Below are 55,835 nucleotides of genomic sequence, written 5' to 3'. Positions count from 1 at the left end.
CAGAGACGATGACGAGCAGACCACGGCACAGCGGCCGAGGGACGGACGACGGCGAGGACTGATGGTCGACCCCAACGAGACGACCGCCGGCATCGGAGCCTCCGAGACCTCCGGGCAGTGGGGTGTCGGCGCCATGGTCGGCGACGGCCGCTACCGTCTGACCGGCAAGCTCGGCCGGGGCGGCATGGCCGAGGTGTTCGCCGCCGAGGACGTGCGGCTGGGCCGGATCGTCGCCGTGAAACTGCTGCGCACGGACCTGGCCGAGGACGCCGTGGCCAAGGCCCGCTTCACGCGCGAGGCGCAGTCGGTGGCGGGCCTGAACCACCACGCGGTCGTCGCCGTGTACGACTCGGGCGAGGACCGGACGCCCACCGGCGCCGTGCCGTACATCGTGATGGAGCTGGTCGAGGGCCACACCATCAGGGACCTGCTGAGCGGGCCCACGCCGCCGCCGGTGGACCAGGCGCTGCTGATCGTCTCCGGGGTGCTGGACGCCCTGGCGTACAGCCACCAGCACGGCATCGTGCACCGCGACATCAAGCCCGCGAACGTGATCATCACCACGACGGGCGCGGTCAAGGTGATGGACTTCGGCATCGCCCGTGCGCTGCACGGCGCGGCCAGCACCATGACGCAGACCGGCATGGTCATGGGCACGCCGCAGTACCTGTCGCCCGAGCAGGCGCTCGGCAAGACCGTCGACCACCGCAGTGACCTGTACGCGACGGGCTGCCTGCTGTACGAGCTGCTGACGCTGCGGCCGCCGTTCGTCGGTGAGACGCCGCTGTCGGTGGTGTACCAGCACGTGCAGGACGAGCCGCGGCTGCCGTCGGAGACGAACGACCGGGTGCCGCCGGAGCTGGACGGCATGGTGCTGCGGGCGCTGGCCAAGCAGCCCGAGGCGCGCTTCCAGAACGCCGAGGAGTTCCGCGGCCTGGTCGGCTACGCGCACCAGGCGCTGATGCAGCAGGGCGGCTGGACCGGCGGCGTGTGGAGCACCGGTCCGGTGACGGGCACGACGGCGTCGGCGGGCACCGGGACCGCGCAGACCATGGTGCAGCCCGCGGGTCCCGGCGACCGCCGCGGCACCACCGCGGAACTCGGCCCGCCGCTGCTGGCCGGCATCGGCGGCACCGGCGGCGACGACGTGCACGGCTACGACGAGGGGCCGGGCGGCGGGCGCGGGAACCGCTGGGTCAAGCCGGTGCTGTTCGTGATCGCCGCGGTCGCGGCCGTCGTCCTCGGGGTGTACCTGGCGACGCACGGCAACGGCGGCGCCCACACCCCGGCGGACACCACCCCGCCGTCGGTCACGCAGAGCACCGGTCAGGCGCAGGACACGCCGACCGATGAGCCCACGGACACCGGCGGCCAGGTCAGCACCGGCCCGACGGAGACGGCGACGAAGCCGACGGCCACCACGCCGACGGAGAAGCCGTCGACGACGCCTCCCACCAAGCCGACGACGACGCCGCCGACGACCGCGCCCACCACCCCGCCGACGACGCCTCCCACGACGCCGCCGACCACGCCGCCCACCACCGAGCCAACGCCGACCGACACGGCGACCACGCCGGGCACGGGATCCAACTGACCCCGGCCGGGAAGCCGCCCCCCGCCGGCGGGACCCGGGCCACGACCACTGACCCGCCCGCCGCGCCCGGCCGGCGGGTCAGCGCGTGAACGCCTCGCGGACGGCCGCGTACTCCTCGGTCCACCACACCGCGAGCGCGGAGGCGGCCGGGAACAGCGGGTCGGAGCGGTGGTCGGCGCGCCCGTAGTGCCACTGCAGCATCCAGAAGTCGTTGAGCCGCTCCCACCACACCCGGTGCACGGCGGCGGCGACCTCGTGCCGGGTGGCGCCCGCCGCGCGCCGGTAGGCCCGCGCGTACGCACGGACCTTGGGCAGGTCGAGGCGCCCGTCGTCCGGGTCGACGAAGAAGATCGCGGCGGCCCGCACGGCCTCCTCGGTGCGCGGCTTGACCCCGAGCCGGTCCCAGTCGACGATCGCGGCCGGCTCGTCACCGCGGTAGAGCAGGTTCAGCGGGTGGAAGTCGCCGTGCACCCAGCCGCTGACCCGGCCGTGGGCGGCGGGCGGGCGGCGGTGCGCGTGCTTGCGCAGCAGCGCCCGGCGCTCCAGCAGGCGGTGCTCGGCGAGGGCGTCGAAGTCCGCGTGGGGGCCCTGGGCGCGCCGGTGCGCGCGGACCAGGCCCAGCAGCCGGCCGATGTCGGCGTGGGTGCGGTCGGGGTCGGCGCTCGGGTGCACGACCGTCGGCGCGGGCGGCTGGACGCGGGCGAGCGCGGTGTGCACCCGGCCCAGCAGGGCGCCGAGCCGGCGCGACTGGGCCTCGGTGAGTTCGGTGCCCTCGCGGTGCCGGCCCTCGATCCACGGGAACAGCGCGTAGCCGGTGCCGCCGAGGACGCAGACGGTGCCGCCGGCGCGGTCCGGCAGCGGGGCGGCGGCGGGCACGCCGAGGCGGGCCAGGCGGCGGGTCGCGTGGTGCTGGCGGCCGATGACGGCCGGGTCGGCGGTGTCGGCGGCGACGTACTGCTTGACGAAGAACCGGCCGCGGGTGGTGGTCAGCCGCCAGCCGTGGTTGAGCAGGCCGCGGGGGACGGGAGCGCAGGTCAGCGGTTCCCCTAAGTCGCTGTAGCGGCGCAGCAGAGCGCTGAGCGCCGCAGGCTTCGTCGCCGTGCTGCCCGTCACGGGGCACAGCGTAGATCACCAAGGACCCCGCTCCGGGCGGGGTGGCGCGCCACCCACCCCGGCGCGGCACCCGGGTGGGCGCGCCCCCGGCGCACGACGCCGCGCGCTGCCGCCGTCCTCCCCCGTACCGCCGTCGCGTCACCCCCGCGCGGCCGTCTTCCGCCGCCGCGTTGACGTCGCCTCCCCCGCGCGGCGCAACGTCCCCCTGATGCCCCTCGTGCGGCGCGCGTCCTCCCCCTGCCCGGCGCCCGCGGGCCTCGCGGCGCCCGGGTTCACTCCACGCTGTGCCGCTCCGTGGCGAGCTTGCCGAGAATGGCCGTCACGTGCCGCTTGACGGTCCGCTCCCGCTCGCCGAGCCGCTCGCCGATCTGCCGGTTGGTCAGCCCCTCGCCGATCAGGTCCAGGACCCGCTGCTCCGGGGAGGTCAGCTCCGACAGGCCCAGGTCGTCGGCCTGCACCGACTCGGATCTGGTGCCTCCGCCGCGCAGCCGCTCCATCACCTTCGCGGTCGCCTTGGGGTCGAGCAGGGAGTGGCCCGCGGCCACCTCGCGCACCGCCTGGATCAGGTCGTCGCCGCGGATCACCTTCGGCACGTAGCCGGCGGCGCCCGCCATCACGGCGTCGAACAGCGCCTCGTCGTCCGCGAAGGACGTGAGCATCAGGCAGGCGACGGTCGGGGCGTGCGAGCGCACCTCGCGGCACACCTCGACACCGCTGCCGTCCGGCAGCCTGACGTCCAGTACGGCGACGTCGGGGTGCGTGGCGGGTATGCGGTCCGGTGCCTCCGCGGCGTTCCCGGCCTCGCCGACGATCTGCACGCCCTCGGCCGCCGACAGCAGGTCGTGCACGCCGCGGCGGACCACCTCGTGGTCGTCGAGGAGGAATACTCGGATATTTCCTTCTTCGCTCACGTGCCCAGCCTTGCACCGTTGCCATGCCGATGCCTCTTACGCAGTTTCGGTATCCGGGATACGGTGCGATTGTCCCGGTGGCCTGCGGGAACGCGTATCTACTAGGAAATCCAAGCAAAACCGCAGGTGGGACGGCTTCGCACAACGGCGGAACTTATGGGTAACGTCTTGTCTTGCGAGCCATCGCCGGGGCACTGTCACGCCTGGCTCGACCATGCCGCACCCACCCCGTGCGCCATGTCGGATCAGGTGAGTGCCTTCCCCACCCCATCGGTGGGGAGACCCAGCTGGCCGCCGGCAGACCCCGGGGGCCGGACAGACGGAGGAGCGAACGTGAGCGTGAAAAGCACTGCCGCGCGGAGGACGACCCGCGGCGGCGCGAAGCGCCGTGGGGGCGAGCCCGGGCTCGTGCAACTGCTGACCCCCGAGGGCGAGCGCGTCGAGCACCCTGAGTACTCCATCGACCTGACGCCGGAAGAGCTGCGCGGCCTGTACCGGGACATGGTGCTGACCCGCCGCTTCGACGCCGAGGCGATCACCCTCCAGCGGCAGGGCGAACTGGGCCTGTGGGCCTCCCTGCTCGGCCAGGAAGCGGCCCAGATCGGCTCCGGGCGGGCCACCCGCCCCGACGACTACGTCTTCCCGACGTACCGGGAGCACGGCGTGGCCTGGACCCGCGACGTGGACCCGCTGAACCTGCTCGGCATGTTCCGCGGCGTGAACAACGGCGGCTGGGACCCGAACCAGAACAACTTCCACCTGTACACGATCGTGATCGGCTCGCAGACGCTGCACGCCACCGGGTACGCGATGGGCGTGGCCAAGGACGGCGCGGACAGCGCGGTGATCGCGTACTTCGGCGACGGCGCCTCCAGCCAGGGCGACGTGGCCGAGGCGTTCACCTTCGCCGCGGTCTACAACGCGCCGGTGGTGTTCTTCTGCCAGAACAACCAGTGGGCGATCTCCGAGCCGACCGAGAAGCAGTCGCGGGTGCCGATCTACCAGCGCGCGGCCGGCTTCGGCTTCCCCGGCGTGCGGGTGGACGGCAACGACGTGCTGGCGGTGCTGGCGGTCACCCGGGCGGCCATGGAGCACGCCCGCAGCGGCCAGGGGCCGATGCTCGTCGAGGCGTTCACCTACCGGATGGGCGCGCACACCACCACCGACGACCCGACCCGCTACCGCGCCGACGAGGAGCGCGAGGAGTGGGCGTCGAAGGACCCGATCCAGCGGCTGCGCACCTACCTGGAGAGGGAGGGCCTGGCCGACGAGGCGTTCTACGCCGGGATCGACGCCGAGAGCGACGCGCTGGCCAAGCGGGTGCGCGAAGGGGTGCGGAACATGCCGAACCCCGAGCCCATGGCGATCTTCGACCACGTCTACGCCGACGGGCACGCCCTCGTCGACGAGGAGCGGGCGCAGTTCGCCGCGTACATGGCCTCTTTCGAGGACGTCGAGAACGCCGCCGTTCCCGGAAAGGGGCACTGACATGACCCAGATGCCGATCGCCAAAGCGCTCAACGAGTCGCTGCGCAAGGCGCTGGAGAACGACCCCAAGGTCCTCATCATGGGTGAGGACGTCGGCCGCCTCGGCGGTGTCTTCCGGATCACCGACGGCCTGCACAAGGACTTCGGCGAGGACCGGGTGATCGACACCCCGCTGGCCGAGTCCGGCATCGTCGGCACCGCGATCGGGCTGGCGCTGCGCGGCTACCGCCCGGTGGTGGAGATCCAGTTCGACGGTTTCGTCTTCCCGGCCTACGACCAGATCGTCACGCAGCTGGCGAAGATGCACGCCCGCTCCCTGGGCAAGGTCAAGGTGCCGGTCGTCGTCCGCATCCCCTACGGCGGTGGCATCGGCGCGGTGGAGCACCACAGCGAGTCCCCGGAGTCGCTGTTCGCGCACGTCGCGGGCCTGAAGGTGGTCTCCCCCTCGAACGCCAACGACGCGTACTGGATGCTGCAGCAGGCCATCGAGTGCGACGACCCGGTGATCTTCTTCGAGCCCAAGCGCCGGTACTGGGACAAGGGCGAGGTCGACGTCTCCGCGGTCCCCGGCGACCTGCACAAGGCGGTCGTGGCGCAGCCCGGCACCGACCTGACGCTGGTCGCGTACGGGCCGATGGTCAAGGTGTGCCTGGAGGCGGCCGCGGCGGCCGCCAACGAGGGCCGCAGCCTGGAGGTCGTGGACCTGCGCTCGATGTCGCCGATCGACTTCGACACCGTGCAGGCGTCGGTGGAGCGGACCGGGCGGCTGGTCGTGGTGCACGAGGCGCCGGTGTTCTACGGCGCGGGCGCCGAGATCGCGGCCCGGATCACCGAGCGGTGCTTCTACCACCTGGAGGCGCCGGTGCTGCGCGTGGGCGGGTTCCACGCGCCGTACCCGCCGGCCCGGGTGGAGGAGGAGTACCTGCCCGGCCTCGACCGGGTGCTGGACGCCGTCGACCGCGCGCTGGCGTTCTGAGGAGAGGGTTGTGACAGTCATGACCGCACAGGCACAGCGCTTTCGCGAGTTCCGCATGCCGGACGTCGGCGAGGGCCTGACCGAGGCCGAGATCCTCAAGTGGTACGTGGCCGTGGGCGACACCGTCCACGACGGGCAGGTCATCTGCGAGGTCGAGACGGCGAAGGCGGCCGTCGAACTGCCCATCCCCTACGACGGGGTGGTCAGCGAGATCCGCTTCGACGAGGGCACGACGGTCGACGTCGGCACGCCGATCATCGTGGTGGACGCCGGCGGCGACGGCGCCGCGGAGGCGCCCGCCGAGGTGGCGGCCGCTCCCGCCGCGGCACCGGCCGCCGAGCCGGCCCCCGCAGCCGGCGAGGAGCCCAAGCGGCAGGCGGTGCTGGTCGGTTACGGCGTCGCGCCGTCCTCGACCACCCGCCGCCCGCGCAAGCAGGCCGCGCCCGCCACGTCCGCGCCGGCCGAGCAGGCCCCGGCCGCCGCCGCTCCGGTGGCCCCCGCGATCCCCGCACCGGCCGCCCCCGCGGCCCCCACGGGGCTCAACGGACACGGCGCCGGGACGGCCACCGCGGGCGAGCGGCCGCTGGCCAAGCCGCCGGTCCGCAAGCTCGCCAAGGACTTGGGCATCGACCTGGCGACCGTGGTGCCGACCGGGCCGAACGGCGTGGTCACCCGCGAGGACGTCCGGGCCGCCGCCGAGCCCACCGCGCAGCAGCCCGAACCCGCCGCGCAGCCGGTGGCCGGGCAGGTCCCGGCCGTCGCGGCCGCCCCCGCCTGGTCGGCGGCCGAACGCGAGATCCGCACGCCGATCAAGGGCGTCCGCAAGGCCACCGCCCAGGCGATGGTCGCCAGCGCCTTCACCGCGCCGCACGTCACCGAGTTCGTGACGCTCGACATCACGCGGTCGATGAAGCTGGTGCAGGAGCTGAAGACCGACCCGGCGTTCGCCGGGCTCAAGGTCAGCCCGCTGCTGCTGGTCGCCAAGGCCCTGCTGGTCGCCATCCGGCGCAACCCGGCGGTCAACTCGGCCTGGGACGAGGCGAACCAGGAGATCGTGCAGAAGTCCTACGTCAACCTGGGGATCGCCGCGGCCACCCCGCGCGGCCTGATCGTCCCCAACGTCAAGGACGCGCAGGACAAGACGCTGCCCGAACTGGCCGCCGCGCTCGGCGAGCTGGTCGCCACGGCCCGCGAGGGGAAGACCTCGCCCGCCGCGATGCAGGGCGGCACGGTCACCATCACCAACGTCGGCGTGTTCGGCGTCGACACCGGGACGCCCATCCTCAACCCCGGGGAGTCCGCGATCCTCGCCTTCGGCGCGGTCAAGCTCCAGCCGTGGGTGCACAAGGGCAAGGTCAAGGCACGGCAGGTCACCACACTCGCGCTGTCCTTCGACCACCGCCTGGTGGACGGGGAGCTCGGCTCGAAGGTGCTGGCGGACATCGCCGCGATCCTGGAGCAGCCCAAGCGGCTGCTGACCTGGGCCTGACGGCGCAACGGCCCGTCGGCTCCACGGCCTGACGGTCCACGTCCCGCCCGGCGGGACACCGGCACCCCGCGGTGCCGCAGCTCGGTCGAGGGGCCGGACGCACAAACGTCCGGCCCCTCAACCATGCGTGGCGCCGCCGCTTCTGGGCCGATTTGTGTTGGCATCGACCGTATGGTCGTCTCAGTCTCCGTCGTCCTGCTGCTGCTCCTGCTGGCAGCGATGCTGATGCGCAACCGTGCCCTCAAGCCGAGCCACGCGGTGATCTGCGTGCTGCTGGGCTTCTCCCTGGCCTCCACGAGCCTGGCCCCCACCATCCAGTCCACCCTCACCTCCACCGCCAACCTGGTCGGCACCATGCGGCCCTGACCCCACCTACCCCCGCTGACCTGGTGTGCCCTGTGTGACCCAAGGGGCACCTTGTTCGTGCCGCTACGTACTGCGTAGGGTTGGTCACTCGATGTTCGGATGTCTCGAACGCAGTGACGAGGGGGAGGACCGCACGTGGGGGGCAGGTTCACGGCGGGCACCGGTGTGCCCGCGTCGAGGAGCGCGCGCGGCGGCGCCCGCGCGGCATTACCGGGAAGGCGGCATGCGGCGGGGGTGCCGCGGTGACCCGCTCCTTCCAGCACCTGGGTTTCGACCCGACACCCGGCGACCCCGACCAGGTCAGCACGCTGGCCCGCAACCTCGCCGATCTGCACGGCGAGTTGACGCGGACGGTCACCGAACTGGACCGCATCGACTGCGGCTACTGGAAGGGCGAGGCGGCCAAGGCGTTCGTCGCCCACATCGACCACGACGTCACCCCGCTGATCAAGAAGGCCCACACGTCGTTCGGCCGCGCCGCGGACGCCTTGTCCGGCTGGTCCGACCAGCTCCAGCGCTTCCAGGCCGAGGCCGACGCGCTGGAACGCGAGGCCGCCGCCAAGCAGGGGGCCCTCGACCAGGCCAGGACCGCCGCCGGCCTGCCGCCCGACACGCCACCGGACCGCCCGCACCCCCAGCCCGAGGCGTCCCCGACGCCCGACTCCCCGGCCGACGCGGCGGCCGAGACGAAGAAGAAGCAGGCGGTCTCCGACGCGAACGACGCCCTCGACGGCGTACGCCACCGCGCCGAGGAACTCCACCACCGCTACACCCAGGCCGCGAAGTCCGTCAGCCACGAGCTCGACAAGGCCGGCGACATCGCCCCGGACAAGCCCGGTCTCCTCCACCGCATCGCCCACTCCGTGGAAGGTGCCTGGAACGACACCGTCAAGTGGGTCAAGGACCACGCCGACCTCATCAAGATGCTCGGCGACATGCTCAGCGCCCTGACCGGCATCCTGGCCGCGATCGCCATCTTCACCGCCCCCTTCGAGCCCATCGGCGCGATCTTCGCCGGCGCGGCCCTCATCTCCGGCGCCGCCACCCTGGCCACCCACCTCGTCGCCATGGCGGCGGGCGCGGACGTGAGCTGGCTGACGCTGGGCATGGACGTCGTGAGCGTGTTCCCGGGAATCGGGGGGTTCGCGAAGGGGGCGAAGCTCGCGAAGTTCGGCAAGGTCCTCGACCAGGCGTCGGCGTTGCGGCTCGCGGAGGACATCACGGCTGGCGGCGGACGGCTGTCCGCCGTCGCCGTCCGAGCCAAGAAGTTCGTCTTCTTCGCCACCAAAGCGGACAGCTGGGACGTCGTCATGAAGGGCAGCGGGCTCATCGGCCGCGGCCGTGCCGGGATCGAGGGCGCGATCCAGTTCGAGCGCAACTTCCAGTTCACGGGAACCAAGCCGCTCAACACCGTTCTCAAGGCGTTGGGGCGTGATCCGCTCGAGGGGCTGGCCCGTCCGGCCCGGATCGTCGACGCGACCTCCAAGGTCGTCTCGAAGGTCCCCGCCGCCTTCGAGATCCACCACGACGTGAAGACCTTCGGCAAGGACCACCCGCAGGCCGCGCACGACATCAAGACCGCGGCCAAGGCGCTGGCCTGGGTGGTCTCGGAGGGGCCGGGATGACCGAGATTCCTCCGTTCTCCCTCGAGGTTCCCCAGGGCTTCCACGAGTTGCCGGTTGCCGTTACGGGCGACGCGCGTGAACAGTCACTCGCCGACCTCGTCCAGGGCATCTACCCGCAGGCGGATCCCGAGGTACGGCAGGCAATCACGCCCATGGTCGCGAGCGCCACCGCGGTGATGGCCGACGCGCAGCTGACCTACGCCGCGATCGGGCTGTTCAGCGACGGGCCGGACAAGGTCGCCCAGTGCGCGCTCACCTTGGCGGTGGCGCCCTCGGACCACCCGAGCGCCGAGGTCGCGGCACACGGCCTCCGCGAGATCCTCGCCCGCACCGACTCCGTCGAGGCCGGGTACGTGGACCTGCCGTGCGGTCCCGCGGTGACGGCGATCTCGATCAGTGAGGTCACCTACGACGGGGAGTACACCACGACCGGAGAGCCTGCGACGCTGCGGATGGGGCGTCTCCAGGCCTACGTGCCGTTCCCGACCGGCCCGTACCTGGCCGTGCTCACCCTGGACACACCGGCCATGGACTACTGGGAGAACTTCTCCGTGATGATGGGCACGGTACTGATGGGCATGGAGTTCCACGAGCCGCTCAACGACGAGGCGGAGCCGTCACGTTGACTCCGTGGGCGAACCGGCCAGGAATTCCTTGAGCACGGTGACGAACTTGAAATGCGGGTCTTCCGAGAGGGCGATCCGGGTCGGCTTGCCCTTCACCGTGACCGTCCGGTAATTCGCCTCCCGGTCGGGGACCAGGGCCTTCTTGTCCTTCACCAGGATGATGCGGATCCACGAGTCATCGACGAAGGTCACCCTGATGATCACCCCAGGGGTCAGCTCCTTGAAGTCCTCGCGGCCGAACTCCCAGAGCAGCTCGTCGGTCCGGGGATCGGAGAACAGCAGACGCTGGTTGGTGACGTGGAGGATCACGCGGGGCCTTGCCTTGCTGCGTCCGGGGTCGAGCTGCCAGGGGGCGCCCGCCGCGAGGGTGCCCGGGTCCGCACGCAGGACGGGGTAGTCGTCGAGCTCTTCGGGGTCGCTCGGCGCCGAAAGGCTGTCGGCGTTGATGCCCGCGAGCATCAGGAGGAACGCGAAGGTGTTCAGCCCGTGCCAGGCGCTCGCGAGCAGCACCCCCTTGACCGACGCCTTGGCCGGCGGCTCGCCCGGCTTCCTGCTGGGCGGCCAGCCGGGCAACTCCGCGGAGATGTCGCGTCCTTGGAAGTCGCGGAAGGAGCGGAACCCCATGAGCCGCTTGTAGTCGCCACTGGGGAACTGCACCGCCATGTTGGCGATCAGCGTCTCCCCGGGCTTCAGATCCGTATCGAGCAAGTGCCCCATTGCCGTATCCCCTCCCCAGCGGCCGGCTGGCACGCGGGCGTCCTCGTGTCGGCATGCTCACGCAAGGTTACCTGGGGCTCGTGGTGCGCGTGCGGCTGCCGCCCACAGCGCCGTGTTCGGAGCGTTACGGGCTGATTTGCGGGGGTATGAGTGGGGTGCTGCAATGAAGGGGTCGAATGTGCCATCGGAGGTACGCCTGTGAGCACCGAACTCGAGGAGATGGGTCCCGTCGACTACGTGGTGGTCGAGTTCCCGGGCAGCAGGATGACCAGTGAGGGTCTGCCGCTGCTCGTGGATCTGGTCGATCGCGGGATCATCAGAATCATCGACCTGCTGTTCGTCAAGAAGGAGTTGGACGGGTCGTTGACGGCGCTGGAGCTGAGCGGGGCGACCGGGGAAGGGATCCCCGAACTCGCCGTGTTCGAGGGGGCCGCGTCGGGGCTGCTCGGCGAGGAGGACCTCGCCGAGGCCGCGTCCGTGATCGAACCGGGGAACTCGGCGGGCGTGCTGGTCTACGAGAACGCCTGGGCCGCGCCGTTCGCCGCGGCGCTCCGGCGCGGCGGCGCGCAGATGGTCGCGAGCGGCCGCATCCCGCTGCAGGACCTGATGGACGCCCTGGAGCCCGCCTCGTAAGGCCGAGGTCGCGGGCAGGACAGGACAGGGCAGGCGCCGCGCCGAAGTCCGGCGCGGGAGGGGTGCGGGAAAGGGAGTGGAACCATGCCGGGACTTCTCAGGGGAGTCGCGCGGACGGCCGTGGTGGCCGGCACCGCGACCGCCGTGTCGAACCGCGTGTCGCGCCGCCAGGAGGGCCGCTGGGCCGCGCAGGAGGGCTACCACCAGGAGGTCGCGCCCGAGCCCGCGCCGCAGGTCCGTACGCAGGAGGACGCCATGTCCGCCAAGGTCGCGCAGCTCAAGGACCTCGGCGACCTCAAGGCGTCGGGCGTGCTGACGGAGGAGGAGTTCGAGGAGCAGAAGCGCCGCATCCTCGACACCTGATCCAGTAATCCCCTTTCAAGACCTTTCACGGTGCGGGCCGGGTGAATGAACACCCGGCCCGCACCATCACGCTCGGCCGCCCCGGACGCGGGATCCGCACCGCCTCATGCGGCCACCCGCCGACTCACGCCGACTGGGTGGCCACCCGCCCGGTCCGCACCGCCTTGGCCAGCGCGTCGAAGTCCCGCTCGTTCTGGTCCGCGTACAGCTCGGCGAACTCGGCCAGCGCCCGGTCGAACACGTCGCCGCTGCCCAGGTACGAGGCGATCGCGATCCGGTCGCCGGAACGGGCGTGCGCGCGGGCCAGGGTGGCGCCGCACAGCTCCCCGAATGCGCGCATGCCCTGGGGCACCATGAGTTCGGGCTGGGCGATGCCCTTCCAGTCGCGCAACTGCCGCACGTAGAAGTCGCGCCGGCGCCCGTCGAGGCCGTCGACCCGCTCCCAGCCGAGGAAGATGTCGCTGGTGGCCTGCATCAGCCGCTGGCCGCTCACCACGCGCTCGCCCTCCGTGCGGTGGCCTGCGGAGCCGCAGTACGGTTCGAGCACCGAGGGGCCGGCCTCCTTGGCCTGCAGGATCAGCGGGTCCTCGCTGTCCCGGCCGAGCAGCAGCACGATCCAGCAGCGGGTGCCGACGCTGCCGACGCCGACGACCTTCCGGGCCATGCCGGCGACGCGGTACTGGTCCAGCAGGAACCGCCGGTCGGTCTGCAGGGTGCGGCCGTAGCGGCGGAGGAGCCGGACGAGCTGGCGTTCCAGCTCGTTGCGGTCGGCGTCGTCCAGCAGGTCGCGCAACGGCACGATCAGCGGCGGGTCGGCGGCCAGCCGGCGCTCGCCGTCGACCGTATCGGTGAGCTTGTCGAACGCCTGCAGGTTGTCGCGGGCGCGGGCCTTGTCGGCGGCCTCCTGCCACATCCGGCGGCCGCGGGCACTCACCTTCGGGCTGAACTGCTTCCGCACCCAGTCCTCGTCGAACCGGGTGTACCAGACCGCCAGGTTGCCCATCCCGGCGTAGGCGCGCATCCGCTCGCGGTAGGAGCGGACGGCCGCGCGGACGATGCCGGCGCGCTGCTTGGTGCTGAAGCCGTTGGCGCGGGCGGCGATGACCAGGCTCGCCGACAGGCGTTTGACGTCCCACTCGAACGGGCCGGGCAGGGTCTCGTCGAAGTCGTTGATGTCGAACATCAGGTGGCGTTCCGGGGAGGCCAGCAGCCGGAAGTTGAGGAGGTGCGCGTCACCGCACAGCTGGGCCCTGATGCCGGACTGCGGGGTGTCGGCCAGGTCCATGGCCATGACGCCGGCCGCGCCGCGGTAGAAGCGGAACGGCGATTCGGTCATCCGTCCGTAGCGGATCGGGACCAGTTCCTGCACCCGGGCCGCGGACTGCTCCTCGACGACGTCCACCACGTCGGGGCGGTCGTACGCGGGGGAGTACTCCGCGTGGCTCGAACGGGGCGCGGCCGCGCGGGCCTTGCGGCCGAGCGCGGCTCGCTCCTCGGGAGTGGCAGGTGTGGGGGGTGTGCGGGGTGGCATGGTTCGTCGTCTCCCACGGTGGGGGCGTCCGCGGTCGGCGGGTGCCCCCCGGGTCAGCGGGCGCGTGTGTGGCGGCTGCCGCCGGTGCACAGGGCCCAGATGACGAACACGTTGATCGCGATCAGGGTCAGCGCCCAGAACGGGTAGTACGGGATCCACATGAAGTTGGCGAGCATCACCAGGGCGGCCATGACGATGCCGACGAAGCGGGCCCACAGCGCGCCGGTGAACAGCGCGGCGCCGGCCAGGGCCACCAGGACGCCCAGGACCAGGTGGATCCAGCCCCAGGCGGTGAGGTCGAACTTGTAGACGTAGTTGCGGGTGGCGACGAAGACCTGGTCCTTGGCGATCGCGGCGATGCCCTGGAAGATCGCCATCACTCCGCCGAAGATCATCAGGACCGCGGCGAACACCGTCCACCCGGTGCGCCAGCCCGAGTCGTCCTCGTGGTCGAGATCGTCCCGGCGGATGTCTGCTGTGGTCATGGACGGGCTCCTCTCGTCGCCCTCTCAGCCTGACACGGCCCCTTGCAGTCGGCATGTCAACGGCGTCCGCCCTGGTCGGTCGGGGGGCGTCCGGATGGCGGAAGGGTGTATCACGCAGGCATCTGTTGTATCTATGATGTGCGCATCATGGATGCCACCGCTGTCGCCGCCGCACCGGCGGCCAAGTCCCCGCCCGCCGCCGAGCGGGTCTACCAGCACGTCAAGTCCGGGGTCCTGGACCGCAGTTACGAGGGCGGGACGCTGCTCACCGAGGGGGACCTGGCCGAGGCGGTCGGGGTGTCGCGGACCCCGGTGCGCGAGGCGCTGCTGCGGCTGGAGGCCGAGGGGCTGCTCAAGCTCTACCCGAAGAAGGGCGCCCTGGTGCTGCCGGTGTCGGCGCAGGAGATCGCCGACGTGGTGGAGACCCGGCTGCTCGTCGAGCGGCACGCGGTGCGCAAGTTCGCCGGCGGCGTCCCGGCCGGGCTGATCGAGCGGCTGGAGGAGTCGCTGGACGAGCAGCGGGTGCACGCCGGCAGCGGCGACCTGGCCGCGTTCGCCGTCGCCGACCGCTGCTTCCACGCCGAGATCGTGCGCGCCTCGGGCAACCGCATCCTGGCCCAGCTCTACGACCAGCTCCGCGACCGCCAGCTGCGGATGGGCGTGGCCACCATGCACGCCGAACCGAGCCGGGTCGCCAAGAACATCGCCGAGCACACCGAGATCCTGCAGGCGCTGCGCGACGGCGCGCTGGAGACCGCCGAGGCGGCGGTCGGCCGGCACGTGACCTGGGTCAGCACCCTCGCCCGGGGCGAGTCGTGAGCGCCAGGACCCTGCCGGGCGACCCACCGGGCGGCCGGCGGGCGGCCCTGGTCTGGGGCGTGGGCACCCTCGTCTACCTGGTGGCCGTCGTCCACCGCACCAGCCTGGGCGTCGCCGGCATCGACGCCGCCGAACGCTTCCACATCGGCGCCTCCGCGCTGTCGACGTTCTCCATCCTCCAGGTGCTGGTCTACGCAGGGATGCAGATACCCGTCGGCCTGATGGTCGACCGGCTCGGCACCAAGAGGGTGCTGATGCTCGGAGCGATGCTGTTCACCGTGGGCCAGGGGGCGTTCGCGCTGTCGCACTCCTACGGGATGGCGCTGACCGCGCGGGCGGTGCTCGGCTGCGGTGACGCGATGACGTTCGTGAGCGTGCTGCGGCTCGGCTCGCGCTGGTTCCCCGCACGTCGCGGGCCGCTGATCGCCCAGGGCGCGGCGCTGTTCGGGGTGGCCGGCAACCTGGTGTCGACGGTGGCCCTGTCACGGCTGCTGCACACGGCCGGCTGGACCCCCACCTTCCTCGGCACGGCGCTGGGCGGGGCCCTGGTGCTCGTGCTGGTCGCGCTGTTCCTGAAGGACCACCCCGAGGGCTTCGAGCCCGCGCCCGTCGAGCACGCCGGCGCCGCCTACGTCCGCCGGCAGATCGCCGCCTCCTGGCGCGAGCCCGGCACCCGGCTCGGCATGTGGACGCACTTCACCACGCAGTTCTCCGGCATGGTCTTCCTGCTGCTGTGGGGGCTGCCGTACCTCGTCGAGGACCAGGGGCTGTCGCGCGGCGCGGCCGGCGGGCTGCTGACGCTGGTGGTCGTCGCCAACATGGTCTTCGGGATGCTGTTCGGGCAGCTGATCGCCCGTCACCACGGGCTGCGGATGCCGCTGACCCTCGGCGTGATCGCGGCGACCGCCGCCGCGTGGGCGGTGGTGCTGAGCTGGCCCGGCGGCCAGGACCCGATGTGGCTGCTGGTCGTGCTGTGCGTGGTGCTCGGCGCGTGCGGTCCCGGCTCGATGATCGGCTTCGACTTCGCCCGGCCCGCGAACCCGCCGGAGCGGTTCGGGACCGCCTCCGGCATCGTCAACATCGGCGGCTTCACCGCCTCGGTGATCACCCTGCTGGCGATCGGCGTGCTGCTGGACGCCACCGGCGACGACTACCGCGTCGCGTGGAGCAGCGTGTTCGTGCTGCAGGCGCTGGGCACCGTGCAGATCCTGCGGCTGCGGCGCACCGCCGAGCGGCTGGAGCGCGAGCGGATCGCCGTGAGCCGGGTGGAGAGCGTGCACCGCACGGCGCCCGCGCCGGTCGGCGACTGACCGGCGCGCCCGTCCGGCGGACGGGCTCCGTCCCGCGGTGCGGGCGGGGGCTTCCGCCCGCGCCCGCGGGCCGGTTGGCGGGCCGTCAGCGGGTGACGGCGATGTGGGACAGGATCGCGTCGGCCAGGTCGCCGTCGCCCTCGATCTTCAGCTTGTCGGCGACCGCGGCGGGCCTGACCCGGCCGGCCAGCAGCCGCAGGAACGTCTCCCAGTCCACGATGAACGTCACGGCCGGGCCCAGCGACACCGCGGAGTCGATCGTGGCGTGTCCCTCGGCGCTCACGCGGACCGTGCGCATGAACTCCAGCGGGCCGTGCACGTCGAAGACCACCGCGGAGCCGGGCCGGGCCCCCGCGTCCTCGGCGACCAGCTTCGGCAGCGCGCGCAGCACGTAGTCACGGGACAGCACGGCCGCCGCCGACGCGAGGTTGCCGGGCGTGTCCAGGGCCCGGCGCAGGTCCTGCTCGTGCACCCAGACGTCGAACACCCGTCCCCACAGCTGCTCTTCGAGGGTGATCTGGCCGCCGCCGATGGCGCGCACCTCGGCGTCGGGCTGCCGCGACTCGTTCCGCAGCTGCCGGCAGCGGCGGATGATCGTGTACTCCAGCTCCGAGGTCATCTCCGGCGCGGTGTGGTGCCGCCGGGTGTCGACCGGGACCTCGGTGTAGCGGGCCATCTCGCTGTCGATGTGGCGCAGGTCGCTGGGCAGGGTGTGGATCGGGCGCGGGTCGCCGAGCAGCTCGCACTCGAAGCCGATGATGTGGGAGACGACGTCCCGCACGGACCAGTAGGGGCACTCGGTCGGCCGGTTCCACTCGCCCTCGGCGAGCGGGGACACCAGGTCGTTGATGGACTCTATGGAGTGGGTCCAGGCGTCGATGTACGGCTGGAGTTGGCTGTGGACGGTCACGGGACCCCTCGACGGTCGGGCGCGGTCGTGGTGGTTGGCGCCTAAGTTACGCTGCGCGCGGGCGCCCACGCAGTGCTTTCGAGTGACGATGGTAGGCCCGACTTCGACCACCAACGTATGGGCGGTGACCCAGTGCGCGCAACGCTTCTCCAGATCGACGTGGACCCGGCGGAGAAGGTCGTGGACCGGCGGGAGCGCGTGGCCGCGCTCGTCCGCTCCCAGACCGGTGCCGATCTTGTGGTGCTGCCCGAACTGTGGCCCGTCGGCGCCTTCGCGGCGGACGACTTCGCCGCCGAGGCCGAGCCGGTCGACGGCGGCCCGACCGCCCTCGCGATGGCGGCCGCGGCCCGGGACGCCGGGGTGTGGCTGCACGCCGGCTCGATCGTCGAACGCGACCCCGAAGGGCCCCTCTACAACACCTCGCTGCTGTTCGCGCCGGACGGCGAGCTGCACGCCGCGTACCGCAAGATCCACCGGTTCGGCTTCGACGAGGGCGAGGCCGCCGTGATGTCCGCCGGCCGCGAGATCGTCGCCGCCCGGCTGCCGCAGACCGTGCTGGGCCTCGCCACCTGCTACGACCTGCGCTTCCCCGAGCAGTTCCGGCTGCTGGTGGACGCCGGCGCCGAGCTGCTGGTGGTGCCCGCGGGCTGGCCGGCCCGCCGCCTGGCGCACTGGCGGCTGATGGTCCAGGCACGGGCGGTGGAGTCGCAGGCGTACGTGCTGGCCTGCGGGACGGCCGGCACCCACGCCGGGGTCGAGCAGGCCGGGCACAGCATGGTCGTCGACCCGTGGGGCGAGGTGCTGGCCGAGGCGGGCCCCGGCGAGCAGACCCTCACCGTCGACCTCGACCCCGCCAGGGTGGCCGCCACCCGCGCGGACTTCCCCGTCCTGCGCGACCGCGTCCTCGGCCTGCCCAAGCCGTAGCGGACGGTGCCGTGACGGACCGCGCCGTGACCGGCGGCGCCGCAGAGAGCTGTCCGCGCGGCCGGCTCAGTGGTGCTCGTGCTCTTCGTGCTCCTTGTGCACGAGCCTGTCCACGCACACCGCGATCGCGATGAGCATCGCCGCGTCGGCGTCCTCGCGTTCGACGTCGATGGCGTAGGCGTCGCGCAGACTGAACCAGCGGCGGGAGATGCGGGCGAGCCGCTCCCCCTCGTACTCGATGTCGAACTCCTTGTCGATGAGGTCGCCGCGGATCTCCAGCTCCTCGCCGGAGGCCAGCTCCGCGCGGTAGACCTCGTGCAGCAGGGCCAGCCGCTTCTTCTTCACGGTCACCAGGACCTGCCCGTCGCGCTCGACGGTCATCGCGTCCCGCAGGCTCAGCAGCTTCTTGTGCACGACGGCGACCACCGCGCCCGACGGGTCCTGGAGCTGCAGCGTCTCCCGCACCCGCAGGACCTTGCCGTCCACGTAGAACGCCCGGTTCCCCGACTCGTCCTCGATCCAGAAGTCGTCGCCGATCGCGAACATCTTCTCCCGCACCACGTATTTCATGCCGCCACATCTACCCGCCCGGCCGGTGTCCCACCCGGCAGGGGCCCTGATCAGCGCAGTCCGGGCGGGCGGTGGCACTCTGGAGGGCATGAACGCTCCCTCCTCGCTCCCCCACCGCCGCGCCCGGGTCCGGGCCCCCGAGCTGATCGGCAAGGGCGGCTGGCTGAACACCGGCGGCAAGCAGGTCACCCTCGCCGACCTGCGCGGATCCATCGTGATCCTGGACTTCTGGACGTTCTGCTGCGTGAACTGCCTGCACGTCCTGGACGAGCTGCGGGAGCTGGAGGAGCGGCACAGCGACACCGTGGTGATCGTGGGCGTGCACTCGCCGAAGTTCGTGCACGAGGCGGAGCACCAGTCGGTGGTCGACGCCGTGGAGCGCTACGAGGTGCACCACCCGGTGCTGGACGACCCCGACCTGGCCACCTGGCGCCAGTACGCGGTCCGTGCCTGGCCGACGTTGGTGGTCATCGACCCCGAGGGCTATGTGGTGGCGCAGCACGCCGGCGAGGGCCATGCGCACGCGCTGGAGCGGCTCGTCACCCGGCTGGAGCAGGACCACGCCGCGAAGGGGACGCTGCGCCGCGGGGACGGCCCCTACGTGCCGCCGGAGCCGGTCGCGACCGACCTGCGCTTCCCCGGGAAGGCGGTGGCGCTGCCCGGGTCGGGGCACTACCTGGTCTCGGACTCCACCCGGCACGCCCTGGTGGAGCTGGCCGCGGACGGCGAGACGGTGGTCCGCCGGATCGGCACCGGCGAGCGCGGGCTGGTGGACGGCGACGCGGCGACCGCCCGGTTCAGCGAGCCGCAGGGGCTGGCGCTGCTGCCCGACGGCAGCGTGGTGGTCGCGGACACCGTCAACCACGCGCTGCGCCGGGTCGACGTGGAGACCGGACGGGTCACCACGCTCGCCGGCACCGGCCGCCAGTGGTGGCAGGGCTCGCCGACGTCCGGGCCGGCCCGCGAGGTGGCGCTGTCCTCGCCGTGGGACGTCGCCTGGTTCGAGGACCGCGTGTGGATCGCGATGGCCGGCGTCCACCAGCTGTGGACGTACGACCCGCGGCGCGAGCGGGTCGAGGTCGCCGCCGGCACCACCAACGAGGGCCTGGTCGACGGCCACGCCCGCGACGCCTGGTTCGCCCAGCCGTCCGGACTGGCCGCGGCCGGCAGCCGGCTGTGGATCGCCGACTCCGAGACGTCGGCGCTGCGCTGGGCCGAGCGGTCCGCGGACGGCGAGGACGGCTACGTGGTCCGCACCGCCGTCGGCACCGGCCTGTTCGACTTCGGGCACCGCGACGGCCCGGCCGGGCAGGCGCTGCTCCAGCACCCGCTGGGCGTCACCGTGCTGCCGGACGGATCGGTCGCGGTCAGCGACACCTACAACAACGCGCTGCGCCGCTACGACCCGGTCAGCGGCGAGGTGTCGACGCTGGCGACCGACCTGCGCGAGCCGTCCGGCGCGGTCGTGGTGGACGGCGACATCGTCGTCGTGGAGTCGGCCGGCCACCGGCTGACCCGGATGCACCTGCCCGAGGAGGCGGTGCGGGTCGAGGCGGTCGCCCACCGCACGCAGCGGGCCGCGACCGACGTGGCGCCGGGCGCGTTCCGGCTGGACGTGGTGTTCTCGGCGCCGGCCGGCCAGAAGCTGGACGAGCGGTACGGCCCGTCGACCCGGCTGCTGGTCAGCGCGACCCCGCCGGAGCTGCTCGCGGAGGGCGCGGGCAAGGGCACGGACCTCTTCCGCGACCTGGTCCTCGACCCGGCCGTGCCCGAGGGCGTGCTGCACGTGTCCGCGATGGCCGCGTCCTGCGACGACGACCCCGGCAACGAGTACCCGGCGTGCCACGTCCACCAGCAGGACTGGGGTGTGCCGGTGCGGCTGGCGGACCGCGGCGACAGCCGCCTGGCCCTGGTGCTGGCCGGCATGGACACGGGCGCTGACGCCGCGCCGGACGCGGGCGCTGACGCCGCGCCGGACGCCGGCGCGCGCGCCGGTCAGTAGCGCTGGTCCGGGTAGTACCGCTCCTCCACCACCGGCGGCACGTCGCCGTCGGGGGTGGGGGGCACCCGGCGCCGCTTGAAGATGCTCACGTACGCGGCGAGGCCGATGGCGCCCACGCCCATCATGATCAGACCGACGAGGTCGAGGTTGACGCCCTTCATGTGCCAGTCGGTGGCGAAGGTGAGGATCGCGCCTACCGCGATCAGGATGATGCAGCCTCCGATGCCCACAATGCCCGCCTCCAGAGGTCGAGTTCATCAGTGGTCTGCCGGTTCGCCTGCCCCGGCTCGATGCGGACACACCCCGGCCCGTCCAGGGGGCTGAGGACCTGACGGGCTGAGGGGGTGTCACATACGGCCGCGGCCGGGCGTGGGAAGAGCGACGGATCTTCCCCCACCCTCCCCGATCGGAGAACTCGCCCATGCGCGTGCGTACGTCAGCCGCCGTCGCGGCCGCCGCCACCCTGCTCGCCATCGGAACGGCCACCGTCGCGGGCGCCGCGCCGGCACGCGCCGGCGGTTCGCTCACCGCCCAGCCGGTGCCGCCCGGCGCCGGACGGCTGTTCAGCAGTGCGCAGATCGACGCCCACACGACCTGGGCGGCGGGCATGTGGACGCGGATGAACGGCAAGGCGGAGGTGGACACGCCGATGCTGCTGAGCCGGGACGACCGCGACGGCACCGGCTGGCACGAGGTACGGCTGCCGGCGTACGACGGCGGCAGCAACGAGATCAACTCGGTGGCGGCCGTGCCCGGTCGCGCGCACCAGGCATGGGCGGTGGGGCTGGCGGACAGCTCGCAGGGCGACGGCCTGCCCGGCCGCGGCACGCCCGGCCCGATGATCGCGGACCGCTGGGACGGGCACGCCTGGCAGTCCTTCCCGGTGCCCCTGCCGGACCGGTCCGAGTTCGGCGGCCTGACGCAGGTGGGCGCGGCCGCGCCGGACGACGTGTGGGCGGTCGGCTGGGCGCAGATCCTCGACAGCGCCACCCCCATCCCCGGAAAGCCCGGCGGCTACCAGGTCGAGGACCACTTCGAGGCGCTCGCCGAGCACTGGGACGGGCACGCCTGGACCAGGATCGCGATGCCGGACCAGCAGAGCTTCCTGCCCAACCGGATGGCGGTCGGCGGGCCGGACGACATATGGGCGGCCGGGTACGACGGGCAGAATGACGTGCCGGAGATCCAGCACTGGAACGGGCGCGCCTGGACCGTCGAGACGCTGCCCTCGACCGGGCTGGCCGGCGAGTTCTACGCGGTCGGCGTCGACGCGTCCGGCACGCCCTGGGCGGTGGGCCGTACGGTGCTCACCGAGACCGACACGGGCCACCCGCTGGTGCTGCGCAAGACGGGTGGCCAGTGGCGCAGCGTCCGGGTCCCGGGCGTCAAGGGCCAGCTCGGCGCGCTGGCGTTCACCCCGGACGGCGTGGCCGTCGCCGGCGGCCAGGTCGACGGCCCCGCGTCGTTCGCGTTGCGTTACGACGGGGTCCGCTGGCACGAGCTGGCGCTGCCGGCCGGCAGCGGGCCGCTCCAGCTGAACGGCATGTCGTACGGCGCCGCGCACGGCCTGACGGTCGTCGGCGACGTCGCGTCGCCGGCCGGCCCGGCCGGCGCGGTACCGCTCGTGCTCGGCGACCGCTGAGCCGTCGCTCCGGCGCGCGGAGGAGGCCCGCAGCCGTGTCCCCCGGGTGCGGGCCTTCGGCGGTCAGCCCTGCAGGAAGGCGGCGAGCGCGGACGCCAGCAGGTGCGGGTCGTCGGCGCCGCACAGCTCCCGCACGGAGTGCATCGACAGGATCGGCACGCCGATGTCGACGGTGGTGATGCCGAGCCGGGCCGCGGTGATCGGGCCGATGGTCGTCCCGCAGGGCATGGCGTTGCTGGACACGAAGTGCTGGAACGGCACCCCGGCACGGTCGCAGGCGGCGGCGAAGACGCCGCGGCCGGAGCCGTCGGTGGCGTAGCGCTGGTTGACGTTGGTCTTGAGGATGGGGCCGCCGTTGGCCCGCGGGTGGTGCGTGGGGTCGTGCCGCTCGGCGTAGTTGGGGTGCACCGCGTGGCCGACGTCGGAGGAGACGCAGATCGTGCCGGCCAGGGCGCGCCTGCGGTCCTCGTAGTCGCCGCCGCGGGCGTGCACCGAGCGCTCCAGGAGGGTGCCGAGCAGCGGGCCCTGGGCGCCGGTGTCGGACTCGCTGCCGTTCTCCTCGTGGTCGAACGCGGCGAGGACCGGGATGTACGGCAGGGCGTCGCCGTCCGCGGCGACCGCGGCGAGCGCGGCGACGCAAGCGTGCGTCGACAGCAGGTTGTCCAGCCGCGGCGAGGCCAGCAGCTCCCGGTCGCGGCCGAGGTAGGCGGGCGGCTGCACGTCGTGCGTCATCAGGTCCCAGCCGACGACGTCGGCCGGGTCCAGGTCGGCCTCCGCGGCCAGGAACTCCACCAGGTCGCCCTCGCGGCTGTCGCCCAGGCCCCACAGCGGCTGCAGGTGCCGCTGCTTGTCGAGCTTGAGGCCGTTGTCGTTGACGCCGCGGTCGAGGTGGATGGCGAGCTGGGCGACGCGCAGCAGCGGGCGGTCCACGTTCACCAGCCGGGTCGAGCCGTCGCGCAGCGCGAGCCGGCCGGCCAGGCCCAGGTCGCGGTCGAGCCAGCTGTTGAGCAGGGGGCCGCCGTAGATCTCCACGGCCACCTGGCGCCAGCCCGCGGAGCCCATGTCGGGCAGCGGCTTGACCCGCAGGTTCGGTGAGTCGGTGTGCGCGCCGATCACCCGGAACGGCGTCTCGGGGCGGGCGCCGCCGGGCACGTACCAGGCGATCAGCGCGCCGCCGCGCAGCACGTACTTCCCGCCGGCCGAGTCGTCCCAGCGCTCGGTCTCCTCCAGCCGGCGGAATCCGGCCTTCTCCAGCCGCGCGGCAGCCGACGCCACCGCGTGGTACGGCGACGGGCTGGCCTGGACGAACGCGGCCAGGTCGTCGGTGTGGGTGCGGTCGAACACGTGCGGCTGAAGGTTCATGGCGCCAGCTTAGTTTCGGCCACGCGAACGGGCCGCCGTCCCCCGGTGGGGAACGGCGGCCCGCGTGGGCGCTGCGTCGAGGCCGTGCCGACCCCGTGTCGAGCCCGCCTCGAGGGCGTCTCGACTCCGGGCGGCGGGCCCGCGGCCCGAAGGTGCCTAGAAGGCGGTCTCGTCCAGGTCCATCACGTCGAGGGTGACGGCCTCGGCGAGGGTGCGCTGCACGCCGACGCCCGGCAGGATCTGCGTGGCGAAGAACTTCGCCGCGGCGATCTTGCCCGTGTAGAACGCGACGTCCTTGCCGGTGGCGCCGGGCAGCTTGTCGGCGGCCACGCTCGCGCCCTTGAGCAGCAGGTAGGCGACGACCACGTCACCGGAGGCGAGCAGCAGGCGGGTGGTGTTCAGGCCCACCTTGTAGATCGACCGGACGTCCTGCTCGGTGGCGGCGAGGTCGGCCAGCATGGTGCCGACGATCGCCTCCAGGTCGACCGCGGCCTTGGCGAGCTGCTCGCGGGCGGCCGCCAGCTCCTCGCCGCCGGTGGCCTCGGCGAGGAACTTCTTGATCTCCTCGCTGAGCGTGGTCAGCGCCTGGCCCTGGTCGCGGACGATCTTCCGGAAGAAGTAGTCCTGGCCCTGGATCGCCGTGGTGCCCTCGTAGAGGGTGTCGATCTTGGCGTCCCGGATGTACTGCTCGATCGGGTACTCCTGCAGGTAGCCGGAGCCGCCGAAGGTCTGCAGCGACTGGGCGAGCTGCTCGTAGGACTTCTCCGAGCCGTAGCCCTTGACGATGGGCAGCAGCAGGTCGTTGAGGCCGTTCAGCCGCGTGGCGTCCTCGCCGGCCGCCTCGGCGGCCTGGATCGCGTCCTGCACCGTGGCGGTGTAGAGCACCAGGGCCCGCATGCCCTCGGCGTACGCCTTCTGCGTCATCAGGGAGCGGCGCACGTCGGGGTGGTGGGTGATGGTGACCTTGGGCGCGGTCTTGTCCATGAACTGCGACAGGTCGGTGCCCTGCACGCGCTCCTTGGCGTACTCCAGCGCGTTCAGGTAGCCGGTGGACAGGGTGGCGATCGCCTTGGTGCCGACCATCATGCGGGCGAACTCGATGATCCGGAACATCTGCCGGATGCCGTCGTGCTTCTCGCCGATCAGCCAGCCCTTGGCGGGGTGCTTGTCGCCGAACGTCATCTCGCAGGTGTTGGACGCCTTGAGGCCCATCTTGTGCTCGACGTTGGTGGCGTACACGCCGTTGCGCGCGCCCAGTTCGCCGGTCTCGAAGTCGAACTCGTACTTCGGGACCATGAACAGCGACAGGCCCTTGGTGCCGGGTCCGGCGCCCTCGGGGCGGGCCAGCACGTAGTGGATGATGTTCTCGGCCATGTCGTGCTCGCCCGAGGTGATGAAGCGCTTGACGCCCTCGATGTGCCAGCTGCCGTCCTCCTGGCGGACCGCCTTGGTACGGCCGGCGCCGACGTCCGAGCCGGCGTCCGGCTCGGTGAGCACCATCGTGGAGCCCCACTGCTTGTCCACGGCGAGCGCCGCGATCTTCTTCTGCTCCTCGGTGCCCTCGTCGAAGAGGATGCCGGCGAACGCCGGGCCGGAGGAGTACATCCAGATCGCCGGGTTGGAGCCCAGCACCAGCTCGGCGTACGACCAGATCAGGGAGCGTGGCGCGGTGGTGCCGCCGATCTCCTCGGGCAGGCCCAGGCGCCAGTACTCGGCGTCCATGAACGCCTGGTAGCTCTTCTTGAAGGTGTCGGGGATCGGCGCGGTGTTGGTGTCCGGGTCGAACACCGGCGGGGTGCGGTCCGCGTCCGCGAACGAGTCCGCCAGTTCGTTCTCGGCCAGGCGCGCCAGCTCACCGAGGATGTCCTTCGCGGTCTCCATGTCCATCTCCGCGAACGGACCCGTGCCGTAGAGCTGGTCGCGGCCGAGCACCTCGAAGAGGTTGAACTCGATGTCGCGGAGGTTCGACTTGTAGTGGCCCATGACGACGGCTCCGTATCGCTGCTGCTGTCACAACTGGTCGGGAAGTGATCGGGAAGGAAGAAGAGTGGCTGTACCGAAATGATGCTACCCGTCAGTAATAAGACGCAACCCCTTCCGGGCGGATGTGACCGGGCCCTCGCCGGGGCCGGTTAGGCTAGGGCGCGTGTACGGCTACGAGCAGAGCGTGAACCCTGGGCCCGGCGGACCGGTCCCGGGTCCCGACGCCATGGCCGGATCCATGGGCGGCGGCTACCCGGACCCGGCGCCCGCCTACCCCGAGCCGTCGCCGCCGTCGCTGGCCGACGCGGTGCGGGCCTTCACCACCGGGTCGATGTCCGCCGAGGACTTCCAGGCGATCTTCGCCACGTCCAAGGTGTACTGCCCGCGCGGCGAGAACCCCGGGTTCCTGGCGCTGCACGACACCCAGCAGCCGGTCATCCCGATGTTCAGCTCGCTCAAGGAGCTGCGCCGGTACGCCGGCAAGGAGTCGAAGTACTTCGTGATCACCGGCGCCGAGGTGCTGGACCTGCTGCCGACCGGCTACGGCTTCGTGATCGACATCGACGGGCAGCACCGGATGGTGTTCGACGCCAAGGCCGTCGAGCAGATGGTCGAGTTCACCATGCGCCGCATGTACGGCTGAGTGCTGATCCCGTTACTGCCGGCCGCGCGCACGCGGACGCCCTCGGGGTGCCGGACACCCCGCCTCGCTCCTCTCTCCCCGCTCGCCCCGTGGCGCCGGATCCGCCCGCCTTTCGCCTGCCCTGCGCGGGCCGGATCCGGTGAGGGAATGGTGACGCCTTGCGAGATGTTAAGAGTTCAACTAAATTCGTTCGTGAGACCACCGCAAGGAGGCACCCCACATGCCCGCAGTGACCGTAGAGAACCCGCTGGCGCTGCCCCGGGTGACCGCAGAACCCGATGCCGCTCCGCGCCCCGCGCTGGCCGTGTCCACCGCGCCGAGCGGCCTGGAAGGGGAGGGATTCCCGGTCCGCCGTGCCTTCGCGGGCATCGACTACCGGCACCTCGACCCGTTCATCATGATGGACCAGATGGGTGAGGTGGAGTACGCGCCCGGTGAGCCCAAGGGCACGCCCTGGCACCCGCACCGCGGCTTCGAGACCGTCACGTACATCATGGACGGCACGTTCATCCACCAGGACAGTCACGGCGGTGGCGGCACCATCACCAACGGCGACACCCAGTGGATGACCGCCGGGTCCGGCCTGCTGCACATCGAGACCCCGCCGGAGTCGCTGGTGATGAGCGGCGGCCTCTTCCACGGCCTCCAGCTGTGGGTGAACCTGCCGAAGTCCGACAAGATGATGCCGCCCAAGTACCAGGACATCCGGTCCGGCGGGCTGAAGCTGCTCACCTCGGCCGACGGCGGCTCCCTGATCCGGCTGATCGCCGGCGACCTCGGCGGCCACCAGGGGCCCGGCTCGACCCACACCCCGATCACGATGATCCACATCTCGGTGAACCCCGGGGCTCAGGTCACCCTGCCCTGGCGGGCGGACTTCAACGCGCTCGCCTACGGTCTGGCCGGACGCGGGTTCGCCGGCCCGCAGAGCCGCCCGTTCGGCATGGGCCAGGCCGTGGTCTTCGGCAAGGGCGATTCGCTGACGATCCGCGCCGACGAGTCGCAGGACTCCCACACCCCGAACTTCGAGGTGGTCCTGCTCGGCGGCCTGCCGATCCGCGAGCCGATGATGCAGTACGGCCCGTTCGTGATGAACACCCACGCCGAACTGGCCCAGGCCTTCGACGACTTCAAGGCCGGCCGGCTCGGGACCATCCCCGCCGACTCGCCCTACGGCCGCTGACGCCTGACCGCACGGGCCGGGCACGCGCACCGCGCGTGCCCGGCCCGCGGCATGTCCGCGGCCGGCGTCACCGCGGCGAGAGCAGGGTGCGCAGGCCGGTGGTGAAGGGCTCGGGGTCGTCGAGGCCGAAGACGGTGCGCTGCAGGACGTAGCCCTGGATCAGGCCCAGCGCGGCGCGGGCGCACGCCTCGGGGTCCGCGTCGGCGGGCAGGTCACCGCGGTCGCGGTAGCGGCGCATCATGACGGTCAGCATGGCCAGCAGCGTGGCGAAGCCGTCCTGCACGCGCTCGCGCAGCTCGGGGGAGCGCATCGACTCCGACCAGATCTGCAGCAGTACGTCCCGGGTCTCCTGGTCGAGCAGCGGCGCGATACGCGCGGCGGGGACGCCGGCCAGCAGGTCGGGCAGCGCGGGCGGCGGCTCCTGGGCGAAGTACTCGGCCAGATCGTCGGTGACCCGGTCCAGGGACTCCTCGGCGATCGCGTTGATCAGCTCGTCCTTGCCCGCGAAGTAGCGGTAGAAGGCCCCGGCCGACAGGCCCATCTCGCCCAGCAGGTCCTGCATCGACGTGGCGTGGAAGCCGTTGGCGGCGAAGCAGCGGCGGGCGCCGGCGAGGATCTGCCGGCGGCGGGCGTCGGTGTGTTCCTGGGAGACCCGGGGCATGGGGCCCACGGTAAAGCGAACGTTCCTTTCTTGACAACGCGAGCGGTGCGGCGCAGGCTGGGATGGCCCGTAAAAACGAATGTTCATTCTCTTTAGGGGATCCGATGGCCCGCCCCACACCGCGCCCGATGGCCCGCAGCGCCGCCCTGATCGTCGTCCTGCCGCTGGTCGCGGCGTTCCTGCTGTGGGCCTTCTCCTGGCCGGCTGCCCGCACCGCCCCGCGCGACCTCCCGCTGGGCGTCGCCGGCCCCGAGCGCGCGGTCACCCAGGTCGAGCAAGGACTGGCCGGGCACGCCGGCAGCGGCGCGTTCGCCGTACACCGGTACGCGGACGCGGCGGCCGCCAGGACCGGGATCGAGCACCGCGAGGTCTATGGCGCGGTGGTCGCCGGCCCCCAGGGGCTCCGGGTGCTCACCGCCTCCGCGGCCTCGCCTGCCGTGGCCGCCTTGCTGCAGCAGGTCGCCGCGGAGCTGCCGGGCGGGCCCGCGCCGGTGACCGACGTCGTCCCGCTGCCGTCCGCCGACCCGCGCGGCGCCGCCTTCTCCGCGTCCGTGCTGCCCACCGTGGTGACCGGCCTCGCCGTGGGCGCCCTCGCCTGCCTCGCCCTGGGCGGGGTGCGGCAGCGCCTGGCGGTGCTGGTGCTGTCCGCGGCGGCCGTGGGCGCGACGGCCGTGGCCCTGGGGAACACCTGGCTCGGGGTGCTGACCGGCGGCGTCGTGGCGGAGGGCGCGGTGGTGGCGCTGCTCGTGCTGGGGGTCGCGGCCGCGGTGTGCGGCCTGGGCGCGCTGCTGGGCCCCAAGGGCATCGGGCTCGGCTCGCTGGTGGTGATGATGCTGGGCAACGCCTGGTCGGGGGCGAGTTCCGCGCCCGAACTGCTGCCGGACCCGGTGGGCGCGATCGGCCGGCTGCTGCCGCCCGGCGCGGGGGCCGCGGCCCTGCGGGACACCGCCTTCTTCCACGGCCACGGCGCGCGCGGGCCGCTGCTGGTCCTCGCCGCCTGGGCCGGGATCGGGCTCGCGCTGACCGCGGTCGCCACCCGCGTGGCGCACCGCCGGCTTCAGGCCGAGGTGGCCTCCACGCCGGCCGCGGCGCCGTTCCTGCTGCGGGAGACCGCGGAGACCTCCGGCAGGTGAGACCGGCCGCGGGTGCCGCGCGACCTTCCGGCACCCCCGGCCCGCGGGGCCCGCAGGCAAGGGACGGCGGTGGGCCCCGCACACGCGACAGGCCGTGCGGCCCGGGATCCTCCCCCTGGTGCCGCGCGGCCCCGCGTCACGCCGTCCGAGTCCGCGCGGCCCGCGTCACACACCTCGTCACGCCGCCCCGCGTCAGCCGGCCCGTTCAGTGGGCGCCGGCGCCTCGTCCGCCGGCTCCTCGTCCAGCGCGGGCCGCGCCTCGTGCAGTTCGAACCAGATGGACTTGCCGTCGCCGCGCGGATCCACGCCCCACGCGTCGGCGAGTTCCTCCATCAGCAGCAGGCCGCGCCCGGAGGACGCCATCTCGCCGGGCGAGCGGCGGTGCGGCATGTCGTCGGACCGGTCGCCGACCTCGATGTGCAGGCTGCGGGTGCCGGGCATCCCGGTGACCTGCGCGGTCAGCGTCGCGTCCTCGTCGGTGTGCACCAGCACGTTGGTGATCATCTCGGAGACCAGCAGCACCGCCGACTCGCGCTGGTCGGGCGAGCACCAGTCGTGGAGCATCGCCCGGACGTCGTGGCGGACCGAGCGGATCATGCCCGGGTCGTTCTGCCGGACGGTCAGCACGGTGCGGCGCACCGGGACGGCGCAGGTGGGGCCGTCGGGGTCGCGGCGCAGCAGCACCAGTGCGATGTCGTCCTCGCGGCGGTCGGCCAGCGGCCCGGTGGTGTGATGGGAGGCCGGGCCGTGCACGGCCCGGACCAGCGCGTCGGCGAGCTGCTCCAGCTTCTCGGCGGGGCCCGCCTCCAGCACCTCGCACAGCCGCAGCCAGCCGCTGCTCAGGTCGTGCCCGCCGGTCTCGATCAGCCCGTCGGTGCACAGCAGCAGCACCTCGCCGGGCTCCAGCACCAGCCGGGTCGTCGGGTAGTCGGCGTCCCGCTCCACGCCCAGCGGCAGCCCGCCCGCGGTGCGCCGCAGGATGGTGGTGCCGTCGGCGAGCCGGATCGCGGGCTCGGGATGGCCGGCGCGCGCCACGTCCAGCGTGCCGGTGGCCGGATCGACCTCCAGGTACAGGCAGGTCGCGAACCGCACGTCGTCCCAGTCGGCCTCCGCGGCGAGGCCGGACAGGAACCGCGACGCCCGGGAGAGCACGGCGTCCGGGCCGTGCCCCTCGGCCGCGTAGGCGCGCAGCGCGATCCGCAGCTGGCCCATGATCCCGGCGGCCCGCACGTCGTGGCCCTGCACGTCGCCGATGACGATCGCGGTCCGGCCGGACGGCAGGTCGATCACGTCGTACCAGTCGCCGCCGACCTGGAGGCCGCCGCCGGTCGGCACGTAGCGGGCGGCGACCGCCATGCCGTCGATCTCCGGCTCGCGGGCGGGCAGCATGGTGCGCTGCAGCCCGTCGGACAGCGCCCGCTCCGACTCGTGCACATGGGCCCGCGACAGCGCCTGGGCCAGCATCCGGGCCACCGTGGTGAGCACCGACCGCTCGTCCGGGGTGAAGTCCACCGGCTCGCGGAACGCCGCCATCCACGCCCCGATCGTCGACCCGGCGACGACCAGCGGCAGGTACGCCCAGGACGTCCGCCCGTACGGCTTGACCATCGGCCAGCTGTACGGGAAGCGCTCCTGGTACGCCTCGGGGGACTGCACGTACACCGCCTGGCCGGTGCGCACCACGACCGCGGCCGGGTAGTCGGCGTTCAGCGAGACGTTCAGCAGGGCGCGGTCCAGCACCTCCTGGCCGTGGTGGCCGATGACCGACAGCCGGTCGCCGTCGACCCCGAAGACGGCGTGGCCGTCGGGGGAGAAGCCGGGCATGGACAGGGTGGCGGCGACCCGCAGCACCTCGGCGGTGGAGTCGGCCTCGGCCAGGGCCCGGCCCGCGTCCAGCAGGAAGGCCTCCCGGGAGCGCCGCCAGTCGCCGGCCGGCGCGGCGCCGCGCTGCGCGCGGTCGCGGACCTCGTGCAGGGTGCCGCTGAGCAGCGGGCCCTGCGGCCGCAGCCGGGCCCGCACCGTGCGGTGCACGGTGCCGTCCTCACCGACCACCCGCAGCAGCGACTCAGCGACGGTGCCCTCGGCGGTGGCCAGCGACACCGCGCCGGCCAGGGCGACGTAGTCGGCGGGATGCAGGCAGGCGCGCACCTCGGACGAGCGGTGCGTGGCGGGCCCGCCGGACAGCCCGAGCAACCGGGCCGCGCGCCCGTCGACCGTGACCGTGCCGGTGGATTCGTCCCACTGCCACACGCCGTATCCGACGGCGGCGAGGACGTCCTCGGTGCGCATTGGGCCAGTTTATGGGGATAGGTGAGTTATGGGTCAAGCGATCCGGCGGGGGGAGCGGTGCCCCGCGCCGGTAGGCTGTGCGGGTTCCCCCTCTATCGCGACGACCCGACTTGGACGAACGATGCACCGGTACCGGTCCCACACCTGCGGAGAGCTGCGCGCCACCGACGTCGACACCGACGTCCGCCTGTCCGGCTGGCTGCACAATCGCCGCGATCTGGGAGGCATCCTCTTCGTCGACCTGCGGGACCACTACGGCTTCACCCAGCTGGTCGTGCACCCCGGCTCGCCGGTCTACGACCAGCTCGCCGGCCAGTCCAAGGAGTCGGTGCTGCGGGTGGACGGCCGGGTGGTGGCGCGTTCCGCGGAGAACGTCAACCCGGAGCTGCCCACCGGTGAGATCGAGGTCGAGGTGACCTCGGTCGAGGTGCTCGGCGCCGCCGACCAGCTGCCGTTCCCGGTCTTCCCCGAGGACAACGCCAACGAGGAGATGCGGCTCACCAACCGCTTCCTCGACCTGCGCCGCCAGCGCATGCACCGCAACATCATGCTGCGCACCCAGGTGATCGCGTTCCTGCGCCGCGAGATGACCGCGCTCGGCTTCAACGAGATGGCCACCCCGATCCTGTCGGCCACCTCGCCCGAGGGCGCCCGCGACTTCCTGGTGCCCTCCCGGGTGCACGCCGGGAAATTCTACGCGCTGCCGCAGGCCCCGCAGCAGTTCAAGCAGCTGCTGATGATCTCCGGCTTCGACCGCTACTTCCAGATCGCGCCGTGCTTCCGCGACGAGGACTCCCGCGCCGACCGCTCGCCCGGCGAGTTCTACCAGCTCGACGTCGAGATGAGCTTCGTCGAGCAGGAGGACGTCTTCGGCGTCATCGAGAAGGTCATGACCGACCTGTTCACCGAGTTCGGCGGCGGCCGCACGGTGACCTCGCCGTTCCCGCGCATCCCGTTCCGCGAGGCGATGCTGAAGTACGGCAACGACAAGCCGGACCTGCGCACCTCGCTGGAACTCGTGGACGTTTCGGCGGTGTTCGCCGGCTCCGAGTTCAAGGCGTTCGCCGGCAAGCACGTGCGGGCGCTGGCCGTGCACGACACCGCCGACCAGCCGCGGAAGTTCTTCGACTCGCTCGGCGACTACGCGGTCTCGCTCGGCGCCAAGGGCCTGGCGTGGGTGCGGGTCGGCGACGACAACGCCCTGACCGGGCCGATCGCGAAGTTCCTCACCGAGCAGGACGTGGCCGCGCTGCTGGCCGCGGTCGGCGCCAAGCCGGGCACCGCGATCTTCTTCGGCGCCGGCGAGTTCGACGAGGTCTCGAAGATCATGGGCCCGGTGCGGGTCGAGGCGGCCAAGCGGGCCGGGCAGTTCGACGAGGGCGTCTTCCGCTTCTGCTGGATCGTGGACTTCCCGATGTTCGAGCGCAACGAGGACACCGGGCAGATCGAGTTCTCGCACAACCCGTTCTCCATGCCGCAGGGCGGCCTGGAGGCGCTGCGGACCAAGGACCCGCTGGACATCCTGGCCTGGCAGTACGACATCGTCTGCAACGGCATCGAGCTGTCGTCCGGCGCGATCAGGAACCACGAACCGGACGTGATGTACGAGGCGTTCGAGATCGCCGGGTACGACCGGGCCACGGTCGAGGCCGAGTTCGGCGGCATGCTGCGCGCCTTCCACTACGGCGCGCCGCCGCACGGCGGCATCGCCCCGGGCGTGGACCGCATGGTCATGCTGCTCGCGGACGAGCCCAACATCCGCGAGACGATCGCGTTCCCGCTCAACCAGAACGCCCAGGACCTCCTCATGGGCGCGCCCTCCGAGGTGACCGAGGCGCGCCTGCGGGAGCTGCACCTCCAGCTCCGCAAGCCCCCGCAGAAGTCCTGAACCCCGCGCCCCGATCCGGGAGTGCGCCGAAGCGCCCTGACGGGCCGGACCGTCGGCGCACTTCCCGGAACCGGAGGCAACCCGGGCGGGGGTCCAGCGTGTTCACCTTGTGTGGAGAGGACACACGGTGAGCGAACCCGGGTTCGAGGAGTTCGTGGCGGCCCGCGGCCCACGGCTGCTGCGGGTCGCCTGGCTGCTCACGGGCGACGCCCACCTCGCGGAGGACCTGCTGCAGACCGTGCTGGCCAGGCTCTGGCCGCGCTGGCACCGCCTCGCGGACGAGAACCCGGAGGCGTACGTCCGCAAGGCGCTGGTGCACACTCATGCCTCGTGGTGGCGCCGCCGCTGGCGCGGCGAGGTCCCGCACGGGGACCTGCCCGAACGGGCGGGCCCTGCCGACCCGTTCGCCGAGGTCGACCTGGAGCAGGCCCTGGCCGCGGCGATCCGCGCCCTGCCGGTGCGCCAGCGCTCCGTCGTGGTGCTGCGGTACTTCGAGGACCTGAGCGTCACGGAGACCGCGGCGGTCCTCGGCTGCTCGGAGGGCACCGTCAAGAGCCAGGCGGCCAAGGCACTGCGCACCCTGCGCGGGCGGCTGCCCGGCGCGGTGGACGCGGTCGGCGCGGAGCGCGGTGAGCGGCCGTGAACTCACCCGAACCCGCAGCCGGTTCCGCATCCGGGGCCCCTTCCCAGCCCGTAGCCGAGCCCGCTTCCGCACACGACGAGCGGGAGCAGGAGCAGGAACTGCGCGCCCTGCTGGAGCGCGCGGTGCCCCAACTTCCCGCACCCGCCCAGCGCCTGGAGTCCCTACGGGCCCGCCTGCGGCGGCGCCGCCGCAGGCGCGCGGCCGGGCTGTCCGGCGCCGCGGCGCTGGCCGTCGCCCTGGCCGCGCTGCTGGTCCCGGGCGTCGCCGGGCGGGGCCCCGTGCCCTCCACGGCGCCGGGCGGCCCCACGGCGATCGTGCCGCCGGCCTCCGGCGGCGGGCCCACCACGACCGGCGGCCCGGCGCCGACCGCCGACGCGTCGGTCCAGACACGGCACTTCGCCGACCTCGGCGGCCTGGACCTGCGGCTGCCGCGCGGCTGGCCGGTCCTCGCACCCGGCGGCTCGGCGACCGCGTGGGTGGCGTCCCAGGCGCTGGCCCTGCCCCAAGGCGGCTGCGCCAACGCGCTGGACGACTTCTGCACGCCGCTGCAGCGCGTCCTGGAGGGCGACGGGGTCCTGATCCAGCTGGCCTTCCAGCTCAACCAGGGCATGGCCGACAAGGCCCGCTTCCGCCACATCGAGGTCGGGAACGAGACCGTGGTCACCGCCTGCCGCTCGGTGGGCGGGACCGTCCAGTTGGGAACCCAGCTCACCGACCGGTCGGGATCCGCCGTGGTGGTCGTCGCGACGGCCTGCCTCTCCCACCCCGGACCCGCCCAACTGGCGCGCGTCCGCGACGTCCTGACGACCGCAGACTTCACGTGAAAGGCATGCTCCCCGTGCCCACCGCACCCCGTCCTGCCCCTGTACGCACCGAACCGGGCCGCGCCGGCCCGCCCGTCGCCCCCCGACGCGCGGCGGCGGCCGCGGCCCTGGCGGCCGCCGCCCTGCTGCTCACCGCCTGCACCGGGTCCGTCGACGGCGCCCGGCCGTCGCGGGTCGACGACGTGGCACCGCTGTCCACCGCCCAGCCCCCGGCGGGCCGCGCCGGCCGGGACGCCCCGGTCCCCCGGCCCGCGGCGCTGCCGGGCGTCGGCGCCCGGACCCTGGCCGGTGTCCCGGCGGACGCCCGTCAGGTGGTCCTGGTCACCGGGACCGGCCGCGACGCGACGACCGGGAAGGTCACGCTCTACCGGCGCGACCCGGCGGCCGGCTGGGTCGCCGCGAGCCCGGTCTGGCCGGCGCACAACGCCGCCCGGGGCTGGACGGACGAGCACCGCACCGGCGACCTGCGCAGCCCCGTCGGCGTCTACACCCTGACCGACGCCGGCGGCCGGCTCGCCGACCCGGGCACCCGCCTCACCTACGACCACGCCCCGATCGGCTTCACCGTCCGCGGCACCGGCGTCGAGGGCGAGCCGCTCAGGGGCGCCTTCGACTACGTGATCGCCATCAACTACAACCGCAAGCCGGGGATGTCGCCGCGCGACTGGACCCGTCCGCTGGGGCAGTCCCGCGGCGGCGGCATCTGGCTCCACGTGGACCACGGCGGCGCGACGCAGGGCTGCGTGAGCCTGCCCGCCGCGGCCATGCGGACGCTGCTGCGCACCCTGGACCCGTCGCTCCACCCCGTCGTGGTGATGGGCGACGCCGCCTCCCTGGCGCGCTGAGGGACACCGCCTCCCCGGCAAGCGCGCGAGAGGGCCGCCCCCCGTTTCAGGGGGCGGCCCTCTCACACGGTCGTACCGCGGCGGCGGCGCCGGCTCAGGCGGCCTGGTCCGGGTCGCCGCCGAAGCGCTCGACGTACGCGGCCAGGTCCTCGTCGGTGATCTTGGCGAAGAGCACCGGCGGGAGGGTGAACGGCGTCCCGGCCGGCACCGACGCCAGCGTGCGGGCCTCGTCCGCGGTCACCCACGCGGCGTCGTCGGCCGGAAGCGCGAACGCGCCGCGCATGGCCTTCGCCGACGCCGGGATGAACGGCTCGGAGACGATCGCGTACAGGTGGATGAGGTTCATCGCGGTGCGCAGCGTCAGCGCGGCGCCGTCCGGGTCGGTCTTGATCGCCATCCAGGGGGCCTTCTCCTCCAGGTAGGAGTTGCCCGCGCTCCACAGGGCGCGCAGCGCCTGCGCGGCCTTGCGGAACTGGAGGGTGTCCAGGTGCGACTCGTACTCCGCCAGGAGCCCGGCCACCTGCTCGCCGAGCTTCGCCTCCGCGGCGCCGGCCGGCGCGCCCGCCGGCACCTCGTCGCCGAACCGCTTGCGGGAGAAGGACAGCACCCGGTTGACGAAGTTGCCGAGGGTGTCGGCCAGGTCCTTGTTCACCGAGGAGGCGAACAGCTCCCAGGTGAAGGACGTGTCGTCGGACTCCGGCGCGTTCGCCATCAGGAAGTAGCGCCAGTAGTCGGCCGGCAGCAGGTCGAGCGCGGCGTCGGTGAAGATGCCGCGGCGCTGCGAGGTGGAGAACTTCCCGCCGTAGTAGTTCAGCCAGTTGAAGGCCTTGACGTAGTCGACCTTCTTCCACGGCTCGCGGGTGCCCAGCTGCGTCGCCGGGAACATCACGGTGTGGAAGGGGACGTTGTCCTTGGCCATGAACTGGGTGTAGCGGACCGGGTGGTCACCGCCGTCCGCCTCGTACCACCACGACTTCCAGTCGCGGTCCTCCGGCGCCGTGTCCTGCGCGGCGTCGGCCCATTCCTTGGTGGAACCGATGTACTCGATCGGAGCGTCGAACCAGACATAGAAGACCTTGCCCTCGGCGGCCAGTTCGGGCCAGGTGTCGGCCGGGACAGGGACGCCCCAATCGAGGTCGCGGGTGATGGCCCGGTCCTGGAGCCCCTCGGTGAGCCACTTGCGGGCGATCGACGAGGCGAGGGTCGGCCAGTCGGCGCTGTTGGCGTCGATCCACGCCTCGACCTCGCCGGCCAGCTTCGACTGCAGGAGGAACAGGTGCTTGGTCTCCCGGACTTCCAGCGCGCTGCTCCCGCTGATCGCCGACCGCGGGTCGATCAGGTCGGTCGGGTCCAGCACCCGGGTGCAGTTCTCGCACTGGTCCCCGCGCGCCTTGTCGTACCCGCAGTGCGGGCAGGTGCCGACGATGTAGCGGTCGGGCAGGAAGCGCTCGTCGGCCAGCGAGTACACCTGGCGGACGGCGCGCTCCTCGATGAAGCCGTTGGCGAAGAGGCGGCGGGCGAAGTGCTGGGTGATGTCCCGGTTCTCCGCGGAGGAGCTGCGGCCGAAGTGGTCGAAGGACAGCTCGAAGCCGTCGTAGATCGCCTTCTGGGCGTCGTGCGCCTGCGCGCAGAAGACGTCGACGGGCAGCCCGGCCTCCTTTGCGGCCAGTTCCGCGGGGGTGCCGTGCTCGTCGGTGGCGCAGATGTAGAGGACGTCGTTCCCGCGCTGCCGCAGGTACCTCGCGTACACGTCCGCCGGGAGCATGGACCCCACCATGTTGCCCAGGTGCTTGATCCCGTTGATATAGGGCAGGGCTGATGTGATGAGGTGACGAGCCATTGCAGGCTGCTCCCAATTCGTTGCACGGAGTGAGTAATTCGTCTACGGACCGTCAATATCGTATCCGACCGCACGGGGGTGACTGACGGGTTTTCCCGCCGGTGACCGGCCGCTGAACGCGGGCCCGCAGATCACGCGGAGTGACTGCACGTGCACATGCACGTGCACATGCACGTGCTCTTTCTTCGAGTTATCATCTCCCGTACCAGCCAAGGCACTTATGGGGAGTGACTGATGCGCCGGACGCAGAATGGAATGTCGGCGGAAGACCTTACGGGGGTCGTCTGGCAGAAGAGCCGTCACAGCAATGCCAATGGCACGTGCATGGAGTTCGCCGCACTGCCGGGCGGCGAGGTGGCCGTGCGCAATTCGCGCTTTCCGGACGGGCCCGCGCTGATTTACACGCAGGCGGAGATCGAGTCGATGATCATCGGTGTGAAGGCCGGTGAGTTCGACCACCTCGCCGGCGGCTGATCACCGGACGTGCGCTTTCGCCCGGAGTTCCGCCCGGAGTTCCGGGGCGTCCGTTCCGGCGTTCCGCCTCAGTGGGGTCCGGGGGCCAGGAACAGCGCCCAGACCACCTTTCCCGTGCCGCTGAGCGGGTGCCAGCCCCAGTTCTCGCTGAACGAGTCCACCAGGTGCAGGCCGCGGCCGGTCTCGGCGACGTAGTCGGGGTCCTTGGCGATCGGCGCCGTCACGCTGGGGTCGCGCACCGCGCACACCACGCGGGACGTCCAGCGGACCAGGCTCAACCGCACCGGCGCGCCCGGTGTGCCGACCGGCACGGCGTAGCGCAGCGCGTTGGTCACCAGCTCGGAGGCGACCAGTTCGATCGAGTCGCGCAGGATGCCCAGATCCCAGCGCTGCAGGGTCGCGCGGGTGAAGTGGCGCGCCTGGCGCACCGACTCCAGCGCGGCGGGCAGCTCGCAGGTGGCCCCGTTGGCCTCGGCGAGCTCCTCCGGTGCGAGCACTCCCTGCCATAACGGTTCCAGCACAGCTGTTGCCTCTGCCCTCATGCGAGCCCCCGAGGTATCTGCACAGCCACCATGCTCATGGATCAGTACCCCGGGTTGCAAGAGCGTCTGCACGTGCATCTGCAAGGAATTGATGCACGTGACGATGGAGAGTGACCGAATGGGTACTGCGCGCAGTCCATTAGTGGCAGACTGCTGATGAACCAAGGGCGGAGCGTGACCTATGAGCGCAGGGCAGCCGGGAGGCGGCTCCATCGTGCGGCGAATGCTGCTCGGCGCGCAGCTGCGGCGGCTGCGTGAGTCCCGGGGCATCTCCCGGGAGGACGCGGGCTACTCGATCCGGGCCTCCGAGTCGAAGATCAGCCGCATGGAGCTGGGCCGCGTCTCCTTCAAGGAGCGTGACGTCGCCGATCTGCTCACGCTCTACGGGGTGACCGAGGAGCCCGAGCGGCTCGCCCTGCTCGGCCTGGTCCGCGAGGCCAACGCGGCCGGCTGGTGGCACGGTTACGGCGAGGTCATGCCGACCTGGTTCCAGACGTACGTCGGGCTGGAGGAGTCCGCCGCCCTCATCCGCACCTTCGAGGTGCAGTTCGTGCACGGCCTGCTGCAGACCGAGGAGTACATAAGGTCGGTGATCCGGCTCGGCCACCCCGAGGGGGCCGAGCCCTGGGTGGAGCGCCGCGTGGGCCTGCGCCTGGAGCGGCAGAAGCTGCTGGTCTCCGAGCGCGCGCCGCACTTCGTCGCGGTGATGGACGAGGGCGCGCTGCGCCGCCCGTTCGGCGGCCCGGACCTGATGCGCGACCAGGTCCGCCACATCCTGGAGACCGCCGAGGCGCCCAACGTGGACGTCCGCATCCTGCCGTTCGCCACCGGCGGGCACCCCGCGGGCGGCGGCGCCTTCACCCTGCTGAGCTTCCCCGAGTCGGACCTGCCCGACCTCGTCTACCTGGAGCAGCTGACCGGCGCGCTCTACATCGACAAGCACGACGAGGTCGTGGAGTACACGCGGGCGATGGACGCCCTGGACCGGATGGCCCTCAACACCGCCGACTCCCTTGACTGGTTGCACGCCTTCCAGCGTGAGCTCTGACCCGGTACCCGCGGTGACCCCGCACCGGACGTGACGCGACACCGGCTGTGACCCGGCAGGACCCGACGAAAGGGACGGTGTGACCTTCTTCTCCGAACTGGCCCAGCAGTACATAGCCGGACAGTGGCGGCCCGGCTCCGGATCCTGGGACATCGTCGACTTCGACCCCTACAGCGGCGACAAGCTCGCCTCCATCACGGTGGCCACCGTCGCCGAGGTGGACGAGGCGTACCGCGCGGCCCAGACGGCGCAGCGGGCGTGGGCGCGGGTCGGCCCCTACGCGCGCAGGGCGGTCCTGGAGCGGGCGCTGCGGATCGTGGAGGAGCGCGAGGAGGAGATCACCGGGGCGATCGTGGCCGAGCTGGGCGGCACCCGCCTCAAGGCCGGCTTCGAGCTCTCGCTGGCCAAGGACATGCTGCGGGAGTCCATGGCGCTCGCCCTGCGCCCCGAGGGCCGGCTGCTGCCCTCCCCGGTCGACGGCAAGGAGAACCGGCTGTACCGGCTGCCGGCCGGTGTCGTCGGCGTCATCAGCCCGTTCAACTTCCCGCTGTTCCTCGGCCTGAAGTCGATCGCCCCCGCGCTGGCGCTGGGCAACGGCGTGGTGCTCAAGCCGCACCAGTGCACCCCGGTCGTCGGCGGCACCCTGATCGCCAGGATCTTCGAGGACGCCGGCCTGCCGCCGGGCCTGTTCAACGTGGTGCTCACCGACATCGCCGAGATCGAGGACGCCTTCCTGGAGCACCCGGTGCCGCGGGTGATCTCGTTCACCGGCTCCGACCGGGTCGGCCGCCGGGTGGCCACCGTGGCCGGCGCGCACCTCAAGCGCTGCGTGCTCGAACTCGGCGGCAACAGCGCCCTGGTGGTGCTGGACGACGCCGACCTGGACTACGCGGTGGACGCCGCGGTGTTCAGCCGCTTCGCGCACCAGGGCCAGGTGTGCATGGCGGCCAACCGGATCCTGGTGGACCGGCGGGTGGAGCGGGAGTTCACCGAGAAGTTCGTCGCCCGGGTCGCGGCGCTGCGGGTCGGCGACCCGGCCGACCCCGCCACCGACATCGGGCCGCTGATCAACGCCACGCAGGCCGAGCACGTCACGCAGGCGGTCGCCGAGGCCCTCGCGGGCGGTGCCACCGCGCTGCTGCACGGCGAGGCCGAGGGGACCCTGGTGCCGCCCACGGTGCTGGCCGGGCTGCCGCCCGAGGCGCCGATCCTGCGGCGCGAACTGTTCGGCCCCGTCGTGCTGCTGGTGCCGTTCGACGGCGACGACGAGGCGGTGCGGATGGCGAACGACACGCCGTTCGGCCTGAGCGGCGCGGTGCACACCGCGGACATCGAGCGCGGCGTGCGGTTCGCGCACCGCGTCGAGACCGGCATGATCCACGTCAACGACGGCACGATCGCCGACGAGCCGGGCGTGCCGTTCGGCGGCGAGAAGGCGTCGGGCCTCGGCCGGCTGAACGGCGACGCGACCCTCGAAGCCTTCACCACCCTGAAGTGGATCTCGATCCAGCACGGCCGGACGCCATTCCCCTTCGCACCGCGCGCCCCCGAGAGCGATCTTCACTCCGCGGGGTGAATATGGCGCCCTGATGCCCCGGGCGCCCTCCCCGGTGACGCTCTGCTTCCCCTACGGTTACTGCAGGTCACGTCAGGGGCCGACGGTACGAGGGGGGCGTGGGGTGCACCACGACGGGGAGCAGCGGCCGGAGTACGCCCGGCGCCTGGCCGAGAGCATTCCGCATCCCACGCCGTACGCCAGGACCTACCGGGTGCAGGCGATCACGGTCGTGGAACTGACCGGCGAGATCGACCTGGGCGCGGCCGAGGACGTCGGCGTGCATCTGGCGGCCGCCGCGCAGCGGCCGGCGCCGCTGCTGGTGGTGCTCGACCTGTGCGGGGTGGAGTTCATCGACTGCTTCGGCCTGTCGCTGCTGCTGCGCGCCCGGCGCCGGGTGCTCGACCGGGGCGGCCGGGTCAGGATGGCCTGCGACCACCCGGCGACCCGCCGGCTGCTCGCGATGACCGGTCTGGACGGCGTTTTCCGCCCGTTCCGCACCCTCGACGAGGCGCTGAGCCAGGAACCCGCGGAGAGTTGACCGCGGGCGGGGCGAGCGGCCGGCGGGAAAAGCCGGTGGATACAAGGACAGTGACGGCCATTCCGTAGATACCGGAAAGAACGCCGGCGGCGTCACGCATCTCACATTCGGTGGACGGCCGAATTCCAGCGGGTACGGTGGCTGGCCGGGCCGGGAGCCCGCCACCGGGTCGTGTGTGACCGGAGTCATACATTCGCCCGGCTTTCCAGTGATAGACGTTGGGGCTTCGCCGTGGCTGCGTGAGCCGCCGGACCGAAGGTGTGGGAATGGGCGTTCGTGGGCTGAAGCGCAAGCGGAGCCGCAAGCGCTGGATCATCGGTATTGCCGTGGGCCTTGTGGTGCTGGTGGTCGGCGGGGCGGGTGCGGTTTACCTCAAGCTGAACGCCAACATCTCCACGTTCGACTCGTCCGGGCTCAGCAAGAACCGGCCCCAGGCGGCGAAGGCGGACGCCAACGGCAACAAGCCGGTGAACGTCCTGCTGATCGGCTCCGACACGCGCTCCGGCGAGAACGGCAAGCTCGGCGGTTCGGCCTCCGGCGCGATCGGCCGCTCGGACACCACGATCCTGTTGCACGTCTACCCCGACCACAAGCACGCGGTGGGCATATCCATACCCCGCGACTCGCTGGTGGACATACCGCCGTGCCTGCTGCCGGACGGCAAGTGGTCCGCGGACCAGCCCAGCGCGATGTTCAACTCGGCCTTCTCCATGGGCAACACGGCCAAGGGCAACCCGGCCTGCACCCAGAACACCATCGAGAAGCTGACCGGCCTGCGGGTCGACCACACGATGGTCGTCGACTTCGCCGGCTTCGCGGCCATGACCTCCGCCGTCGACGGCGTCGAGGTCTGCGTGCCGAACAACCTGTACCAGGGGGACATGAACCCCAACCTCGGCTACAAGGGCAAGCTCGTCCTCCCGGCCGGGATGCAGAAGCTGGCCGGGCAGAAGGCCCTGGACTACGTCCGGGTCCGGCACGGCGTCGGCGACAACTCCGACGTGGGCCGGATGATGCGCCAGCAGGCGTTCCTGTCCGCCCTGATCGCCAAGATCAAGGGCCAAGGCATGAACCCGACGACGCTGCTGCCGCTGGCCGACGCGGCCACCAAGTCGCTCACCGTCGACCCGGGGCTCGGCAGCGCCGCGAAGCTGATCTCGTTCGGCATGTCGCTGAAGAACGTCGACCTGAAGAACATCCAGTTCGTCACCGCGCCCTGGAAGTACGCCGGCTCGCGCATCGACCTCGTCCACCCCGACGTCGACGACCTGTTCGCCGAGCTGCGCGCCGACCGCACCCTGGACGGGATCAACGCCTCCGGCAAGGTCGAGCCGAAGCCCACGCCCGCTCCGGTCGTCGACGGCACCGGTGTCGCCGTGAACGTCTTCAACGGCACCACCACCGACGGCCTCGGCGCCAAGGCGGCCGACAAGATCAAGGCCGACCACTTCACCGTGAACGGCACCAGCACGGCCCGCTCCCAGGACCACGCCACCACCCGCATCGAGTACGGCTCGGCCCACCAGGCGGACGCCCAGAACCTGGCGAAGCTGTTCCCCGGCGCCCAGTTGGTGCCGCTGAATGTCACCGGCATCAACCTGGTCGTCGGCCAGGACTACGCGAAGTCCGCCACCGCCACCCCCAAGGCCCTCCCCAAGAGCCTCACCCAGCAGGCCCGCACCGCCGCCTCCAACCCCTGCTCCAAGCTCTCCTACGGCTGAGCGGCCGCAGCGCGGGGGCGCCGGTCGGTGGTGGGGTCAGGAGGAGATGGCGCGTTGGGCGGTGACGCGGTCGATACGGGCGCGGACCAGGTACTCGCCGGGGACGGCGTTGCGCGCGCCGTACTCCTCGCCGAGTTCGGGGCCCATGTAGCGGGTGGCGATCGCCACGGCCCACGGCTTCGCCAGGCCGACGTCCTCGATGAGCTCGGCGGTGCACTCCAGGAGGACGAAGGAGTACGGCGGCTGCTGGTCGTCGACGCACAGGGCGAAGTGCGGGTCGCGCCGCAGGGCCCGGCCCTTGAGCGAGTCGCGGCCGGTGTTCCAGACCACCCGGACGTCGTCCGGATCCGTCTCGTCCAGCACGAACCAGATGGGCGTCACATGGGGACGCCCGTCCTTCCGCGTCACCGCGAGCTTTCCCGTGCGGGTGCCGTCGAGGACGAACGCCCGCCACTCCGCGTCGCTCATGATCTCCATCCCCCCAGGCTAGGTCCCGGGCCGGCGCGGCCCGGTGACGCCGCGCCCGGGGGGCGGCGGGTGCCCGCTCAGGCCGAGAGGACGCCCGTGCCGAGCAGGCCCATGAGGACGACGCCGATGAGGATGCGGTAGCCGACGAAGGCGTTGAGGGAGTGGTTGGCCACGAACTTCAGCAGCCAGGCGATCGAGGCGTACGCCACGATGAACGAGATGACGGTGCCGACGATCAGCGGCCCGGCGCCCGCGCCGGTGCCCAGCGCGTCCTTGAGCTCGTACAGGCCGGCGCCGGTGAGCGCGGGGATGCCGAGGAAGAAGGACAGCCGGGTGGCGGCCAGCCGGTCCAGGTCGCGGATGAGCGCGGTGGAGATGGTCGCGCCCGAGCGGGAGAAGCCGGGGAACAGCAGCGCGAGGATCTGCGAGGAGCCGACGACCATCGCGTCCTTGAGGTCGGTGTCGTCCTCGCCGCGCTTGTGGCGGCCCATCTGGTCCGCGGCCCACATGAACCCGCTGCCCACGATCAGGGACGCGGCGACCACCCACAGGGAGGCCAGCGGCCCGTCGATCAGCGGCTTGGCGGCGAGCCCGACGACGACGATCGGGAGCGTCGCATAGATGACCCACCAGGCGAACTTGTAGTCGTGGTGGTACCGCTCCTCCTTGTTGCCCAGGCCGCGGGCGAACGCGGTGACGATCCGCGCGATGTCCTTGAAGAAGTACGCGAGGACCGCCCCGATCGCCCCCACCTGGATGACGGCGGTGAAGCCGACGACCGCCTTGTCGTCGACCGGGATGTTCATCAGGCCCTCGGTGATCTTGAGGTGCCCGGTGGAGGAGACCGGCAGGAACTCGGTCACGCCCTCGACCACACCGAGCACCGCGGCCTGTCCGATACTGATCGCGCTCAAGGGGGAGTCCGTCCCGGGAGGTTCGCGCCCGTCCCGGGATTCCGGCGGGCGGTGCGGCGAGCGGGCCGTGTGGCACACTCGTGCTGCTGTGTCTACAGTCGCGTAGATGGTCTACGCGACTCTAGGCGACGGGCAGAGGGGAGGCCAAGTCGTGACAACGGACGCATCACGCGCCGCGGACGGCACGCCGCCCCGCCGCAAGGCCAACGGCGTCCTGGCCGCCGAGGTCCTGGACGTCCTGCAGTCCGCGGGGGAGCCGCTCACGCCCGCCGAGGTGATGACCCGCCTCCCGGAGGACCTCGCCTACAGCACCGTGGTGACGACCCTCTCACGGCTCTACGGCAAGGGCGTACTCGTCCGCGCCCCGCGTGGCCGCGCCTACGCCTACGCGCCGATCGCCGACCCGCCGGGCCTGGCCGCCCGCCGGATGCGGCAGACGCTGGAGGGCGAACCGGACCACGCCACGGTGCTCCTGCGGTTCGTGGACGACCTCACTCCCGACGACGAGTCGCTGCTGCGCCGGTTGCTCGGCGCCGGCCCCGCCACCCCTAGGTGAGCGGCGCGGCCGGCGGGCGGTGAGCCCGCGGCCGCGCCTTTCCGTGCGGGGCACGGCCGTTGCGGGCCAGCGTCAGGCGACGTGCAGCGTCAGCGCGGCGGTGTGCAGCACCCCGCCGGTGCGGAACTGCAGGAACAGCCGCCAGTCGCCCGGCTTCTGCAGTTCCGCGTGGAAGGACAGCTGCGGGCCGCCGCGACCGGCCTTCACCGGCGTGGCCGGGTGCAGGTGCGCGAACGCCATGTCACCCGCGTGGAACGCCGTCAGGTGCGCGTACGTGCCCAGGTACGGCTCCAGGTCCTTGACCGGCGCGCCGTTCCGGGTGAACCGCACGGTCAGCGGGTGCGCCGCGCCGCCCGCAGGATCGCCGTTGACGGTCACCGTGTACCCGTCGGCCTCGACCGCCGGGGCCGCGGCGGGCAGCGCGACGCTCGTGCCGCGCCCCGGCACGGTCACCGGGCGCGACAGCACCACGTCGTGGCCCGCGCCCGGCCCGGACGCGGGCGTGAACGTCGCGTACAGCCGCCAGTGCCCCGGGGCGAGCGCGGCCAGGTCCGCCGTCCAGCGGCCGTTCGCGGCCATCACCGGGTGGACGTGCTGGAACCCGGTCAGGTCGGAGCGGACGGCGTAGAAGTGCAGCCGCTCGGTCTGCTCGACGGCGAAGTCCGTGACGGGCATCCCGTCGGCGCCGGTCACCGAGAACCGGTAGCGGGCGGGCGCGCCCGTGGGCAGCGAGGCCGTCGTCGCGACCAGGCGGTAGCCGTCCTGGACATCGCTGAGGCCGTCGCCGGGACTGCCGTCCGCCATGCCGGGCATCCCCGACATTCCCGGCATCGAGGCGGTGCCGGAGTGGTCGGGCGACGTGGAGACGGACGGGGCCGTGGTGGCGTGGGCCGTGCCGGAGCCGTGGTCCATGCCGGGCATCGAGGAGTGCGGGGTGCCGCCGGAGGAGCCGCAGGCGGCGAGGACGGCGGTGAGGGCGGCCGCGCCGGCGAGGGCGCGCAGCGCGGCGCGGGGGGACGAACGGTGCATGCGAGTGGTCTTTCCCTAAGAGCGCGCCGCTCAGGGCGCGCGGGGTGAACGGGACGCGGGCCCGCGGCCGGTCGGCCGCGGGTCGGCGCCCTCACCTGCGCGCGACCGACACCTTGAGCAGCAACTCCCGCCCGCTGCCGGGCGGCCCGCGCCGCTCGGGCCCGGCCGCCGCCCCGGGCACGGCGGCGGGTGCGTGCGCGGACACGGTCACCACGGTGTGCGCCGCGGCCGGCGCGACGCGTTCGCGCACGGGCGTCGCGGTGCAGGTCCCGCCGGAGTGCACGGTGCCCGCGGCGCGGAGTTCGGCCTCCTGGGCCGGGGCGGTCCGCGCGGCGGTGTGCCGCGGGCCGGTGAGGGTGACCGGCGTTCCTGCGGCCGGTATCGCGGACCCGGCCATCGGCGTCGCATCGGGCGCCGGCGGCACGGCGGCGGGCCTGGCCGTGTGCCCGGCCATGGCCGTCGCCAGGGTGCCCGTGCCGGCGGCCGCCGCGGGGTCCGGGCTGTACGCCGTGTCGTGGCAGCCGGCCGCGGCCGCCGCCGGTGAGCCGTGCATCAGGAGCAGGCCCAGGAGCAGCGTCCAGAGGGCGGGCGCGCGGGTGCGGGCCGCGGTGCCACCCGTCATACCCGGCCTCCTGCCCTCGCACGGCCCGGGCCCGGCAGCGGCCCGCGCGCGCCCACGACGATACCCCGCCCGGGTATCTGCCGCACGGAAGGTCGGCCTCCCTCGTGTCCGCCGGAACGGCACAACTCGGTATCGGACACGGGCAGCCGGGGGCGCGACGGTTGCCGGCACAGTTTCGTCGGCCATACTTCTGGCCGTGGAGCAGCCCATAGGTCAGAACGTGAAGCCGACGACGCCAGCCGCCGGGACCGACCCGGCCTTCTTCCCCGGCCTCGTCCCGCCGCAGTCCGCCGCGCTCGGGGAGACCGGGAGCGGCCCGGAGGCAGACGGGGACGCGATCCCCGCCGCCCTGAGAGGGTCCGCCGGGCAGAAGCCCGCGCCCGCCAAGCCCGAGGAACCCGAGGCCGCGCAGCCCGACGAGGCCGCCGACGCCGACGACGCCACGGACACCGAGGAGACGACGGACACCGAGGAGGCAGCCGACGCGGAGAGCGCCGAGGACGACGAGGACGACGAGGACGCGGACGTCGACGACGGCAAGCCGGTGTTCGAGGTCTCCGACCGCCGCGCCGCGATCATCGCCGACCGCCGGGGTGTCACCTTCACCCTGGACGGGGAAACCGCCGAGTTCGGCTGGGACGAGATCGGCGCGGTGGAGATCGACACGCCGCGCTTCGGCAAGCGGTTCGGCGTGACCGTGTACACGTCCACGCGCCGCTGGTTCCAGTGCGACGTCGAGGCGCCGTCCCGCAGCGCGCTCAAGGAGTGGGCCGCGGAACTCGACGCGGTGCTCGACGCCCGCTTCGACGACGAGAAGCCCGAGACGGCCGACGAGCCCGACGAGGTGGACGGAGCCGAGGCCGAGGCCGCCGAGACGCCGGAGGTGGAGAAGCCCGCGAAGGCGGACGAGGACGAGCCGGCGGCCAAGGACGCCGAGGCCAAGGACGCCGAGGCCAAGGACTCCGCGTCCGCCGACGCCTGACGCTCACGACCAGCCGTACAGCTCCTTGAGGCGGTTGATGACCAGGTTGAACCGGCCGCGGTCGAGCGCGCACGCCTCACGGCGCATGCCCTGCTCGTGCAGCCGGATCACGCGGTCGAGGGACACCCAGGAGTCGCGGCCCTCGCGGTCCCACGGGCCGGCGCCGAGCGCGACCCACTCGCGGTCGTCGTCGTGCCGCTTGCTCGACAACTGCACGGCGAGCAGGGTCCCCCGGGCCTCGCGGGCCACCACGAGGACCGGGCGGTCCTTGCCCCGGCCGTCGTTCTCCTCGAACGGCACCCACGTCCACACGACCTCGCCGGGGTCAGGATCCCCGTCATGGGCGGGCGCGTACTCCGTACGCACCCGCCCCACCTCCCTCGGATCCGCCTCGGTCGTCGCATACGGCCCACTCGCACCCGGCAGTTCGGCATGGCTCTCACTGAATGTTGTCACCCGCCTGACGGTATCCCCCTTGATGAGGGGTGGGCTTTGCGGAGCGTGAAGGGTGTGGGTGGAGGTAGGGCGCAGGGTGAACGGATCGGCTGAACGTGATCGGTGCGGGCAGCTCGCAGCGTGAACGGATCGGCTGAACGTGATCGGTTGCCGTAGTCCGAAAAGTGGACGTCCTGGCCCTTATTGCCGCGCCCTCGCCTCCGGGCGCTTAGACCCGGTGTCCGCCGGTCGATCGTGCTCGCTCGCTCCTTCGTCGCTCACTGTGCGCGTTCTCCCTCTGGACACCGGCGGGCCCTTCGGCTCGGTCGCTACAAAAACGGGTGAGGCAGTTCCCCCGCCCTGGTGCGGAGGTGGTGGTGGAGGTCGCGGTGGGGGGTGCCTGGGGGGAGCCAGGCTTTGCGGATCTTGGAGACGGCCGTGTAGTTGGTGTCGCAGACGTTGGCGAGGGGGGACTCGCCGGCCTGGGTGAGGAACTGGTAGGCGTCGAGTTCGGCGAGCCCGTAGTCGCGTTCCAGCCAGCGGACCATGTCGAGTTGGGCGATCCGGAAGGCGTCCTCCAGGGGGCGTGCGGAGCCGGTGGTGATGATGTGGGTGTCGGACTCCAGGCGCGGCCAGGGGGTGGCGACGCCCTTGAGGAGTTCCACGATCACCACTGTGTTCATCGCGCACTCCACGGCGACCCCGCAGGTCTCGCCCTCGCCCTGCCGGGCGTGCCCGTCGCCGAGGCTGAGCAGCGCGCCCTCGACGTTGACGCCCAGGTAGCAGGTGGTGCCGGCACGCATCTCCGGGGTGTCCATGTTGCCGCCGTGGGCGTCGGGCACCAGCGCGGACCGCACTTCCAGGTTGGCGGGCGCGACGCCGACCGTGCCGTGCATGGGGTCCATCGGCAGTTCGAGGCGCAGGCCGTCCTCGCGGGTGGTGAACGCGCAGGTCCTGCGTTCGCGGTCCAGTTCCCACATCCACACCACCTCGGGCAGCGGCGGCTGCAGGGTGGCCGTGGTGTGGGTGGAGGTGAGCGCGCCGAAGAGCGGGACGGTGGTGGACGCCGCCCAGTCGCGGGCGGGTTCGACGGACACGAAGTGCACCGCGACGGTGTCGCCGGGCTCGGCGCCCTCGATGTGGAAGGGCCCGGTCTGCGGGTTCAGGAAGGGGAACTCGCAGACCTCCGAGACCAGGTCGCCGGCCGAGCGCACCCGCCCGGCGAAGCAGTCCTCGGTGTACAGGTCGAGCACGGTGCCGGGCGTGATGCGGGCGATCGGCGGCGCACCGCCGAACGTCCAGGCGTACTCGCCGGGTTGGGGCCGGACGGTGAGGATGCGCGGGTCGTCGCTCATGGCGGCCCAGGGTAGGGGCGGGCGGCGTCCCGGCGACAGAGGACGACGCCCGCCGGCCGGTTGCGGCGTTGAGCGGTCCGACTCCCCTCGCCCGTACCCCGGTTACGGATGGCGGGAGGCCCAGACGGCCGCGCCCGCCGTCGCCGCGGTCAGGCCGACGGCGGCGGCGCCGTAGGCCAGGCGTTCCTTGTCCTGCTGCCGGGTGAGCGTCAGGGTCGTGCCGGTGTCCTGGGTGTCGGCGACCCGGTGGGCGCCGGAGCCGTCCGCCGTGTGGCCGGCCCCCGCCGCCGTGGCGGCGGCGGTGCCGCCGCCCGCCGCCGGGGCCTCCTCCGCGGTGCCCTTGCCGCCGCGTCCGGCGGCGTGTCGGCCGTGCCGGCCGCCGTGGCCGGCGCCGTGCTTGACGCGGTCCGCGGCCTGTGCGGCCGCCGCCCTCGTCCGGTCCTCGGCGCGCTGGGCGCTCTGCCGGAACCAGGTCGCCGTCTCGGACGCCTTGGCCTTGGCCCGGCCGGGCACGTCCATCTTGGCGGCCAGTTCCTCGACGGTCTGGCCGAGTTGCTCGCGGGTCTCGGCGATCTGGCGTTCCAGCTCGGCCATGGCGGGATCGGTGTGGTGCTCGGCTTGGCTCATCGCTTCGCCCTTTCCTTGATCGTCGCCAGGTCGTCCTTCATGCTGTCGACCGCCTCACCGGGCACCGGCGGTACGGCGCGCTTGACCTCGAACCGGCCGGCGAGGGCGAGCAGCCCGCCGCACAGCAGTAGCCCGCCGCCCACGATGAGGGCCGCGGCCCACACCGAGAGGGGGATGGCGATCGCGGCGATCGCCGCGGTGATCAGCGCGGCGAGGCCGAAGAAGGCGAGCAGTCCGGCCGCGCCGAACAGGCCGCCGCCGATCCCCGCCCGCTTGCCCTTGTGGGTCAGCTCGGCCTGCGCGAGCTTCAGCTCCTGCCGGACCAGCGTCGACAGCTGCTCCGAGCCCTGTTTCACCAGGGTGCCGACCGAGCGCTCCCCGGCCTTGGTGTGGCCGTTGACGTGCCCGTTCGTGTGCCCGTTCACCTGCGCCACGGCTGCTCACCTCCGTCGCCGCCGGCCGGCGATGCCAGGGCCGGACGGGATATCCGCCTCGTGCGCGTATGACTCATACCGGACGGATAACCCGACCTTCGTGGGGCAAACCGCCCATCTTGGACCACGGAGGGTGCTCGACCGCGCGCGGTCGGTGGGGCGTTTGCGGCCGGATGACCCGGGCGTACGCTCGGCGGTGGAACGCCCGCAAAGGGTGCACCACCGGCATGAGCAGCCGAGTCGATCCGAGCGAGGTGCCTCGATGACGACGTCCGGCGCACGGCGCAACGCACAGGGGGAACGCGACGCGCGGCAGGAGGACATCCGGCACCGCCGGGCGCTGGTGCTCAGCGAGGTGGCCGCGGAGGGGACCGTCGGCCTGTCCCGCGTCCTGCGGCGGGCGATGTCCGACGACGACGACGCGGCGGCGATCCCGGTGTCGGCGCTGGTGCACGCGGTCCCCGGGATGACGGCGATGGACGGCTACGAGCTGATGGTGCGCGCCCACATCAACGGCGGCGACGTCGCGGGCGACCTCGACCCGGGCCAGCGGGTGGCGCTCCTCGAACTGGTCCGCATCACCGACCACATGCGCCGCGACCTCGGCTGAACTCCGCCCCGCCCGCGAGCCCGCGCCGTGGCGCGGGACTGCTTGCCATGAAGTGCGCTCCAAGGTGTTGGCTGACCGGCATGGAGTACACGCAGCTCGGACGCACCGGGCTCTCGGTCGGCCGCATCGTGCTGGGCACGATGAACTTCGGTGCGGAGACCGACGAACCCGGCAGCCACACGATCATGGACGCGGCCCTGGCCGCCGGCATCAACTTCTTCGACACCGCAAACATCTACGGCCGCGACGAGCACAAGGGCCTCACCGAGGAGGTCATCGGCCGCTGGTTCGCGCAGGGCGGCGGCAGGCGCGACAAGGTGGTGCTGGCCACCAAGCTCTACGGGAACGTCACCAACGACGGCCGCGCCTGGTACGAGCAGTCCTGGCCCAACCACGAGAAGCTGAGCGCCCTGAACATCCGGCGCGAGGTCGAGGCGAGCCTGCGCCGGCTGCAGACCGACCACATCGACATCTACCAGTTCCACCACATCGACCGGGCCACGCCGTGGGAGGAGATCTGGCAGGCGATCGACGTCCTGGTCCGGCAGGGCAAGATCCTCTACGCCGCCTCCAGCAACTTCGCCGGCTGGCACATCGCCCAGGCCAACGAGGCCGCGGCCCGGCGCGGCAGCCTCGGCCTGGTCAGCGAGCAGTGCCTGTACAACCTGGTGGAGCGCCGGGCCGAGATGGACGTCATCCCGGCCGCCCAGGCGTACGGCCTCGGCGTGATCCCGTGGTCGCCGCTGCACCAGGGGCTGCTCGGCGGCGCACTGCGCAAGGAGCGGGAGGGCGGCGGCTCGCGGACCTCCGCGGGCCGGTCCGCGGCGGGCCTGGCCGACCCGGCGGTCCGGGCGCAGGTGCAGGCGTACGAGGACCTGGTCGCGAAGCACGGCATGGAGCCCGGCGAGGTGGCCCTGGCCTGGCTGCTGACCCGTCCCGGCGTGACCGGCCCGATCGTCGGCCCGCGCACCGCCGGGCACCTGGAGTCGGCGCTGCGGGCGGTGGAGCTGAAGCTGCCCGAGGAACTGCTGGCCGGTCTGGACGAGATCTTCCCCGGTCCCGGCCCCGCGCCCGAGGCGTTCGCCTGGTGACACCCGGCCGCTGAGCCCCAGCCGGGCAGGGAGGGTGCCGGGTGCGGCCCGGCACCCTCCTCACAGGTCCTCGGACTCCATCAGGGTGTCGGCCAGGTCCGGGCCGAGTCCGCCCGGCGGGGAGTGCAGCAACTGCTCGGACCAGATGACCTTGCCGTCGTGGGTGTAGCGGGTCCCCCACCGGTTGGCGAGCTGCGAGACCAGGAAGATGCCGCGCCCGCCCTCGTCGGTGGTGGCCGCCCAGCGCAGGTGGGGCGAGGTGCTGCTGCCGTCGGACACCTCGCACACCAGCGTGCTGGCGTGCAGCAGCCGGACCCGGATCGGCGGGCTGCCGTGCCGGATGGCGTTGGTGATCAGCTCGCTGAGGATCAGCTCGGTGGTGAACCCGATGTCCGCCAGGCCCCACTCCTCCAGCTTGCGGCCGCAGGCCGCGCGGATCGGCGCGACGGCCGAGGCCACCGGCTCGACGTCCCACTCCGCGACCTGGCCCGGCTCCAGCAGCCGGGTCCTGGCCACCAGCAGCGCCACGTCGTCCGCGGGCCGGGACGCCAGCAGGTTGTCCGTCACCGCCTGGCAGATCTCGTCCGGACTGCGCCGGGCGTCCTCGGCGAGCACCGACCGCAGCCGCTCCAGGCCCGTCCCCAGGTCCTGCTCGCGGTTCTCCACCAGCCCGTTGGTGAACAGCACCAGCCGGGAGCCCTCCGGCAGCACCAGGTCGGTGGTCCGCACCGGGTGGCCGCCGACGCCCAGCGGCAGCGACACCGCCACCTCGGGGAACTCCACGTTCCCGTCCGGCAGCACCAGAGCCGGGCCGGGGTGCCCGGCCAGCGCGATCGCGCACTTGCCGCCCACCGGGTCGTACACCGCGTACAGGCAGGTGGAGCCGGTGATCTCGGTGCCGCTGGCCTCGCTGTCCAGCCGGGTCACCAGCTCGTCCAGCCGGCCCAGCACCTCCTCGGGAGGCAGGTCCAGGGCGGAGAAGTTGTGCACGGCCGTGCGCAGCCGGCCCATCGCGACGGCGGCCGGGATGCCGTGGCCCACCACGTCCCCGACGACCAGGGCGGTCCTGAACCCCGGCAGGGCGATCACGTCGAACCAGTCCCCGCCGACCCCGGCGTGCGCCGGCAGGTAGCGGAACGCGACGTCCAGGCCCGTGTGCTCCGGCAGGGTGCTCGGCAGCAGGCTGCGCTGCAGGCTCATCGCCATGCTGTGCTCGCGGGTGTACCGGCGGGCGTTGTCGATGCTCACCGCGGCGCGGGCGGCCAGCTCCTCGGCGAACGTCACGTCGTCCCGGTCGAACGGCGGCGAGCCCTCGCCGCGCCAGAACCCGGCCAGGCCCAGCACCACGCCGCGCGCCCGCAGCGGCACCGCGAGCATCGAGTGCACGCCCATCTCCACGATCCGCGCCGCGCCCGCCGGGTCCAGCGCCCGCCACTCCTGGGTGCCCTGCAGGTCCTCGGTGAGCAGCGGGCGGCCGTCGTCCAGGCTCCGCGCCTGCGGGCTCGCCGGGTCGAGCGTGAGGGACGAGCCGACGGGGTGCATCGGCGAGCCCTCGGGCTCCCCGGCCAGCGCGGTGCGCCGCAGCCGCCGCTCGGTGACGTCCGGCTCCTCGCCGCGGGTGACCGCCTCCAGCAGGTCGACGGAGACGATGTCGGCGAAACGCGGCACGGCGACCTGCGCGAGTTCCTGCGCGGTCGCCGTCATGTCCAGCGTGGTGCCGACGCCCACGCCCGCCTCGTACAGCAGTTGCAGCCGCTGCCGGGCGACCTCGACGCGGCCGGTGAGCGCGTACAGCTCGGTGGAGTCGCGCAGGGTCACCACGCTGCCGGGGAAGCCGCCGTACGGCGCGGTCGGCCGCTTGTTCACCACCAGCATGCGGTCGCCGGCCCGGTGCACGGCGTCGGTGACCTCCTCCTCCGACGTCAGCAGCTCCACCGTCCCGGGGTCCAGGCCCAGCTCCGCCACCGGCCTGCGCTCGACGTCCTGGGGCAGGCCGAGGACCCGCTTGGCCTCGTCGTTGGCGAGCACCACCCGGTCGTCGGTGCCGATCACCAGGACGCCCTCGCGGACGGCGTGCAGCACCGCGTCGTGGTGTTCGTACATCCGCGTGATGTCGGCCGGGCCCAGACCGCGGGTCTGGCGCAGCAGCCGCCGCGCCACCAGCCAGGTGCCGGCCGCCGCCACCACGACCGCGCCCGCCGCGCCGCCGAACAGCAGCGGCAGGTTGCCGCCGATGCTCTGCACGCGCTGGACCGTGATGTTCACCGAGACCACGCCCTTCGCGGTCCCGTCCGGCGCGAACACCGGCACCGCGGTGGCGATCGCCTGCGGCCCGGAGCCGCGCAGCGTGAACGTGACGCTGTTGCCCTCCAGCAACTGGGGGATCACGTGCACCCGCACGTAGTCCGGCTGGTGGTACACCGTGCCGATCTGCGACGGCTCGGGCGAGGTCAGCTGGACGCTGGAGGAGTTGAAGACGTTCACCGCGTCGACGCCGGTCGCGCCGCGGATCCGCTCGGCCTCCGGCTGCAGCACCTTCGAAGGATCGGGGCTGTCCAGGGCCGCGACCAGCCCCGGCGAGTTCGCGAACGACTCGGCCACGGCGCGGGTGACCCGCCGCGCGTCGGTGGTGTTGGCAGACTGCGCCTGCAACGCGAGCGCGGTCGACCCGATGCCGACCAGCAGCACCACGATGGCGATCTCCAGCAGGAACACCCTGCCGGCCAGGCTGCGCACGTTCAGCAGGGAACGCACGCCGCCGTAATGGCGCACGGCCGGGCCGTCGCGCTCGGCGCGCTCGCTCCGACGCCTGCGCCGCCTGGTCACCTTCCCTTCATAACACCTGCCCTACGGGGCTGCCTTTTTTTGCCGGCCTCTCGCCGCCGGGCCCTTAGACCCGGTGTCTGCCGGTCGATCGTGCTCGCCCCCCTCGTACCTCGGGGGCCTGCGCGCGTTCTCCCTCTAGACACCGGCGGGCCCTTTGGCTCGATGCCTACACGGAGCAACCGGGAGAATTGGTGCGGGCCTCTGGGGCACCCCAGACAGGTAGTCCAGGGTCACCCTGACAGCGAACCCGGGGACGTTCTGGATGTGCGGCCTTACCCGTTTTTGTAGCGACCGAGCCGAAGGGCGCGCCGCTGTCGAAAGGGAGAACGCGCGGAGTCCCGCGAGGTACGAGCGGGTCGAGCACGATCGACCGTCGACAGTGGATCTAAGCACCCGGAGGCGAGGGCGCGGCAATAAGGGGCCAGGACGTCCACTTTTCGAGCTGCCCGCACCGATCACGTTCAGCCGATCCGTCCACGTTGCGAGCTGCCCGCACCGATCACGTTCAGCTGATCCGTTCACGTTGCGAGCTGCCCGCACCGATCACGTTCAGCTGATCCGTTCACGTTGCGAGCTGCCCGCACCGATCACGTTCAGCTGATCCGTTCACGTTGCGA

53 protein-coding genes are annotated in these 55,835 nt (G+C 72.6%); 30 read left to right on the top strand and 23 right to left on the bottom strand.

The window, feature by feature from the left end; translation table 11 throughout:
* Positions 1-61 precede the first annotated feature (61 nt).
* On the top strand, positions 62-1,594 hold the full coding sequence (locus ACH4TG_RS04405; protein ID WP_398240643.1) for a protein kinase: 1,533 nt from the start codon (positions 62-64) through the stop codon (positions 1,592-1,594).
* Positions 1,595-1,672: 78 nt separating this feature from the next.
* Here the strand turns inward: ACH4TG_RS04405 and ACH4TG_RS04400 are convergent, their stop codons facing one another.
* Positions 1,673-2,707, bottom strand: a complete 1,035-nt coding sequence (locus tag ACH4TG_RS04400; protein ID WP_398240642.1) for a phosphotransferase — start codon at positions 2,705-2,707, stop codon at positions 1,673-1,675.
* A gap of 272 nt (positions 2,708-2,979) precedes the next feature.
* Complete coding sequence (locus ACH4TG_RS04395; RefSeq protein ID WP_398240641.1) at positions 2,980-3,618, bottom strand: response regulator; 639 nt, start codon at positions 3,616-3,618, stop codon at positions 2,980-2,982.
* 333 nt (positions 3,619-3,951) lie between these two features.
* Here ACH4TG_RS04395 and pdhA point away from each other — a divergent pair, with 333 nt between their 5' ends.
* The 6 genes from pdhA to ACH4TG_RS04365 all read left to right on the top strand — a co-directional run bounded on the left by pdhA (position 3,952) and on the right by ACH4TG_RS04365 (position 10,188).
* Positions 3,952-5,106, top strand: a complete 1,155-nt coding sequence (gene pdhA / locus ACH4TG_RS04390; protein ID WP_398240640.1) for a pyruvate dehydrogenase (acetyl-transferring) E1 component subunit alpha — start codon at positions 3,952-3,954, stop codon at positions 5,104-5,106.
* 1 nt (position 5,107) lies between these two features.
* Complete coding sequence (locus ACH4TG_RS04385) at positions 5,108-6,082, top strand: alpha-ketoacid dehydrogenase subunit beta (protein ID WP_398240639.1); 975 nt, start codon at positions 5,108-5,110, stop codon at positions 6,080-6,082.
* 19 nt (positions 6,083-6,101) lie between these two features.
* Positions 6,102-7,571: a dihydrolipoamide acetyltransferase family protein gene (locus ACH4TG_RS04380; RefSeq protein WP_398240638.1), complete on the top strand. Its 1,470-nt coding sequence runs from the start codon at positions 6,102-6,104 to the stop codon at positions 7,569-7,571.
* Between the two features lie 171 nt (positions 7,572-7,742).
* Positions 7,743-7,937 carry a hypothetical protein gene (locus ACH4TG_RS04375; protein WP_398240637.1) on the top strand — a complete coding sequence of 65 codons (195 nt, stop codon included), beginning with the start codon at positions 7,743-7,745 and terminating at the stop codon, positions 7,935-7,937.
* A gap of 242 nt (positions 7,938-8,179) precedes the next feature.
* Entirely contained in the window at positions 8,180-9,562 is a 1,383-nt protein-coding gene (locus ACH4TG_RS04370) for a WXG100 family type VII secretion target (RefSeq protein WP_398240636.1), read from the top strand.
* The gene (locus tag ACH4TG_RS04365) at positions 9,559-10,188 is read left to right on the top strand and encodes a hypothetical protein (RefSeq protein WP_398240635.1); all 630 of its coding nucleotides are present in this window, start codon (positions 9,559-9,561) and stop codon (positions 10,186-10,188) included. Before ACH4TG_RS04370 ends, ACH4TG_RS04365 begins: the two co-directional genes overlap by 4 nt.
* On the opposite strand, the gene ACH4TG_RS04360 is transcribed toward ACH4TG_RS04365, so the two are convergent.
* Positions 10,180-10,938: a hypothetical protein gene (locus ACH4TG_RS04360; protein ID WP_398240634.1), complete on the bottom strand. Its 759-nt coding sequence runs from the start codon at positions 10,936-10,938 to the stop codon at positions 10,180-10,182. The genes ACH4TG_RS04365 and ACH4TG_RS04360 overlap by 9 nt on opposite strands.
* A 186-nt stretch (positions 10,939-11,124) precedes the next feature.
* On the opposite strand from ACH4TG_RS04360, the gene ACH4TG_RS04355 reads away from it, so the two are divergent.
* Both ACH4TG_RS04355 and ACH4TG_RS04350 read left to right on the top strand, forming a co-directional pair.
* On the top strand, positions 11,125-11,538 hold the full coding sequence (locus ACH4TG_RS04355) for a DUF6325 family protein (RefSeq protein WP_398241175.1): 414 nt from the start codon (positions 11,125-11,127) through the stop codon (positions 11,536-11,538).
* A gap of 84 nt (positions 11,539-11,622) precedes the next feature.
* A complete protein-coding gene (locus tag ACH4TG_RS04350) occupies positions 11,623-11,901 on the top strand; it encodes an SHOCT domain-containing protein (RefSeq protein ID WP_398240633.1) in 279 nt (92 codons plus the stop codon).
* 124 nt (positions 11,902-12,025) lie between these two features.
* On the opposite strand, the gene ACH4TG_RS04345 is transcribed toward ACH4TG_RS04350, so the two are convergent.
* Both ACH4TG_RS04345 and ACH4TG_RS04340 read right to left on the bottom strand, forming a co-directional pair.
* Positions 12,026-13,432 carry a DUF2252 domain-containing protein gene (locus ACH4TG_RS04345; RefSeq protein ID WP_398240632.1) on the bottom strand — a complete coding sequence of 469 codons (1,407 nt, stop codon included), beginning with the start codon at positions 13,430-13,432 and terminating at the stop codon, positions 12,026-12,028.
* A 53-nt stretch (positions 13,433-13,485) separates the two neighbouring features.
* Positions 13,486-13,917, bottom strand: a complete 432-nt coding sequence (locus tag ACH4TG_RS04340; protein ID WP_398240631.1) for a hypothetical protein — start codon at positions 13,915-13,917, stop codon at positions 13,486-13,488.
* A 147-nt stretch (positions 13,918-14,064) separates the two neighbouring features.
* Between ACH4TG_RS04340 and ACH4TG_RS04335 the strand changes: the two genes are divergently transcribed.
* A complete protein-coding gene (locus ACH4TG_RS04335; RefSeq protein ID WP_398240630.1) occupies positions 14,065-14,736 on the top strand; it encodes a GntR family transcriptional regulator in 672 nt (223 codons plus the stop codon).
* Positions 14,733-16,046 carry a nitrate/nitrite transporter gene (locus ACH4TG_RS04330; protein WP_398240629.1) on the top strand — a complete coding sequence of 438 codons (1,314 nt, stop codon included), beginning with the start codon at positions 14,733-14,735 and terminating at the stop codon, positions 16,044-16,046. Before ACH4TG_RS04335 ends, ACH4TG_RS04330 begins: the two co-directional genes overlap by 4 nt.
* Positions 16,047-16,131: 85 nt before the next feature.
* Here the strand turns inward: ACH4TG_RS04330 and ACH4TG_RS04325 are convergent, their stop codons facing one another.
* On the bottom strand, positions 16,132-16,956 hold the full coding sequence (locus ACH4TG_RS04325; RefSeq protein ID WP_398240628.1) for a maleylpyruvate isomerase family mycothiol-dependent enzyme: 825 nt from the start codon (positions 16,954-16,956) through the stop codon (positions 16,132-16,134).
* A gap of 132 nt (positions 16,957-17,088) precedes the next feature.
* Here ACH4TG_RS04325 and ACH4TG_RS04320 point away from each other — a divergent pair, with 132 nt between their 5' ends.
* A complete protein-coding gene (locus tag ACH4TG_RS04320) occupies positions 17,089-17,880 on the top strand; it encodes a carbon-nitrogen family hydrolase (RefSeq protein ID WP_398240627.1) in 792 nt (263 codons plus the stop codon).
* Between the two features lie 66 nt (positions 17,881-17,946).
* Here the strand turns inward: ACH4TG_RS04320 and ACH4TG_RS04315 are convergent, their stop codons facing one another.
* Complete coding sequence (locus ACH4TG_RS04315) at positions 17,947-18,450, bottom strand: LURP-one-related/scramblase family protein (RefSeq protein ID WP_398240626.1); 504 nt, start codon at positions 18,448-18,450, stop codon at positions 17,947-17,949.
* 88 nt (positions 18,451-18,538) lie between these two features.
* Here ACH4TG_RS04315 and ACH4TG_RS04310 point away from each other — a divergent pair, with 88 nt between their 5' ends.
* Entirely contained in the window at positions 18,539-20,452 is a 1,914-nt protein-coding gene (locus ACH4TG_RS04310) for an NHL domain-containing thioredoxin family protein (protein WP_398240625.1), read from the top strand.
* On the opposite strand, the gene ACH4TG_RS04305 is transcribed toward ACH4TG_RS04310, so the two are convergent.
* Positions 20,446-20,682 (bottom strand): DUF6458 family protein, encoded by a 237-nt coding sequence (locus ACH4TG_RS04305; RefSeq protein WP_398240624.1) that lies wholly within the window; start codon positions 20,680-20,682, stop codon positions 20,446-20,448. The genes ACH4TG_RS04310 and ACH4TG_RS04305 overlap by 7 nt on opposite strands.
* 191 nt (positions 20,683-20,873) lie before the next feature.
* Here ACH4TG_RS04305 and ACH4TG_RS04300 point away from each other — a divergent pair, with 191 nt between their 5' ends.
* Positions 20,874-22,094: a hypothetical protein gene (locus tag ACH4TG_RS04300; RefSeq protein ID WP_398240623.1), complete on the top strand. Its 1,221-nt coding sequence runs from the start codon at positions 20,874-20,876 to the stop codon at positions 22,092-22,094.
* A 63-nt stretch (positions 22,095-22,157) separates the two neighbouring features.
* Here the strand turns inward: ACH4TG_RS04300 and ACH4TG_RS04295 are convergent, their stop codons facing one another.
* A complete protein-coding gene (locus ACH4TG_RS04295; RefSeq protein ID WP_398240622.1) occupies positions 22,158-23,456 on the bottom strand; it encodes a M18 family aminopeptidase in 1,299 nt (432 codons plus the stop codon).
* 156 nt (positions 23,457-23,612) lie between these two features.
* Positions 23,613-25,439 carry an acyl-CoA dehydrogenase gene (locus ACH4TG_RS04290; protein ID WP_398240621.1) on the bottom strand — a complete coding sequence of 609 codons (1,827 nt, stop codon included), beginning with the start codon at positions 25,437-25,439 and terminating at the stop codon, positions 23,613-23,615.
* A 163-nt stretch (positions 25,440-25,602) separates the two neighbouring features.
* Between ACH4TG_RS04290 and ACH4TG_RS04285 the strand changes: the two genes are divergently transcribed.
* Together ACH4TG_RS04285 and ACH4TG_RS04280 are read left to right on the top strand one after the other, a co-directional pair.
* Positions 25,603-26,082 (top strand): SseB family protein, encoded by a 480-nt coding sequence (locus ACH4TG_RS04285; protein WP_398240620.1) that lies wholly within the window; start codon positions 25,603-25,605, stop codon positions 26,080-26,082.
* 220 nt (positions 26,083-26,302) lie between these two features.
* Positions 26,303-27,265 (top strand): pirin family protein, encoded by a 963-nt coding sequence (locus ACH4TG_RS04280; RefSeq protein WP_398240619.1) that lies wholly within the window; start codon positions 26,303-26,305, stop codon positions 27,263-27,265.
* 67 nt (positions 27,266-27,332) lie between these two features.
* Here the strand turns inward: ACH4TG_RS04280 and ACH4TG_RS04275 are convergent, their stop codons facing one another.
* Positions 27,333-27,926, bottom strand: coding sequence for a TetR/AcrR family transcriptional regulator (locus tag ACH4TG_RS04275; protein ID WP_398240618.1), 594 nt, complete (start codon positions 27,924-27,926; stop codon positions 27,333-27,335).
* Positions 27,927-28,054: 128 nt separating this feature from the next.
* Here ACH4TG_RS04275 and ACH4TG_RS04270 point away from each other — a divergent pair, with 128 nt between their 5' ends.
* Positions 28,055-29,059: an ABC transporter permease gene (locus ACH4TG_RS04270; protein ID WP_398240617.1), complete on the top strand. Its 1,005-nt coding sequence runs from the start codon at positions 28,055-28,057 to the stop codon at positions 29,057-29,059.
* Positions 29,060-29,251: 192 nt separating this feature from the next.
* Here the strand turns inward: ACH4TG_RS04270 and ACH4TG_RS04265 are convergent, their stop codons facing one another.
* A complete protein-coding gene (locus ACH4TG_RS04265; protein WP_398240616.1) occupies positions 29,252-31,348 on the bottom strand; it encodes a SpoIIE family protein phosphatase in 2,097 nt (698 codons plus the stop codon).
* Between the two features lie 121 nt (positions 31,349-31,469).
* Between ACH4TG_RS04265 and aspS the strand changes: the two genes are divergently transcribed.
* From aspS to ACH4TG_RS04245, 4 genes are all read left to right on the top strand, one after another.
* Positions 31,470-33,236, top strand: a complete 1,767-nt coding sequence (gene aspS / locus ACH4TG_RS04260) for an aspartate--tRNA ligase (protein WP_398240615.1) — start codon at positions 31,470-31,472, stop codon at positions 33,234-33,236.
* A 109-nt stretch (positions 33,237-33,345) separates the two neighbouring features.
* The gene (locus ACH4TG_RS04255) at positions 33,346-33,879 is read left to right on the top strand and encodes a SigE family RNA polymerase sigma factor (RefSeq protein ID WP_398240614.1); all 534 of its coding nucleotides are present in this window, start codon (positions 33,346-33,348) and stop codon (positions 33,877-33,879) included.
* Positions 33,876-34,703 (top strand): hypothetical protein, encoded by an 828-nt coding sequence (locus ACH4TG_RS04250; protein WP_398240613.1) that lies wholly within the window; start codon positions 33,876-33,878, stop codon positions 34,701-34,703. The genes ACH4TG_RS04255 and ACH4TG_RS04250 overlap by 4 nt, the downstream gene beginning before the upstream one ends.
* A 14-nt stretch (positions 34,704-34,717) precedes the next feature.
* On the top strand, positions 34,718-35,548 hold the full coding sequence (locus tag ACH4TG_RS04245; protein ID WP_398240612.1) for a L,D-transpeptidase family protein: 831 nt from the start codon (positions 34,718-34,720) through the stop codon (positions 35,546-35,548).
* A 94-nt stretch (positions 35,549-35,642) separates the two neighbouring features.
* Here the strand turns inward: ACH4TG_RS04245 and metG are convergent, their stop codons facing one another.
* On the bottom strand, positions 35,643-37,388 hold the full coding sequence (metG, locus tag ACH4TG_RS04240) for a methionine--tRNA ligase (RefSeq protein WP_398240611.1): 1,746 nt from the start codon (positions 37,386-37,388) through the stop codon (positions 35,643-35,645).
* Between the two features lie 234 nt (positions 37,389-37,622).
* Between metG and ACH4TG_RS04235 the strand changes: the two genes are divergently transcribed.
* Positions 37,623-37,862, top strand: coding sequence for a DUF397 domain-containing protein (locus ACH4TG_RS04235; protein ID WP_398240610.1), 240 nt, complete (start codon positions 37,623-37,625; stop codon positions 37,860-37,862).
* Between the two features lie 68 nt (positions 37,863-37,930).
* On the opposite strand, the gene ACH4TG_RS04230 is transcribed toward ACH4TG_RS04235, so the two are convergent.
* Complete coding sequence (locus tag ACH4TG_RS04230) at positions 37,931-38,383, bottom strand: ATP-binding protein (RefSeq protein WP_398240609.1); 453 nt, start codon at positions 38,381-38,383, stop codon at positions 37,931-37,933.
* 202 nt (positions 38,384-38,585) lie between these two features.
* On the opposite strand from ACH4TG_RS04230, the gene ACH4TG_RS04225 reads away from it, so the two are divergent.
* The 4 genes from ACH4TG_RS04225 to ACH4TG_RS04210 all read left to right on the top strand — a co-directional run bounded on the left by ACH4TG_RS04225 (position 38,586) and on the right by ACH4TG_RS04210 (position 43,269).
* Positions 38,586-39,452 (top strand): helix-turn-helix domain-containing protein, encoded by an 867-nt coding sequence (locus ACH4TG_RS04225; protein WP_398240608.1) that lies wholly within the window; start codon positions 38,586-38,588, stop codon positions 39,450-39,452.
* Positions 39,453-39,531: 79 nt separating this feature from the next.
* The gene (locus ACH4TG_RS04220; protein ID WP_398240606.1) at positions 39,532-41,028 is read left to right on the top strand and encodes an aldehyde dehydrogenase family protein; all 1,497 of its coding nucleotides are present in this window, start codon (positions 39,532-39,534) and stop codon (positions 41,026-41,028) included.
* Between the two features lie 103 nt (positions 41,029-41,131).
* A complete protein-coding gene (locus ACH4TG_RS04215) occupies positions 41,132-41,548 on the top strand; it encodes an anti-sigma factor antagonist (protein ID WP_398240604.1) in 417 nt (138 codons plus the stop codon).
* Positions 41,549-41,814: 266 nt separating this feature from the next.
* Entirely contained in the window at positions 41,815-43,269 is a 1,455-nt protein-coding gene (locus ACH4TG_RS04210) for an LCP family protein (protein ID WP_398240602.1), read from the top strand.
* Positions 43,270-43,305: 36 nt separating this feature from the next.
* On the opposite strand, the gene ACH4TG_RS04205 is transcribed toward ACH4TG_RS04210, so the two are convergent.
* Both ACH4TG_RS04205 and ACH4TG_RS04200 read right to left on the bottom strand, forming a co-directional pair.
* On the bottom strand, positions 43,306-43,746 hold the full coding sequence (locus ACH4TG_RS04205; protein ID WP_398240600.1) for a PPOX class F420-dependent oxidoreductase: 441 nt from the start codon (positions 43,744-43,746) through the stop codon (positions 43,306-43,308).
* 68 nt (positions 43,747-43,814) lie between these two features.
* On the bottom strand, positions 43,815-44,651 hold the full coding sequence (locus tag ACH4TG_RS04200; protein WP_398240598.1) for an undecaprenyl-diphosphate phosphatase: 837 nt from the start codon (positions 44,649-44,651) through the stop codon (positions 43,815-43,817).
* 151 nt (positions 44,652-44,802) lie between these two features.
* On the opposite strand from ACH4TG_RS04200, the gene ACH4TG_RS04195 reads away from it, so the two are divergent.
* Positions 44,803-45,207 (top strand): BlaI/MecI/CopY family transcriptional regulator, encoded by a 405-nt coding sequence (locus ACH4TG_RS04195; protein ID WP_398240596.1) that lies wholly within the window; start codon positions 44,803-44,805, stop codon positions 45,205-45,207.
* A 72-nt stretch (positions 45,208-45,279) separates the two neighbouring features.
* Here the strand turns inward: ACH4TG_RS04195 and ACH4TG_RS04190 are convergent, their stop codons facing one another.
* Both ACH4TG_RS04190 and ACH4TG_RS04185 read right to left on the bottom strand, forming a co-directional pair.
* A complete protein-coding gene (locus ACH4TG_RS04190; protein ID WP_398240594.1) occupies positions 45,280-46,236 on the bottom strand; it encodes a hypothetical protein in 957 nt (318 codons plus the stop codon).
* Between the two features lie 91 nt (positions 46,237-46,327).
* Positions 46,328-46,858: a hypothetical protein gene (locus ACH4TG_RS04185; RefSeq protein ID WP_398240593.1), complete on the bottom strand. Its 531-nt coding sequence runs from the start codon at positions 46,856-46,858 to the stop codon at positions 46,328-46,330.
* Positions 46,859-47,054: 196 nt separating this feature from the next.
* Here ACH4TG_RS04185 and ACH4TG_RS04180 point away from each other — a divergent pair, with 196 nt between their 5' ends.
* Positions 47,055-47,840 (top strand): hypothetical protein, encoded by a 786-nt coding sequence (locus ACH4TG_RS04180; RefSeq protein WP_398240591.1) that lies wholly within the window; start codon positions 47,055-47,057, stop codon positions 47,838-47,840.
* A gap of 3 nt (positions 47,841-47,843) precedes the next feature.
* On the opposite strand, the gene ACH4TG_RS04175 is transcribed toward ACH4TG_RS04180, so the two are convergent.
* From ACH4TG_RS04175 to ACH4TG_RS04160, 4 genes are all read right to left on the bottom strand, one after another.
* Positions 47,844-48,266 (bottom strand): type II toxin-antitoxin system PemK/MazF family toxin, encoded by a 423-nt coding sequence (locus tag ACH4TG_RS04175; RefSeq protein WP_398241174.1) that lies wholly within the window; start codon positions 48,264-48,266, stop codon positions 47,844-47,846.
* A 338-nt stretch (positions 48,267-48,604) separates the two neighbouring features.
* Positions 48,605-49,630, bottom strand: a complete 1,026-nt coding sequence (locus ACH4TG_RS04170) for an acetamidase/formamidase family protein (protein WP_398240589.1) — start codon at positions 49,628-49,630, stop codon at positions 48,605-48,607.
* 102 nt (positions 49,631-49,732) lie between these two features.
* The gene (locus tag ACH4TG_RS04165) at positions 49,733-50,257 is read right to left on the bottom strand and encodes a DUF3618 domain-containing protein (protein WP_398240587.1); all 525 of its coding nucleotides are present in this window, start codon (positions 50,255-50,257) and stop codon (positions 49,733-49,735) included.
* Entirely contained in the window at positions 50,254-50,691 is a 438-nt protein-coding gene (locus ACH4TG_RS04160; RefSeq protein ID WP_398240586.1) for a phage holin family protein, read from the bottom strand. The genes ACH4TG_RS04165 and ACH4TG_RS04160 overlap by 4 nt, the downstream gene beginning before the upstream one ends.
* A 262-nt stretch (positions 50,692-50,953) precedes the next feature.
* On the opposite strand from ACH4TG_RS04160, the gene ACH4TG_RS04155 reads away from it, so the two are divergent.
* Both ACH4TG_RS04155 and ACH4TG_RS04150 read left to right on the top strand, forming a co-directional pair.
* Entirely contained in the window at positions 50,954-51,301 is a 348-nt protein-coding gene (locus ACH4TG_RS04155) for a hypothetical protein (protein WP_398240585.1), read from the top strand.
* 80 nt (positions 51,302-51,381) lie between these two features.
* Positions 51,382-52,392, top strand: coding sequence for an aldo/keto reductase (locus ACH4TG_RS04150; RefSeq protein ID WP_398240583.1), 1,011 nt, complete (start codon positions 51,382-51,384; stop codon positions 52,390-52,392).
* Between the two features lie 60 nt (positions 52,393-52,452).
* On the opposite strand, the gene ACH4TG_RS04145 is transcribed toward ACH4TG_RS04150, so the two are convergent.
* Positions 52,453-55,146 (bottom strand): SpoIIE family protein phosphatase, encoded by a 2,694-nt coding sequence (locus tag ACH4TG_RS04145; RefSeq protein WP_398240581.1) that lies wholly within the window; start codon positions 55,144-55,146, stop codon positions 52,453-52,455.
* Between the last annotated feature and the right edge of the window lie 689 nt (positions 55,147-55,835).

Origin of the sequence: Streptomyces sp. NPDC020917, assembly GCF_044333795.1 — a bacterium.
Classification (GTDB): Bacteria; Actinomycetota; Actinomycetes; order Streptomycetales; family Streptomycetaceae; genus Actinacidiphila.
The sequence above is the reverse complement of the archived record's forward strand: the minus strand, read 5'-3'. Positions and strand labels throughout refer to the sequence as shown.

Bases quoted from the DNA above. Each gene is read 5' to 3' on its own strand.
- ACH4TG_RS04265 (WP_398240616.1), bottom strand. From the start codon at position 31,348: ATGCGCACCGAGGACGTCCTCGCCGCCGTCGGATACGGCGTGTGGCAG.
- ACH4TG_RS04300 (WP_398240623.1), top strand. From the start codon at position 20,874: ATGCGCGTGCGTACGTCAGCCGCCGTCGCGGCCGCCGCCACCCTGCTC.
- ACH4TG_RS04315 (WP_398240626.1), bottom strand. From the start codon at position 18,450: ATGAAATACGTGGTGCGGGAGAAGATGTTCGCGATCGGCGACGACTTC.
- ACH4TG_RS04375 (WP_398240637.1), top strand. From the start codon at position 7,743: ATGGTCGTCTCAGTCTCCGTCGTCCTGCTGCTGCTCCTGCTGGCAGCG.
- ACH4TG_RS04225 (WP_398240608.1), top strand. From the start codon at position 38,586: ATGAGCGCAGGGCAGCCGGGAGGCGGCTCCATCGTGCGGCGAATGCTG.
- ACH4TG_RS04190 (WP_398240594.1), bottom strand. From the start codon at position 46,236: ATGCACCGTTCGTCCCCCCGCGCCGCGCTGCGCGCCCTCGCCGGCGCG.
- metG (WP_398240611.1), bottom strand. From the start codon at position 37,388: ATGGCTCGTCACCTCATCACATCAGCCCTGCCCTATATCAACGGGATC.
- ACH4TG_RS04155 (WP_398240585.1), top strand. From the start codon at position 50,954: ATGACGACGTCCGGCGCACGGCGCAACGCACAGGGGGAACGCGACGCG.
- ACH4TG_RS04165 (WP_398240587.1), bottom strand. From the start codon at position 50,257: ATGAGCCAAGCCGAGCACCACACCGATCCCGCCATGGCCGAGCTGGAA.
- ACH4TG_RS04380 (WP_398240638.1), top strand. From the start codon at position 6,102: ATGACCGCACAGGCACAGCGCTTTCGCGAGTTCCGCATGCCGGACGTC.
- ACH4TG_RS04210 (WP_398240602.1), top strand. From the start codon at position 41,815: ATGGGCGTTCGTGGGCTGAAGCGCAAGCGGAGCCGCAAGCGCTGGATC.
- ACH4TG_RS04355 (WP_398241175.1), top strand. From the start codon at position 11,125: ATGGGTCCCGTCGACTACGTGGTGGTCGAGTTCCCGGGCAGCAGGATG.
- ACH4TG_RS04270 (WP_398240617.1), top strand. From the start codon at position 28,055: ATGGCCCGCAGCGCCGCCCTGATCGTCGTCCTGCCGCTGGTCGCGGCG.
- ACH4TG_RS04335 (WP_398240630.1), top strand. From the start codon at position 14,065: ATGGATGCCACCGCTGTCGCCGCCGCACCGGCGGCCAAGTCCCCGCCC.
- ACH4TG_RS04170 (WP_398240589.1), bottom strand. From the start codon at position 49,630: ATGAGCGACGACCCGCGCATCCTCACCGTCCGGCCCCAACCCGGCGAG.
- ACH4TG_RS04365 (WP_398240635.1), top strand. From the start codon at position 9,559: ATGACCGAGATTCCTCCGTTCTCCCTCGAGGTTCCCCAGGGCTTCCAC.
- ACH4TG_RS04385 (WP_398240639.1), top strand. From the start codon at position 5,108: ATGACCCAGATGCCGATCGCCAAAGCGCTCAACGAGTCGCTGCGCAAG.
- ACH4TG_RS04185 (WP_398240593.1), bottom strand. From the start codon at position 46,858: ATGACGGGTGGCACCGCGGCCCGCACCCGCGCGCCCGCCCTCTGGACG.
- ACH4TG_RS04350 (WP_398240633.1), top strand. From the start codon at position 11,623: ATGCCGGGACTTCTCAGGGGAGTCGCGCGGACGGCCGTGGTGGCCGGC.
- ACH4TG_RS04290 (WP_398240621.1), bottom strand. From the start codon at position 25,439: ATGGGCCACTACAAGTCGAACCTCCGCGACATCGAGTTCAACCTCTTC.
- ACH4TG_RS04405 (WP_398240643.1), top strand. From the start codon at position 62: ATGGTCGACCCCAACGAGACGACCGCCGGCATCGGAGCCTCCGAGACC.
- ACH4TG_RS04345 (WP_398240632.1), bottom strand. From the start codon at position 13,432: ATGCCACCCCGCACACCCCCCACACCTGCCACTCCCGAGGAGCGAGCC.
- ACH4TG_RS04340 (WP_398240631.1), bottom strand. From the start codon at position 13,917: ATGACCACAGCAGACATCCGCCGGGACGATCTCGACCACGAGGACGAC.
- ACH4TG_RS04150 (WP_398240583.1), top strand. From the start codon at position 51,382: ATGGAGTACACGCAGCTCGGACGCACCGGGCTCTCGGTCGGCCGCATC.
- aspS (WP_398240615.1), top strand. From the start codon at position 31,470: ATGCACCGGTACCGGTCCCACACCTGCGGAGAGCTGCGCGCCACCGAC.
- ACH4TG_RS04280 (WP_398240619.1), top strand. From the start codon at position 26,303: ATGCCCGCAGTGACCGTAGAGAACCCGCTGGCGCTGCCCCGGGTGACC.
- ACH4TG_RS04295 (WP_398240622.1), bottom strand. From the start codon at position 23,456: ATGAACCTTCAGCCGCACGTGTTCGACCGCACCCACACCGACGACCTG.
- ACH4TG_RS04310 (WP_398240625.1), top strand. From the start codon at position 18,539: ATGAACGCTCCCTCCTCGCTCCCCCACCGCCGCGCCCGGGTCCGGGCC.
- ACH4TG_RS04235 (WP_398240610.1), top strand. From the start codon at position 37,623: ATGCGCCGGACGCAGAATGGAATGTCGGCGGAAGACCTTACGGGGGTC.
- ACH4TG_RS04275 (WP_398240618.1), bottom strand. From the start codon at position 27,926: ATGCCCCGGGTCTCCCAGGAACACACCGACGCCCGCCGCCGGCAGATC.
- ACH4TG_RS04205 (WP_398240600.1), bottom strand. From the start codon at position 43,746: ATGGAGATCATGAGCGACGCGGAGTGGCGGGCGTTCGTCCTCGACGGC.